We start from the raw sequence: 57,671 nt of genomic DNA, 5'->3' as shown, positions 1-57,671 counted from the left end.
CTAATTCATCACTCTATATAGTCATCGTTCCCTTTACTATTCCAATATATTTAAACTGTATTTTCTCTTTATTCATTACATTAGAGAAGGAATGTAACTCTCTTCTATCGAATTTTTACATAACAAAAATGATTAGGTGGTGCTTTACTATGAAATTAGCTGTCATTGGTGGTGGTGATTTACAAGATTTAAATCACTTTCATATTAATGAACGACTTATAGAATTAACAAATAAACAGTACCCAAAAATATTATTCATTCCAACAGCCAGTCATGATGATGAAAGCTATATAAAATTATTTTTAGACACGTTTGAAAACCAATTCCATTGTGATGTACAAATTTTACGTACTATAACCGATACACCTTCTAAGTATGAAATAGATGAGATGATTCATTCAGCCGATTTCATTTACCTTGGTGGTGGAAACTATGTTGAAATGCTTACACAATGGAAAGAACATAAACTAGATGAGAAATTACTATTGGCTCTCGAGCAAGGAACACTCATTGCAGGGTATAGTGCTGGTGCTATGTGTTGGTTCACATCTAGTATTCGATCAGATTATGAAGGTTCTGGTTATGTAGAAAGTAACGGATGGGGGATTGTTAACAAAAGGTTTTGCCCACATTATAATCAATTAAATAGAATGAATGCTTTTCATTCCTTTTTACAAAATCACCAAGGTAATATAGAGGGGATTGCACTAGAAGATGATTGCGCTTTATATATTACAGAAGAATCCTTTGAAATTATCGGTGCACCAGAAAAAGCGTGGGAGTTTTATATGAGTGATAAAAAACTTATTAGACAACATTTTGATATCACTTTAAAAAGCTATTTATAAAGTGATGCTTTAATCAGTGGGGGTTTTCTTCATCCCCACTAATTATTAGCCCTCATCTATCGGGCTTTTGCGGGATAAACATACGCTTCAAAAAATGTCCCTAAGTATAATAACTTAGGGACATTTTCACTATTTAACTAACTAATCGTGTAATTCGTTTCTTCTGCCATGAAAGCTTATAATATGCATACTGTAATATGAGACTAACAATAAATGCTGCTGGGTATCCAATCCATATCCCTTCAATTCCAAGGCTTGTATGGTAAGAAAGATAATATGCTACTGGTACTTCAACTAGCCAAATTGATACAACACCAATAACAGTTGGCCATAATACTGTACCACTCGCTCGCATTGTCGCACTAATAATTTGTGCATGACCGAAAATTAAATAACTCCATAATGTAATCATGACTAAACTATGAGCAATATCAATTGTAGTTTGACTCGTTAAAAATAGTGATAAAATGTCTCTTGAGAACAAGTAAATAAGAGATATTAACATACCACCGATAACATAGTTCATAATAATTCCAGCTTTTACAACTTTCTGCAATCGATCAAATTGATTTGCACCAATTGATTGTGCCGCAAAAATAGAGACTGTAATGCCAAGGCTAACCGCTGGCATTTGTACATAACTGGCAACTTGATTCACGACGCCATAAGCAGCTGTTGCATCCGAACCATAACGATTTACAAACGCGATTACCGCAATTTCTGATAATGAAACTAATATCATATTAATACTCGCTGGAATACCGAGTCGTAGCAATAGCTTTAATAACTCACCATCCATTCGAAGGTATTTCCTTACCGTTCCATCTAGTTGTAGTGGATGATTTTTCTTCTTTAAATACACTAGCATGACAATAAACGTAATAACTGTCGATATAACAGAAGCATATGCTGCTCCATACACATCTAATTTCGGAGCTCCTAACCAGCCAAAAATAAGAATTGGTAATAAGATCATATTTAGCGCTGTACTTACAATTAAAAAGTAAAATGGCGTTTTAGAATCTCCTGTCCCTCTCATAAATGTTGTGTATGCAAAATATAAAAATAATACTGGCATCGATATAAATAAAATTCTTGCATAATGTACACTTTTTTCAATTATATTTTCTGGCGTTCCCATTAGACGCATAATATCCATTGCAAAAATACTGCCTATTATCGCCAATGCAACTCCGATAATAAACGTAAATGTAAGTGTCGTACCAACGATAGCTTTTAAACGATCTTCATTTTTAGCGCCAAACGCCTGACCAATTAAAATAGAACTACCCGACCCAATTCCAATTACGAATGAAACGAGTAGGAAAAATAAAGGAAAGAATGCTGATATAGCTGCTAAATCATTGACACCAAGCCATCTCCCTACTACGACCATACCAAATAATTGTCCAACTGATTGAAGTACATTACTTAATAATAACGGTACTAAAAACATAGACATCGATTTCCAAATCGGTTTACTCTCACTTTCTAACTTATGTGACTCCACACCTTCTTTATTGTTATCTGTAGGTGGTTTCAAATTTCATTTCTCCTTTTATTAAAAATCTTTTTTCCATCTCTATCTCTTTGTATAGTTGTTATAATGATTTGCTTCTATTCATTTTCTTTCCGCATTATTATAACTTCACCCAATATTGACTTCCATCTACTGTTCTATCTAAAAATCCATATTCAATTAAATATCTTCTTAAAGTCACGAAATCTGGATATACATTTTCTAAAATTGTATTCACTTCTTTTTCGGAATACTTTTGATTACTATCAAACTTTTTCACTAAGTGACGTAATATAATTAATTTACGCTTTTGCTTCTTCGGAAATTTAGAAAGCTGTCCATCTAATCCATCTATAAAATGAGTTTTTAATACTTCGTCATTTTCTTCTTCCGTAATATTGTATCGATCATCCACCATCGTTGCTGTTCTATGAATTGGTACAAATTTCGTTTGTACCTTCGATTTTTCTTCTGATAATTCCATTAACGCTAAAAATACTTTTGCTTGCTTCATCTTCTCTCGCAATGTAAAACGATGATTACGAATCGTCGATGTGCTACCGCCGTCCATCTCTTTTACAATTTCTTTATCATTCAGTCCCATATGGAAAAACTGAACCATCTTCTTTTGTAAATCAGTTAAACCAGTAAACTTCTTATCAAGATTTAATAAATAATCAAACATAGACGTATGCTCACTATGCATATGCAATTGGACAAACTTCTCTGCTTCATACAAAACTTGATTATGTTGATAAATAACTCCCTTAATAAACGCTTCTCCACATGCTAAACAAATATACTCCTCTGCTTCCTCATCAAACACATACCCTTTTTTCAATTCCTCTACCGACGCATCCCAAAACTTCTCTGAAATATCGTTCACACTAAACACTCCTTCAAAATGTTTATTAAAAAAACAAACGAATTACAATTACGTTTATTATCACTTCATCATCTTAACATACATAAATCAGACATTTCAATGTTTCGTTTACCTATTTTGCAAACTTTTATAAAATCATCTATAAATCCCTCAAATAACCGCTAACTATAATTTCATTATTATTCCATGGAGAAACTGTAATAACTTAATTAAAGTGATATCCGAAATGAAACAAACCCTCTATTTACCCCTATCAAATATTCCATTTTAACTACAAAAAAGGCGCTTCCTTTTATGGAAGCACCCTTTCATCTTTTATATTTTTTGTAAACAACCTCTACTAAAACTTTACTTGTCTCTATAAATACATGTTTTCGGTTTCCATCCTCAACCATTTTATTTGAACAGCCACTCATAATCATTATACAACTAAATATGACTAGCGCTACATTTCTATTCTTATAAGCCACTTCATGCCACTCCACTATAAAAAAACTTCATTTACATTTATCCTATCAAAAAATTTTACACGAATAACAAACCCAAAAAATATGCAATCTTGCATATTCTCGCGTTTCATTAAGATATTGTGATTTAATTTATTTAAAGAACACTTTTATCGAGGTGACTTACTTGAAATTTAAAGCAAAAAAAAATCCATTTCACATCATTTTCATTATATTATTTATAATTATTTTTTTCATTTCACTATTCTTCCAAAATGAAAATTCTATTTTTTTTACTCTTATGATGCTGTTAAATATCGTGAATCTTTCTTCATTCTATTTTTCACACTATAATATAACGAAATCATCAATTGTTGTAAAACACGGTTTCATACTGCGCACTGAAATTCCATTTGAAGACATTCGTCACATTAAATACTCTGGCAAAAAACTCCGTTCAGAAAAATGGACTCGACAGCAATTAGAAATTGATTACAATTTATTTGATTCCGTGAAAACTTTCGTACCACAAGACGAAGAAAAATTCATTTCACTCTTAAAAGAGAACTGCCCACATATAAAAGTAATCCATTCGACCACTACCAAATAATATTTCAGAACTTACAGTTGTGCAGTTGAAGAAAACATAAAAAGGGATTAAAATTTATATGTGAAAAAAAGCCCAGATTCGAAATTTCGAATCTGGGCTTCTTCTATTATTCTTTTGGAGCGATCATTTTTTTCGGATCTACAATTTCGTCAAATTGCTCTTCTGTTAATAATCCCGATTGCAATGCTGCCTCTTTTAAAGTTAAACCATCTTTATGAGCATGTTTCGCAATTTTCGCTGCATTTTCATACCCAATATGCGGGTTTAATGCTGTAACAAGCATTAATGAACGATTCACGTTTTCGTTAATTACTGCTTCATCCGCTTCAATACCAACTGCACAATTATCATTAAACGAAACAATTGCATCCGCTAATAAGTGCGCTGATTGTAAGAAGTTATAAGCAATAACTGGTTTAAATACGTTTAACTCAAAGTTACCTTGGCTCGCAGCAAACCCGATTGTTGCATCATTTCCCATCACTTGCGCCACAACCATTGTTAACGCTTCACTTTGTGTTGGATTTACTTTACCTGGCATAATCGAGCTTCCTGGCTCATTTGCTGGAATAATAATTTCTCCAAGACCACTACGTGGACCACTTGCAAGCCAACGTACATCGTTAGCAATCTTCATTAAATCAGCCGCTAATGCCTTTAATGCACCATGAGTATATACAACTTCATCATGGCTCGTTAATGCATGGAACTTATTTGGTGCAGAAATAAAGTTCTTACCTGTAAATTGGCTAATTTCCTCAGATACCATATCACCAAATTTAGGATGAGCATTAATACCCGTTCCAACTGCAGTACCACCGATTGCTAACTCTTTCATATATGTATTGCTCTCAGCAATCATACGCTCAGTTTTTTCAAGCATACGGTGCCATCCACTAATTTCTTGTCCCAAAGTTAACGGTGTTGCATCTTGTAAATGTGTACGACCGATTTTTATAATATGTTCAAATGCAGTTGCTTTTTCTGCTAAAGTTTCTTTTAACTTCGTAATTGCTGGTAATACGTGATTTTCTACCGCAATTACACATGCTACATGAAGCGCTGTTGGAAATGTATCGTTTGAACTTTGAGACATGTTCACATCATCATTCGGATGAATATGTACGTCAGATCCCTTTTCTTTCAAAATTTGATTCCCGCGGTTTGCAATTACTTCATTCACATTCATGTTAGATTGTGTACCACTACCCGTTTGCCATACGACAAGTGGAAAATGCTCATTCCATTTCCCTTCAATCACTTCATCAGCAGCTTCCACAATTGCTTTTGCTTTCTCTTCTGATAACTTCCCTAGTTTTTGATTACTAAGGGCCGCACTTTTCTTTAAAATCGCAAATGCTTTTACAATTTCAAGCGGCATTTGCTCTGTTCCAATTGGGAAGTTCTCTTTACTTCTTTGTGTTTGCGCTGCCCATAATTTATCAGCCGGAACTTTTATTTCTCCTAATGTGTCTCTTTCAATTCTGTACTCCATTTTTTCATCCCCTTGAAAATTTAATACCTACATTTCTTATATTAACAGACTTCCCTTCAAATGATAAGAATTCTCACTCATATATATAAATATTTGATATTTATTTTTTAAAATTCCTCTTGACCTAAACTTAAGTTTAGGCTGTATCCTTTTCATTGTGACCTACTAAAAAGATACTGGAGGAATTCAATATGAAAAAATACGCTTTTGTAACAGGTGCAAATAAAGGAATTGGATATGAACTCGTTCGCCAATTAGCAGAGAAAGGCTATCACGTATTTTTAGGTGCTCGCAATGAACAACTTGGTCAAGAAGCTGTGAAATCTTTAAATATTTCCAACGTTTCTTATGTTCAAGTAGATATTTCAAATTCACAATCCATTCAAAAAGCAATGAAAAAAATGTATGAAACGACTGATCACTTAGATTTACTAATCAATAACGCAGGTATAGCACTAGACTTCAATACGCTACCTAGCAAATTAAATATTGAAACTTTACGTCAAGGATTTGAAATTAACTTTTTTGGAACTTTCCAAATGATGCAAGCCTTTTTACCATCATTAAAGAAGTCAAACAACAGCAAAATAATAAATGTAACAACTGACATGGCTTCACAAACAATGTTCGCTAATGGTGAAACACATCCAATTAATGCTTTAGGATATAATTCTTCAAAAACAGCTATTAACGCTTTAACATTAGCTTTTAGCAAAGAATTTGGTACTAACGGTCCAGCAGTTTTCGGGGTAACACCTGGTTTTACAACTACCGACCTTAATGGAAATGCACCTGGTGGCCATACAACCAATGAAAGTGCTAAGATTATTATTAAATATGCATTAAGTGCAACAAATTACAATGGTAAAATATTAAATAAAAACGGAATTATACCCTGGTAACAAGAGGATGAATCACATGTATTATACAATTGGTCAAGTCGCCAAAATGCACCACTTAACTATTTCTCAAATACATTATTACGATCGACAAGGACTGTTCCCTTTTCTTCAAAGAAATGAAAAAGGAGATCGAGTTTTTAACGAAGAAGCACTCAAATATTTAGAGATGATTTTATGTTTAAAAGAAACTGGTATGCCTATTCAAAAAATAAAACAATTTATTGACTGGTCCATGGATGGAGAATCTACTATCCTTCAACGATTAGAATTAATGAAACAACAAAAGATAAATGTTTTACAGCACATTCAAGATACTGAAAAGAACTTAAAAAAGATACAACAAAAAATCACTAAATATGAGCATGAAATAACCTCAATAGCTCAAAATACAAAATAAAAAAATCACCTTCTACAATGTGTAGAAGGTGATTTTTCATTTATGATGCTTGCTTTCCTTTATCCGCATCATCTACATACCAAATGAACTTGCCTGTATATCCGTAAATAACTGCTAAAATTAACGATACAAAACTTAACCACATAAATGGAATATATGATAACGTTGCTACCCCTAAAATACCAGCCATAAAAATACCATTATCCGACCATGGAACCATACCTGAAGTTAACGTTCCACCTACTTCTGAGTTACGTGCTAATACACGACGGTCTATTTTTAGTTTATCATAGCTATCTTCCATAATTTTCGGCGTTAAAATAAGTGATACGTACATCGCACAACCAAATACGTTCGCTAAAAATGCAACGATTAATGTAGACAACGTTACATTACCTGCAGAATTTAATTTCTTCTCAAATTTCGATACGATTACTTTAAGAACACCTAGCTTTTCAAGTAATCCACCAAAACCTAAGCCAAATATAATAACGGCTACTGAGCCAAGCATACCGTTAATTCCACCACGGTTTAATAACTTATCGACAAACTCAACACCAGATTGAATTGAGAATCCATTATAAGCTGTTCCAATTGCCTCTCCAAAGTTCATCCCTTGGAAAAGAGTTGCCCAAATTGCACCGATTAAAGCTCCCATTGCAATTGTTGGCATCGACGGTTTCTTCATTGCTAATAGAACGATAACAATGATCGCTGGAACAAGCATCCATATTTTAATATCAAATTGCTTTAATAAAGCTTCTTTTAAAAACTCTACTCGGTTCAAATCTACATTATCCCCGCCGTACATCCAGCCAGCTACAGTAAACATAATACTAGTAATAATATACGCCGGAACGTCTAATACAAGCATAGCTCGAACGTGAGCAATAACATCTACTTTTGCCATAGAAGCTGCAAGAACTGTACTATCAGAAAGTGGTGATAATTTATCTCCGAAATAAGCTCCTGAAAGAACTGCACCAGCAACAAGCGGAAGTGGTAATCCAAGCCCTTCACCAATCGCCATCATAGCTATACCAGCTGTTCCAACTGTTCCCCATGATGTTCCAGTCGCAATAGATGTTATAGAACAAATAATTAAAGTTGCCAGTAAGAATATGCTTGGGTGGATAAATTCTAATCCATAATAAATTAATGTTGGTACAACCCCACCAGCAATCCATGTTCCAATTAAAGCACCTACTGCAACTAAAATAAGAATAGCTTCTAATCCATTAGAAATTCCTTTTGTAATTGCATCTTGCAATTCTTGATAACGAAATCCTAACCTTAATCCAAGCGCAATAACTAAAAACCATGAAATAAACAGCGCTAATTGAATTGGGAGATCAAAAATCGTTTGGAAGGAAAAGACGACAGCAAGAAATAGCATTAAAAGAACGATAATTTCTGGTATCGATGGTAATCTTACACTTTTCATTTTTTTCTCTCCTTACAAGTCGATAACATGATGTATGTCGTCTTACATGTATGTAGTATACAATTAGCGAAGACAAAACAAAATTTTCATATTATTTCGATTTATTTTTCCAGTATAATATATTGGACACCTTTTCTATTGTAAAAGTAGATGTTACTTTTCGCAATGGAAAATATAAAAAATGTTACATTTTTATTTAGATAGAATAATCTAAGAATAACTTTTTTAATATTTGCCACAATAAGATTTTTTACTATTATCTTCACCTTTTAAGGACTACCATTTTTCTCCCCCAAAAAAGCACACATCATTAAAATGATGCATGCTCCACTTTTATTTATACAAATTTTGTATTTCTTCTTTATTTTTAAGTATCTCCGAAAACTTATCACTACACCCTTTTGGAAATAATACTCCGAGTCCGTATGAATGTCCAAACTGAAAATGAGGGTGCTTCGCCTTGATCTCATCCCAAAACTTATACACGCCAAAATCACCACTTCTCACTTCAATATCATGAAATAATACAATACCGTTTTTGGCGACTTTAGGTAACCACGTTTTATAATCATGAGAAACAGCTTCATACGTATGATAGCCATCAATATGCAAAAGATTTATCGTTTCATCTTGAAACTGATCTATAGCATCATCAAAAGTAGACCGAATTAATTTTCCTATATTAATGTAGTTAGCACTCACAACTTTTTCTACTATTTGAAAAACCCCTTCTCCATATGGACCTGTATGCCCATCTCCAGCCCAAGTATCTACAGCAAAACATTTTGTAGTTAACCCACCATCTTTTACTCCCTGACAAAAACTGAAGAAGGAAGCACCTAGATGTGTACCTAACTCAACTAAAGTTGCTGGTTTTTCAAATCGTACTAAGTCATATGCGAAATTCAAATGCCCACTCCACGCAGATTGTGACCGAATAATAGGACTAAATTTTTCAAAGTCAAACGATGGTTTATGAGTAACCCAGTTCATTGCATATCTCCTTATACACATATTTTTAACAAACCAAATTACTCTTATCTTTATTTTTTTATCGTCATGATTATGATTCTATTTCATGAAAATATAAAGAATTTATTCTTTTCTATTGAGGTAAAGCATCATATACATATGGGTCAGTTGGCTTATTAATTTTCTCGATTTTGTTTACTTTTACAAGTGGAAAGACTGTTCCTTTATATGTCGTTTCATCTAATAATCCTGTTATTTCCACCCATGTTTCTTCTGGAATTTTTTCAACGTTTCGCCCAGTGACAATCATCCCCCAGACTGATGCATCCGCAATACAACAAGTTATGCCATATCGAGCCACTACTGCTTTATTACCCGTCACATCTTTATCCTTATATATAAACCCTAAGAATGTAATTTCTTTCCCTTTAAACCAATTAACATTTTGACCAATTACATTCATTGTTTGAACATAATCCTTATCCTTTACTTGTAGTTTACGCTGTCCTAACATACTTTTTACTACTTGCTCTTCCGTTTCATAAGTCGTTGATAAATTTGATGTTTCTTCTGGATCAACTGATACTTCTCGCCCATCAAAATTAACCTGTTTCCCCTCTTTTTCGTTCCTTTCCAGACTTCTCGCCTGTACACTTTGATTCATACCCCTTTTTCCTGCTAAACTTCCATCAATTGTTACACTTCCAAAGAGAAAAGCACTAACTATCGGAACAACAAATAAAACATATACAAAGAAACTTTTTATCCCTGATTTTGATGTTTTATGATGTTTACAACAATTACAATCATGCTGTTTTTCTCTTCCATCTCCCCAAACTTGTACAGTACCCAAAATTAAAATTACTACAAAAGCTATATACGTAAATTTGATCATTTTTGGAGCGATAAAATTATAAATATTCCCTGTTACAAGTAGTTTAAATAAGAGCATTGCTAAACCAATTAAAATAATGCCACGTATATAGCGATGATACGCCTTCTGCTCCTCTTTCTCCATTCTTTCTCACCTCCTATAACATTATGATTTGCACGATGGTATACACAGATACAATGACAATTCCCATCAAAAAGAATACAAATCTCTTTTGAAAATACGCAAATAGCATTAACGTATTTTTCATATCAAGCATAGGCCCAAACACAAGAAATGCGAGAAGTGCCTTTACCGAGAAAACATGTCCAAAAGATGCCGCTATAAAAGCATCGGCTGCAGAGCAAATTGATAAAACATAACCAAATCCCATCATAATAACGGGAGCAATTACTTCATTATGTGCTACTGCATCCAGTACATTCCGATCAAAAAACGTTTGAAATACACTTGCTAAAAAAGCACCAATCAATAAATACTTACCAGTATCAAAAAACTCATCTACAGTGTGATTCATAACATCTTTCCAACTCTTTTTTTTGCTTGTTTGAACTGAAACCTCTATGTCTTTTAAAACATTTCTTTCGCGATAGCGATAATACACAATTAGACCTATGAATAGAGCAACTAGAATTGTTATCCCAAAGCGTGCATATACAACGTAATCATTTTTTTGAAACGCATATACAGTAGATAAAAGAACAACTGGATTCATAATGGGTGCACTCAGTAAAATAACAATGCCTACATGAAGTGGTAACCCCTTTTGAATGAGCCTTCTTACAATTGGTATAATGACACATTCACACATTGGAAAAAGAACTCCCACAAATACTGCTGGAATCATTGCAACAATCGGAGATTTCGGCAGTATTTTTTGAATCATATCTTCCGTCACAAACACTTGAATAAATGAAGAAACAATTACCCCTAATAAAATAAAGGGGATTGCTTCAAAAATGATACTTAAAAACACCGTATTCACATTCAACCATTCTTGCGACATATTTTTGTGCAAATTTACTAGACTTGTAAAATCTACAAAAAATAATAAAAAGAGAAACATAGCGATAAGAGCTATGCCTATTAATTCTTTTGAAACTCTATTAAAGACCAAGCTTCTCGCCTCCATTTTATTTATTTGTAAACATGCGCTTGTCCAAATGCTTCATACTACAGCATAAAATTTATAGTCTATTTCTATTCTTAAATCGTAATCATTATGATTTATTATTGATTTTTCCTTTCCCATCATTTATTATAAAACGTAATGATTACGATTTGAAGGGGAGATTATTTCATGAAAAAAGTACCTATCACTGTATTAAGTGGTTTTTTAGGATCTGGAAAAACTACCTTACTACATCACATTTTGACTAATAAAAACAACTTAAAAGTAGCTGTTATCGTTAATGATATGAGCGAAGTAAACATTGATGCGTCCCTTATAAAAAAAGGTGGTTTTTCACGCACAGAGGAAAAATTAGTAGAAATTCAAAATGGTTGTATTTGTTGTACACTACGAGAAGATTTAATGATAGAAGTGAATCGTCTTGTTGAAAATGGTGATATTGACTATATAGTTATTGAATCTTCTGGTATAAGTGAGCCTATTCCAGTTGCCCAAACCTTTACTTATACAGATGAAGTTCTTAACATTGATTTAACGAAAAATTGTCACCTCGATACGATGGTTACAGTTGTAGATGCACATAGATTTTGGGATGATTTTGCAGATGGAGAAAGTTTGCTAGACCGAAAACAGGCAATCGATGAAACTGATACTCGGGAAGTTATTGATTTATTAATAGATCAAATTGAGTTTGCAAATATAATTATTCTTAATAAGATAGACCTACTAGAAAAAGAAGATGTGATAGAACTCCATCATTTACTAAAGAAATTAAATCCTAGCGCCAAGGTTATTGAATCTTCATTTAGCAAAGTACCATTGCAAGAAGTTTTAAACACAAATTCATTTAATTATGAAGAGGCCAGTCAATCGGCTGGCTGGATGCAAGAATTAAATAGTGACCATCATACACCTGAAACGGAAGAATACGGTATTCATTCCTTTGTGTACCGTCGTAAATATCCTTTTCATCCTGAACGCCTTATGAATTGGCTAGAAAAATGGCCATTAGATGTTGTAAGAGCGAAAGGATTTTTCTGGCTCGCCTCTCGTAATACTATGATAGGGCTTCTATCACAAGCTGGTTCCTCTATTACAATTCAAGGTGCTGGTGAATGGATAGCGGCATTACCTGAGGCTGAAAAAAATCAAATCATTACAGAAGAACCAGAAGTATTGAAAAACTGGGATGAACAATATGGAGATCGAATAACTGAACTCGTATTTATCGGAATTGACATGGATCGTTCTTTAATTGAACAATCATTAGATAGTTGTCTATTAACAGAAAAAGAAATGAAACAAGATTGGAATAGCTTTGTTGATCCTATTCCAGCTTTTACTTATACTTCATAACAAAGTGAAAAAAGGCTTCCGTAGCATGGAGCCTTTTTTCACTTTGTAGTACTCTTATTTAACATATTTGCTTTCATAAGAAACACCATTGTACCGAAAACAATTAAGGTAGCATATACGACACCAACTACATCACCTATTTTTTCTAAGCCAAACGGTAATAGTATAGTAGCAACTCCGACTATATAGGAAAATACTCCTGAAAGCTTCGCTAATTTATTTTTATCTCCAACAAACGTTTCTTCTTGATATCCTGCCAGCAAAAACAATCTCTTTTTCACATATATTTGATACCCTAAAAAAATGATAAGTAATCCAACAAATAAACAAACCAAAAATCCTGCTAGCATTTCAATACCACCCTCTCTACAATATTTTACCACGTACAAAAAAAATTTCGTCTCCATTATTAATAACTTTTCATTTAATTAGAAGTTTCAGTTTATTGATGCTCTTTTTTGTGATATATTGCATATTGTATCCAATATATATTTTTGGAAGGAGGATTATATGTCTTATGGATCCAAATCGATTAAAAGGAATTATAATGGTCATAATCGGTGCTTGTTTATGGGGCTTGTCCGGAACAGCTGCGCAACAACTTTTTCAATATGAAAATGTTTCAACCGAATGGTTAGTTACGATCCGTTTGCTTATATCTGGGGTTATTCTACTCATTATTTCATCATTCGGAACGAGAAAAAAAGAGATTTTTACCATCTGGAAGCAAAAATCCGACGCTAGTAAAATGATTTTGTTCGGTCTTTTCGGCATGCTTGCTGTACAGTATACGTACTTCGCCTCTATTAAAGAAGGAAACGCTGCTGTTGCAACTTTGTTACAATATTTAGCCCCTATATTTATCACTGTATACTTACTTTTCAAATGGAACGTTCGTCCATCAAAAATTGATTATATTTCAATTACACTCTCATTAGTAGGGACTTTTCTCTTATTAACAAACGGGTCTATGCATAACTTAGCTGTATCTACTCCAGCTATCGTTTGGGGCATTTTATCTGGACTATCTCTTGCATTTTATAGTTTGTATTCAAAAAAATTGTTAGAAAAGTGGTCTTCATCTGTTATCGTTGGCTGGGGTATGATTATTGGGGGTATTGGTGTAACGATTTTACACTTTGTTTCCACAAACGAATTCATTTTATTATCCACTATAAAGTATGTAAAACTAAGTACCCTCCCGCTCATTACATTTGTAGTCATTTTCGGGACACTCATAGCATTTTATTTATACTTAGATAGTATAAGATACCTTACGCCGAAAGAAACAACGTTATTTGGTTGTACAGAGCCGCTCGCAGCTATTATTTCTTCCGTACTTATTTTGCACGTACCGTTTCAATCTTTTCAGTTATTAGGTGCTTTTTGTGTCATTGTAATGGTGCTTATATTAAGCCAAAAGCCGGATGAAGGAAAAACGAAGCTAAAACTTATGAGTAGAAAAAAACAAAACATACAATGAAAGGATTGAATTATTTATGCCTGTCCCTCAAAATTATAAAAAACCTGGAAGAGTTTCCGCAAAGTCACTCGTTTTAACCCAACTACAAGATTGGATTATAGAAGGTGTATTACAACCAGATGAAAAAATTAATGATGGGGAATTGGCGGAAGCACTAGGTGTAAGCAGAACACCAGTTAGAGAAGCTTTACAAATTTTAGAGCTTTCTGGGCTAGTAGAAATGATTCCCGGTCAAAAAACGAAAATTGCTCCTATTAAATTAGAAGACGTATCTATCATTTATGAGACGCTGGCCGGTCTTCACTCAATTATAGGAAAACAAGCACTTCAAAAAGTTACAGATTCTGATATTAAACTACTTTCCGAGATAAATGATACTTTTCAACAATCTATACATGAAAAAGATTCAAAAAAAGCTTTAAAACTAGATATACAATTTCACAATACAATTACTTCTATTGCTAAAAACCGATATATTGAACCTTTTCTAGAAAATATGCAGCTTCACGTTTTACGACTTGAATATTTGTTTTTCCAAAACTTTGTGCCTGCAAGTCAATCTATTAAAGAACATCACTCTATCATTCAAGCACTTCAAAAGCAGGACGAAAAACAAATGGAACAAATGATGGCTCAAAACTGGCTCCGTCCCATGAAAGAAATACAAAAAATGATTTCTATGAAAGAATAAGAAAGCTGGTTACACAAAAGTGTAACCAGCTCCCTCTTTACTAATCTATATGCTATGCCTGAATATTCGCGTAATCTTCAATATCTTCGTACTCTTTTTCTAATTCCTCTAAAGATAGCTCGTATAATTGTCTGTCGCGAATCTTAAACACCCCTGCTCCAATTAACTCATCAATTAAATGCCTCTTACGATTTTCAACAGCAAAACGGAGTTGACTACTCATCTTTAAAAAAACTCCTTTCTACGATCATTGAAAATGATAATCTTTATCAATTACCACTTTTGATTATAAAAGATGATTCTTAATAAGTAAAGTAATCTTATGAAATATTTACCTTACAAAGTATTTGTGGCCACATTATATATATGTATGCCCTGCGAAAAATGTTATGACACTTTTTCTGATCCTTTTTCTTTCATACTTTGCAAGTTGTCTCGCTATGATAAAACTCACCTTCTATTTCTACTTGGATGGTGACATGTTCTACATGAAACTTCTCCTTTAATACATCCATAGCCTCTTTTAATACACTTTGCGTTTCATTACCTTTTATAATCAGGTGGCAAGTTAATACTTGAAAATCCGATGTGACAGACCATATGTGCAAATCATGAACTTCTTTTACAACCGCAATCGTTAATAATGTATTTTTCACCTCATCCATATCTATGTGCTGCGGTGCACCTTCCATTAATATATGGACTGTATCACGTGTTACACGCCACCCACTAATAATGACTAAAATAGACACAAGAATACTAGCAATTGCGTCTGCAACATTCCATCCGAAAAATTTAATAAGTAACGCAGCAATAATCGCTCCAACTGATCCTAATAGATCACCTAGTACGTGTAAGAAAGCACTTCTTAAGTTCAAATTACCTTTCACATCTCCGCCTCTCATTAATATCCAAGCTGATAAAATATTAATAAGCAAACCAAGTACAGCAATAATGAGCATCCCATTACTAGCAATCTCAACTGGTTCTTTAAAACGACGAATTGCTTCAATAAAAATGTATATAGAAATGACGATAAGAACGACACCGTTACATAATGCCGCTAACATTTCGACGCGCTTATACCCGTATGTTTTTGCAGTCGTCGCTGCTTTTTCTCCAAGCTTAAACGCAAGTAAACTTAAAGCCAAGGATACTGCATCACTTAACATATGCCCCGCGTCAGATAATAGTGCTAAACTATTTGTTACAAATCCGCCAATAACTTCAGCAACCATAAAGCTTGTTGTTAGTAAGAATGCAAGTAGTAACGCCTTTTTATTTTTAGAATGCCCGTGATCATGTGAATGTCCCATACTTATACTCCTTTAAGTGCCATATCTGTATGTTAGTATGAAACAAACTCCCCATCTTTATCCCGAATTGACCGCCCGTAAACCCCGCTTCCTCTGTATACACACTTCGCTACTTTTTAAACAATCCCTTTTTCTCAAATAAAAACAAGACTACTTCTTTTTTATTTTCATATTGTTTACTATTGAAAGAAATCTTAAGGAGGTTACGAAAATGAAACGTTTATTTCTCTGTATGGAGCGTGAACTTGTTGTAGTGAAAGAACAAGATGGTAACTACGAAACGACTTGTCACTTGCAAAATATGCAACCTACCTGTATTGCCGTTGATCCATTCCAACAAAATCGCATATATTGCGGAACATTTGGACGAGGTTTATGGTTAAGCGACGATGGCGGAGATTCGTGGAGACCAATTGGGGATTCCTATCGTTACTTTGATTTCCCTAAAGATGATGGTATTTTACACTCCTCTATCACTTCTATAACGATAAGCCCTAATGAACAAGTTAGCGGATATGGAGTCGTTTATGTAGGGACTGAACCGAGCGCTTTATTCCGTTCAGAAAACGGTGGTGAAACGTGGACGGAACTTAAAAATATGAAATCATTATTATCTTCTTATACGTGGGCTTTCCCGCCTAGACCTTTTACTCATCACGTACGCTGGATTACAGTTGATCCAAACAATCCCAATACAATTCACGTTTCAATCGAAGCTGGTGCTGTAATTCAAAGTAACGATAAAGGGCATACATGGATTGATAAAAAATTCGGTGCTCCTATCGACGCCCATCAATTACTCATGCACCCCGAAGCCCCCAATCGCCTTTATGCATCATGTGGTGACGGATTTATGGGCGGACCTGATCGTGCCTATCTTGAAAGTTATAACAGTGGAAATAGCTGGATCTCATGTAGTGAAGGACTTGAGCATCATTATTTATACAGCATGGCTATCGATCCAGCTGATTGCGATACTGTTCTCGTTTCTGCTGCGCCAAGTGCCGATCTCGCTCATCACCGTATTCCTTATGAATCTTATATATATCAAAAAACGAAAGATACTCCTTTTGAGCAAGTACAGCAAGGACTGCCGTCTGCAATCGGTACAGTCATTTCGATGTTTGCGACAAATCCAGCAGAACCACATACGTTTTACACTTTAAATAACAATGGCGTCTTTCAATCCAATGATAGCGGCGAATCGTGGGAACAACTAAACATTCCGTGGAAAGATGAGTATAAAACGCAGCATCCGCATGCTTTACTCGTAACTAGTTTTTAACGAAAAAGAGACTGCCTAATGTTTTTAGGCAGTCTCTCTTTTATTTCTTTAAATCAATTACGATATCATCTAGAACAATATCTTTACTCTTCGCTTCTTTTTTCGGCACTTCAATTTTCTTCTCTTTTCCATTCACATACTCCACTCCACCATGATTTTCAGGTGTATGAACTCGTAAGTGTACGCGAGGTGTAACGATAAGCTTTGTTGCATTTTCGTTCAATTTTTGAAATGTAGCACTCCATCGAATATTGTAAGGATCGTTGCCACTTCCTCCATTTCCTTCACCCGAATAATCATTCCCTAGATCATCCTTAACCGTCAATTCAACATCTACACTATCCCATTCTTTCCTCGCACCCTTAGAAACTTCTTGATTGTAATAAAGAATAAACGAAACCGGCGACATTGCGACCTTTTCCATATTTGCCTTTATACCTTCTTTTTCCGAACTTCCACCAATTGTTCTCTCTTTACTATCCATTGATTTTACAGTTAACGCGAAATTCCAATTACCTTGTATTGATTTTTCCCTATCTGGCATCTCTATTCCCTCTATATTCCATCTAAAATTTACTTTGTCCTTTTTATTACTATCATGGTGCGTCGTTGTTACCATACCTACATACTTTTTTTCAGTAACTTTAGTCATTTTCCCACTTCCTGAACTACCATGGGCGTCCATTATATCCAATCCGCCTAATATAATAGGATCATCCCCTAAGTCTTGCTCACTTTCCAGTGAATACGTTATAGATAATGTTCTGCCATCAGAAATTACATCATTAATTATAACCTTAACCCCATTACTCTCTCTCGTCATATTCAATTCAGTCGAAAACTCTTTATAATTTTCATATAGCCCTGTTCTACCATTATCTAAAAATCGGAATATGTCCCCTACTATTGGTAGTCCTCCAGCGTATGTAGGAAATCCTATGCCTAGCATGGCAACCGATACGCCGACTAAAATAGATGCAGCAGCGACACCCTTTTTCCAACTTTTCATCTTTTTCTTCGTACGTATCGATTGTTTTACATTGCGCTTCACTTTTTCTTTTTCAATTTCAGAAGCCTCAATTTCCTCAAGTTCTTTTTCATCTATATCAATATCATTTAATAGTTCATAAATGTCTTTCATATTGCACTACCTCCAAAACTAATTTTCGTAGCATTTTGTTGTAGTTTCTTTTTTCCACGGTACACACGATTATCTATTGCCGCCCTGGTTAATCCTAATTTCTCTCCGATTTCCTCTGTCTTCATACCGAGGAGATATTTCATAATGAATACCTTTTGATCTAACGGTTCTAATTGATTAATAAGCTGCATTAATTCTTCTCTATCTTCCATAACGATTAGTTCGTCTTCAGCTGACCTTTCCGTACTGATATGAAACTCATCTGAACCAATTTCTACTTTTTTAGTTGCTTTCCGGTAATAATCAATCGCCTTAAATTTCGCAATTGCCGCTATCCATTTTTTAAAGTCACTCGGCTCTCCGTGAAATTTATTTGCGTTATTCCAAATGGAAAGAAATATATCGTTTACACATTCCTCTATGAGTCCATCATTTTGAACCGGAAGAAGAAATTTGTGCGTGATTCCTTTTATGAGTGGTAAGTATGTATCGACAACGAATTCTAGTGCATCTTCTTTTTGCCGTTGTAATCTTTTTATAAAATTTTTCTCATTTGATTTCATGTAGCGATTCCCCTTATTTTTTTGTAAAAGCTTTTACACCCTATATAACGTCTTACAAAATATTTTCTCTCATCTTTTTTTATTTTTTGTATGTTATGGAATACTTTCCCTAAGCCATTGTCTCACATAACTATGTATTACAAGAAAATTTTCTCAAGTCTGCCTTTTAATTAATGTAGTACACTATTTATATAGCTATTTTTTAACTTAGTGTACATTTTATTTCATTAATCTACTTTTTAACATTTTAAATTAGGAGATGAGATGTGTATGTGTGGAATTACAGGTTGGGTAAATTGGAATAAGGATCTTTCCAATGAACATGGTATTTTAGAAAAGATGGCAAATAGTATTCAGCATCGTGGTCCTGATGCTGAAGGATTTTGGTTTTCACCACGTGCGGCCTTTGCACACCGGCGATTAATTGTAATTGATCCAGAAGGCGGGACACAACCAAAAACATTCCGTACTGGTGATTATACGTATGCTCTTACTTATAATGGAGAAATTTATAATTTCCGTGAGCTGAGAGAGCAACTTCAAAAATGTGGACATACATTTGAAACTCATTCAGATACAGAAGTGTTACTACATGCTTATTTAGAATGGAAAGAAGACTGCATACAACATTTAAATGGAATTTTCGCTTTCGCCTTATGGGATGATCAGAAACAACAATTGTTTTTAGCACGCGATCATTTAGGTGTAAAACCACTTTTTTATACAGAAAGAAATGAAAGTATTATTTTCGGATCTGAAATTAAAGCATTATTAGCGCATCCATCTGTCCCTGCTGAAATTGATACGGATGGAATAAATGAAATATTTGGATTAGGGTTATTTCGAACTCCAGGATGTGGTGTGTTTAAGCATATTCAAGAAGTACGTGCTGGACATTCTATAACATTTACACGTGATAAAAAAGTAGTTACGAAGTATTGGAACTTAGAAAGTAAGATCCATATAGACTCTATAGAAGATACATCTTCTCATATTTTATCTATTTTACAAGATACAGTAAAAAGACAATTAATTGCCGATGTTCCGCTCGTTTGTATGTTATCAGGCGGATTAGATTCTAGTGGTATTACTGCACTTGCGGGGAAAGAATTTGCAGAGGAACACAAAACACTTCACACATATTCAATCGACTTTTTAAATAGCGCGAAAGATTTCGAACTGACATTTGCTCGAACTGGTCTAGATGCTCCTTGGGTAAAACGTGTTTCTGAACATGTAGGGACGTCGCATCATGACATTATTGTGAATGCTGAAGAATTAGCAAATCACTTATTCGTTCCCCTTCATGCGAAAGACTTACCAAGTGCAGGCGAAATGGAAACTTCACTATATTTACTATTTTGCGAAATGAAAAAAGATGCAACTGTAGCTTTATCCGGGGAATCTGCCGATGAAGTATTCGGTGGGTATCCTTGGTTTCATCAAGAAGAACTATTATATGTAGATAAGTTTCCGTGGTTAACAAACTGGAAAAACACATCTTCTCTATTATTAAACGACGTATCAAAGCAATGTAATCCTGAGCATTATATTCATACACGATTCCATGAAGCAGTTCTTGAAGTACCTACTCTTGAAGGGGAAAGTAAAAAATCCGCGAAACAACGCCAAATGTTTTATTTATTTTTAACGAGATTTCTCCCGTTCTTACTTGATCGTAAAGACCGTATGAGCATGTCTGTAGGATTTGAAGTTCGTGTGCCGTTTTGCGATTATAGATTAGTTGAATATTTATGGAACGTTCCTTTCAACATAAAAAGTATTGATAATATTGAAAAAGGCATTTTACGTAGAGCACTAAAACCAGCTTTACCTGACGATATACGAAATAGAAGAAAAAGCGCTTATCCAACTTCACAAGACCCACACTACTTACAAACGATTCGTAATTTAACACTTGATATGTGTAGTAATAAAAACAATCCTATTTTCTCACTCATTAACCATTCCATTCTACTTTCAATTGCTGATCAAAGTAATAAAGAGATTAACACTTTTGAAGCGAGGAGTGCTATGGAGTATATGCTACAAGTAAATGAATGGTTGAAAACGTATCATATTCATATTGCTTAACAAAAAGGAGTTCAAGGACAACAAACCTTGAACTCCTTTTTGTTATTAATTAGCGCATTGTTTATTTTCAGTATCGATAGACCATCCGATAATCGTGGCACAATCTCTACCTTTCCACTGCAGTACATTTGTTAATACCGGCTCAATTTGTAAGCTATTTCCGTCGTGTAATATTTCTACTAAAGATTGATCATCATCAAACCTTCGTTTATCACACTCTAAAATACCGTCCGTTGCCATTACAATGTGATTCGTACCTTTTTCTAATCCCCTCACACCTGAAGTAAAACAAGGTGTATTTGCTGCGAAAATATTTTTCCTGCCAATATATTCGTAATTCTTCCGTTTATTTAATCGTCCTTTTCCATTCTTCGTTTGCTCAGAATGGAATAAGTATGCGAAACAATCACCAACTGATAGCCAATATAAGAACTCGCCTTTTCGCAAACAAATTAAACATGCAAGTTCTTCATCATTTTGATCACATTTTTCAATAAATAACTCATCTGTGAATAACGCTAATAAGTACATATGTGTATGATGAAAAGCTAAATGTATTGGGTATGAAAATAATTCTTTTAGTTTCTCTTTTCTTTCTGAAATTGCTTCTATTATATAATGGATATTTTTCGTTTTATGATGTGTATCAAAAATCATAACAAATTCAAATTGTAATTCAGGATCCCACCAAGCAAGCACCGCATCTCCTCTTTCATATGCATCACTTTCTTGGTTTCCACCGTATACGCCGACTGAAAGAGGACCACATTTTTCAACATGTATTTCATCTACATACATCTGTTCATGACTAATCCATTTAAATGTATTCACAGCTATCATCCTCTCTCTTGCTAAATGTATACCTTTACACATAGATTACCTTATATTTCAATAAAAATAAACTTTTTCAATATTTTTTATCCAAATAAAAGGATTTTATTTCTGTATTAACGAATATATCTTATTATACGATATAAAAATAGGGGGATTTATTATTATGAAAGACATCAATCAACATTGGGAGAGCATTTATTATCACTTACGATGTGAATATGAGGACAACCTTTCCCACCAAGCAATTCGTATTTTACAAATCGTTTCCCGTGAGAAAAATATAACAATTGGAAAAGTTGCTTCTGAGCTTAGTCTCTCTCATAACACAGCATCTGAACACGTAAAGCGCCTTATTCAAAAGGATTTCCTCCTTAAAGAGAGAAATAAACAAGATGAAAGGGTCGTAAATCTTACATTAACAACCGAAGGAATGGAAGTATTAGAAAAGCATACTTTACTAGATAAAGAAAAGATAAAAATATTAGAATCACAGTTATCAAAAGAAGAACAACAATTAATTGAAAAAGCCTTTTCTTTATTAGCGAAGGAGGCAAAATATGCATTTCCTCGTTAAAGTTATCGTTTCGGCACTTATTATCGGTATCATTACTGAAGTCGCTAAACATTATAGTACGATAGGCGGCTTTATCGCTGCCCTTCCTCTTGTCAGTTTACTTAGTCTATTTTGGATTTCTTTCGAAGGTGGCAACAAACAAGAATTGAGTCAATTTGCTTTAGGTGTATTATATGGATTTCCTGCATCAGCACTACTACTATTTATCGTCTATATTAGTTTAAAAAATTCATTTGCACTTAGTACATCTGTCCTACTCGGTATAGGTGCTTGGTGTATCGTTTTTGCTTGCCAAAAATTATTTCAAACTTAGGAGGAATTATTATTCATAAATTTGTAGAGATATTGGGACAAAATATAGAAGTATATATAAAAGGAAGTAGTAAACAAACTATAGTCATTCAAACTGGAATGACTTGCTCCTTTTATGATTGGCTTCCCATTATGAAAAAGCTTTCCGAGCACTTTACAGTCGTTTCATACCATCGCCCAGGTTACGGAAAAAGTGAGTTGGGAATGTATCCGCGTACTACGATACAAGTAGCAAAAGAACTACATATGTTACTAGACAAACTATATATTCATGAGCCAATCATTCTAATCGGTCATTCCTATGGAGGATTATGTGCACAACATTTTGCGATGTTACATGAAGATAGGCTACAAGCACTTCTTTTAGTTGATTCTACTTCCATGAACTTACACCGATTAGACGAACTTCATTTACCGATTTCTGATCAAACTGATTCTGATAATATGTGGCTTCAAAAATATAATACGTACTCCAAAATGGATGTCGACACACTTTATAATGAACAAAAACCTATGCTCGTCAACAAACCAAAACATTATATAGAATTCTCTACATCACCCTCATTATATAAAGCGACGGTTTCTGAACTATCCGAGTGGAAAAACTGTGCTCGTTCAATAAAAGAGCTGGATATAATATTAGAAATACCATTAATCGTTATCGGTAGAGATCCTCATTATTCTATTACTCAAATGATTGAGGGCGGCATGCCAAAAGAGGAAGCAACACAACTTGAATCGACGTGGCAAAAACTAATTCGTGAACAATTTCACCTCTCTATAAACAGTCAATATATTCTAGCTGAACATGCTAGTCACGGAATAGAAAATGATCGACCAGATATTATCATTGAAGCTATTCACTCATTACACACAAAAAAAGGAAGCAACTAAAGCTGCTTCCTTACTTATCTATTCATAATCTTCTTCATCATCAATTTCTTCATAATACGAATACCCATTGCTTACATATATAGGACCATTCGCAACATCAATACGTAGTACCCATGCCCATGGCACAGCTAAACGTTTATGTAATGCTCGCCAAAAGTTCATCGATTTTCTTTCATACTCCTGGAACTCCTGAAGTAACTCTTTATAGGAGGAACCGTCTAACTGAATATTTGCTTCTAACAAACGAGAATGGGCACAGTACTGTAACTCTAGCTCAGCAGCAATTTCCATTTCTTCTTCCGTTGCCATACCAATAATTGTTCCATCTGCTGGTGCAATTTCATATACGTTGTGAACTTCAATAAGCCCTTCTTTCTCTTTCTCAAACATGTAAACAGCCTCCTTTAACATATATTTTTTATGTTACAAAGTCATACTTCTACAATAACTTCTCTCTTTCCTCTTTTTTGGATAAACTTTTACAAAATATTTATCCGATGACCTGCTTCCTCTATTCTTTCAGCAGAAATGAAACGATTATTATCAAAAGTTAATTTGTACACGTCAGGCATTTGAATTGTTTTCCAAAACTGAAAATCATATTTCGAATCAAAATAATTCATAAGTAACACCATAATATTCCCATGAGTACCTATTACAATATTCTTCCCTTTATATTTTTCCAATATATTTTGCATGCATAATATAGCACGCTTTTGTGCTACATTATTTGATTCTCCGCCTTCGTATGCAAAAGTCCAATCTTCCCACACATTCTCAATAGCATCATTAAAATCTTCTAGTGGCTCTGAACTTAATAACCTTTCCCGTAAATCTTCTTCTATTTGTATCGATACATTATATGTATTCGCAATTCCTTGTACAGTTTGAATTGCTCTTTTGTACGGGCTAGAGATCACAACATCAATATGCCCATCTTTTAATAAGCGTGTTACATTTTCTGCATCACAGTGTCCCTTTTCAGATAAAGGCCGTTCACGTTCTTCTTTTGTATATGTTGAGTGGGCATGGCGAACGAAATATATTGTCGTCATTCTTCAACTTCCTTTCTTATTTTCAATCTATATTCAATGGCATAATTAGAAAATCCTGTATCATTTATAGAAAAGAGTGCTTTTTAAAAAGCACTCTTTTGTTTACATAATAAAATTATTTCATTATAATTTATTTCTAAATTCCTTACTTGTTATAAAATCTTGAATAAAATAATCTATGTTACTTCTAAGTTTTTGATATGCAACTTGATTATCTATATCGTTAAACATAATTACAACTTCCACCTTATTGCCGTTTTTATCCGTAGTATACAAACTTTTTGTCAATACGAATGCGGTAGAACCACCCTTTTGTCCAGCGTATTCAAACTTACTATTTTTAACTGTTCCGTTAAAAATATTCTCAATTTCATCTTGCATTGATTTTGGAAAATAATTTCTACTATTTATTTTCCCCATTATACTCATATAATCTTTAGCGTTTGCACCCACTAATCGATCTGACCAAATTCGCTGAAATTCCATATCTACCTTTAATGGGATATCCCGTTTTTTCCATTCTTCTTCATCTTTCATCCATTCATGTATTTGTAACACATGTTTATTATACTCATCCTTTGACATGTTACGTATCGTTTCTAAAGATTGATTTTCTGGCTCATGAAGCTCTTTTTCTACATACCCTCTCATATATAGTGAAGCAGTATACGAAGAGAACTTGTCATGACTAGTAAGCTCTAACTCTTTTATACTTTCATTTACTCTTTCTATTCCAAGCTTTTCTAACAAATATGTTGTATTTGCATTCGAACTATAATGAATCATCCCTTTAGCGACTTCTTCCAAAGCAATTTGTCCATTTTTCACTAACTCTCTCGCTTTAGCATCTTCTAACCAGTTAGGATGCGCTCCACCATCAGTGTTTTTAACGTAATATTTTTCTAGCTCCTGCAATGAAATTTGTTCATCTCGACTTATTTTCCCTTCTGATACTTGCTTAGCAAATTCAACTGCTATTACGATTTTCGCCGTACTCGCCAATGGTAATTTTTTATTTGCATTTATAGAAGTTAATACTTCTCCATTTCTTTTAATAAATAATGAACATGTTTCATCGTCTTTATGTTCTTTTATGTACTTTAATACGTAATCAGGATCTTCTTTTGACAAATAGTACTTCATAATGACAAAGAAAGCTATAACAGCTACTAGAATCACTCCTGCAACAATTCCTATAATCTTAAATATGTTCACAATATACCCCCTCTAATAAAGTGAAACTATAATCAGTGGGGTTGTTCATCCCCCACTGATTATTAGTTGAACCAATCGGCGTTTACGGGCAGCCCGACTCTCACCTAACATCTTCGCTCCAGCCGAATTTTAAGGTGGGAGTTTTACTGCCCGTTAATGCCAGATACATTCCCTTCTATATAATTATTATAACGAATTTAATTACAAAATTATACAAAACAGAATAACTCTTCCTAAAAAAGAAAGAGTTACTCTATTTCACATGAAGTTATTTGTCCATTTAGCGTAACGACTATATTTGAGTCGTCACTTTCTTTAACATCTTTTAGCCGTTTGGAGTTAGGTGGACCAATTACAACTGACTCCTTAATTGGCGAAAGGTCCTTCTCTAATTTCTCTGCACTTACACCGTATGCAGCTTGAAATACTTCTGGTGGTGTTAATCTAAGTATGTCTGATCCTTCTGCTGTTTCAAACTGATCGTTATTGAAGAACAAATGTAATTGTACTTCTTCTGTTATGGCTGTGATCCAATGCCACCATCCCATTGGAATAAAGACAGTTTGCCCCGCTTTTACATGATAATTTTGCAATTGATTCGTTTCAGGATTTAAAATGGATGTAACTGCTTCTCCTGATACAACAACATCTAATTCCCATGCATTCGGATGCCAATGCGGTTCTCGCATATGTCCCTTCGTCATAAATAAATCAACAAATGCTCCTCCAATCATTGCTGGTAACTGCGTTGAAGTAACTTCATATGCAACGTTTTTCTCATCCCTTTTAAAAAAGACATTTTTTCTTGAATCAAAGAAAAGGTTTGGAGTTCCTGAGCTTTTCTTTAAATTTTTATTATCTGGAACATAACCTGACGTACTCATATCATCCCTCTTTTCCGCTCCTAACATTTTGTACTTAACGATGTATCGTATGGAAAAAATAGATGATATGTGCCTATTCAGCACATAATAAAAAAACATGCTTTCATTAGGAAAACATGTTTTGTGATATCCTTCACATTGTTTAGTTAAATAATAACTCTTTTACTTACCATGATGTAACATTAAATCACTAAGTTCTTCTTCAATGTGATTTAATTTCGCAACGCCTTCTTTCCATTTATGAATATAACGTGAAACTCCAACGAAAAATAAAACAATAATTGTAGAAAGAATAATACCATACACGATTGCTACAGTACTCATAGTTACACTTCCTTATAATTAGTAATGTGGTTATTAGTTATATTTTTATTATAAACCTTTTTCTTTTAAAATACTTCGATTTCAACTTTTTGTAACAAAATTGATTTTTCTAATATTTCGTTCGTAAAAATGGCATATTTTTCACAAATTATACAAAACTTCACCATATGTACTATTACCATATGAGTTATATTATTAAATAGAATAAAGGGGATGATATACTATGACGACTTGGTTTATTGTACTGTTAGTTGTATTTGGGGCATTTAAAATTATCGTTTCTAGCCTTCCTAACTCTGTTATTGAATCCATTATTAGCAAGTACGAAACACATCCACAACTTGAAGAAGAGAATGTGACTGTTACTATTAATGGGAAGAGCGTAGAAGACGAAAAAAAGTCTCAAATCATTCATGATTTTAATGAAGGTTTATTTTTAGATCGCTATTATGCACCGCCTCACAATGAAGGCACTCCTTTAATAATCAATGCAAAACGTGGCAAAAAGGATTTTACATTTTATATTTATAGTCACGAGGAGCATGTTGATGTTGTAAAACAACATAAAAAGAAGGTAGTTGCTTATAGTTTACGCTCTAAAAATCTTCAAAATAGTGATATGTTCGTGTCAGCTGACTTAGCTTAATGCTCATATATGAGAAGAAGGAATCCATGGCATATGGATTCCTTCTTTCCTATTTACTGAAAAATAAGCTCTGTCTTCAAACTATCTTTCGGTAACAACCATCCTTTTTTCTCTATACTCGCCATTAATAATTCTCTTTGTTTTGTCGCAATACTTTCCTCGTTTGTTTTAAACGACACTTCTATTACGAAGTCATCTTCTATCTTCCCAGTATTACTTAATGGCCAAATTTCAATATTCGTTTTTATATTTTCAAATTCACCTGTATATCGTTTCATTAATACAGGACCGTAAATGTGAGAATCCCTTAACATTTCTTCTCCCCAATTCGTATACAACCATTTGTTCATTTTCCCTGGTAACTTTTCTATTAACATATTTTGAGAAGCTTGTTCATTTGGTAAATCAAGTACCCCATATCCTTTCGCACTGTAACTTTTCTTATTTGAAATACTTAACGTTTTCTTCCCAAATCCCCAATCTATTTCCGCCTCATAACTATCAGTTTTACTATCAAATCCTTCTTTTTTAGCTACTTCTAGTGCATCTTGAATTACACCATTTTGAATAGGATATCTTTTTTTATATGTTAGCTCAAAATCTTTACTAAATTCTTTCTTTCGAATTCTCGCAAACCAACCTTCGTTACTTAAACTTTTATTCGCCGTATCTAAAAATTGCACTTGTATTCTTTCATCATTTGTACCAGCTTGGAAATGTTCTAGTACCTCTTGCTTCATCTCTTTGTTATAACCTAATACTTGTTCTGGCTTTAATAATAACTTCACTTCAAAACTAGGTTTCATTGGACTAGCAGTAAGCCCTTCCTTAACGTTATAAAGGAAACAACAAAAGAAAATGCTTACGAATACAAATACTTTTTTCATATACCTATCCCCTTTACATTTCAAATGACTTCTATACGTTCCATTGCAAGTGAATATATATTTTCATATCCTGCTGTACTTAGCTTTTGTTGTAATCGATCCGTATCCTCTTTATGAGCGTGCACTAACAAAGTATGTTCCGGTAATAATATATTTAACATGGCCTTAACATCACCCATACTTTGATGAACTTTATACGGAACTCGATTCACCCTACATGTATTCCTTACATGCTCTTTCATAACTTTTTCTGCAAAACTCTCTTTCGCAATATGTCCTGTAAAAATAATGGAATTCCGTTCTTCATGCCGAAGTTGTTCATAGTATAACTGTGCGCGTTTCGTTTGCATATTCGCATCACTCATTACAACTATTCCGTAACTATTTTGTATACTAATGTCATGATCCATAACGATTATGTTTCTTTTTAAACTCTCCATAACCCATTGAAGTTCTTCATTATTTCTTATCCAATCTTTATATAAGAACATCTCTTCAAATCCAGCCAAAATTTCTTTATCTACTATAAGCGGAAATTCTTTATATCGTTCATATAAATACAATACTATATCTTGCGCCCTACCAAGTTGCGGCAGCGGTAGTAATGCTATTCCTTTATTTTTCATAACTCGTTCAATTTCTGCACATAGATCATCTAATCTTTCATTTTGCGAAACATCATCAGTATGGTAAGCGGCATCTACAATTGCAATTTTTATATTGCTTCGCAACTTCTCAGGTAAATTAGCTCGTAGTATATTAGATTCTGCGGAATAATCACCAGAATAAAATACGTATGTATTACACATATCCACTAAAAACCAAACCGCTCCTAATACATGCCCACTATACCCCCATTGAAACCGCAATGTAGGAGTAATCTGTATCCATTCATTTGGATTACTAATCTCATCAATACATACATAATTTAAATCTTTTATATTTTGATCGTTATACGGTACATTCCACCTTTGCGAAAGATTGTAGTTTCTCCATTTTTCAAAATAAGCTGGAAGTTGTTCCTTTGTATAACGAGTTGTCCAAATTTTTTTCTTATATCCATACTTCGCTAATAAAGGTAAACCCATCGTATGATCTTCATGAATATGCGATAAAAATACCGCATCTAAAAATGGAACGACTTCTCTTTCTATTTTTGGATAACTATCTTCATACGATCGATTAATACCACAATCAAATACGATTTTTGTCTCTTTATTTTTTACAAAATAGCAGGAACGACCGTACTCTCCTGCTCCTCCCCATACTTCTACCCTCATCATGCGACCCCTTTTCTTTTTTGCTCCATATGTTGCAGAAGTAATAAGCATAGTGTTGTAAGTCCAACAGAAACAACTGCCATCGCCATTCCTATAGATACTTCCCCCTGTTCAAATTGAGCAAAAATAAACGTTGCTGACGTTTCTACTGATGGAGGTAATACGAGAAGCGATGCTACTAACTCTCGTATTGAAATCGTAAATGTCATCGCCCATCCAGCGAGAATGCCAGGAATAATAAGAGGCAATATTATTTTCCTAAAAATATAAATATAATTCCCGGAAAAAATACTTCCTGCCTGCACAAGAGAGTCATCAATTTGTCCGAGCGATGATTTTACATACTGCACTGTATAAGGTAAAAAAAGAACAACATACGTTACGATAACCATAACAGGTGTATTGTAAATGGACATAGGCATATATGGTGAATTCCAAAATAAAATAAGACCTACAACCATCACTATTCCTGGTACCATATTCGGTAACATACCGCACATATCAAGCCATTTTTCAGAAGACTTCTTCCCCTTTCGAATCATAAGTGCTAAAAAGACTCCAATCATTACAGCAACAACCGCTGTTACGAGCGAAAAAAGAAAACTGTTCCATAAAGCTTCTAATCCTGGAGAACCCATTGTAAACAATGCTTCATAATGACTTATTGTAAAGTTATTTACATGTAAGCCACCGCCTCTTAATTTCGACAATGAAGCAATCAGTATAGAAAAGTATGGGATACCAATTGATACGATTAGCAAACTAATCACATAAACCCATGCTACAACGCGCGCAAATATAGACAAAGTATACCTTTTAGATTTCACACCTTTTCCACTAACCATTGCATATGAATACTTTCGATTCAATACATTTTGCATATACCAAATGAGCATACATGCACTAAGTAATAAAGAAGATAATGCTGTTGCACTACTAAAATCAATCGGCCAACTCGAAATAAATTTATGGATTTCTGATGTTAACACGTGGAATCCTATTCTACGCCCAAATGTAGCTGGTGTTCCAAATTCAGCAATCGTCTTTACGAAAATGAGTAAAGCACCCATGACATAGCTTGATACTAATAACGGCAATATTATTTTTCGTAAACGATAGAAAAAGCTCCCACCATGAACTGCTGCCGCTTCTTCTTTACTACTCCCAATCTGAAGTAACGTGTTTTTCAACATGAAATAAAGGAATGGGAATAAATGCAGACTCATAATTAAGACCATACCTCCTAAACTAAAAAACGATGATGAAATCGTCTTTAGCATCGGAAAAAATTGTTCAAAATAGCCGTTAGGTTGCATGAACAAAATCCATCCCATCGATCCGATATAAGGCGGGGTCATAAATGGAATCATAAAAACAATATCTAACTTACTATACTTCCCTACATCGGTTTTACTCATAATGAACGCCAATGGAAATGCAAATATTGTAGCTCCTATTACAACGAGTACACCTAGTAGCATCGAATTCAGAAAAATCCCAGCTAATCCGCCACTCTGCATGACTTCAAAAGGCTTTAAAAAATTCCAACTGCTATTTTCATATACACTAGAAAATAAAATGAGAAAAAGCGGAATGACGATTAACATCGCCACAAATAACAAGGCTACTATCATTCCAACTTGTCTTACTGACACGAATCGATTTACCATGTAATCACCATCTTATTGAAATACTTTCTTAAATTGTTTTCCTATTGCATCTTGTTCTTTCTCAACTGTTTTCCAATCAATATGTAATACTGGAATCTCTTCTACATTCGGTCTATTTTCAGCTTTTATATCTTTTCTACCTGGCAATAAATACGCTTTAGAAACTTGTTTTTGTACATCATCTGATAATAAATAATCAATAAACTCTTTTGCACCTTCTACATTTTTACTACCCTTCATAATGCCTGCCGCACGTGGACTAATAACTGTTCCGCTTTTTGGATATACGATATCAACCGGTTCACCCTTAGCTTTTGCACTGTACGTCATATAATCAACACCCGCAATTACCATATCTTTCGCACCTGTTACAACTGGGTCTAACGCTTCTTGGTTTGCCCCCGCTACTGTACCTTCATTTTTCTTAAGTTGTTCAAATAATTTCCATCCATCTTGTCCATTCTTTTTCACATATCCTGTTACAAAGTCTAAAGCTGAGCCTGAAAGTGCTGGATCTGGAAGATTCACTTTTCCTTTCCATTCTCCTTTCGTTATATCGCTCCAATCTTCAGGTGCTGTTTTCACATTTTTTGTGTTGTACACAATTCCTAATGCTGAAGCACTATATCCAAAATAATGTCCTTTATCATCTGACCATTCAGAACGCAGCTTATCAGCTTGTTTCGCTTCTTTATAAGGTAACGTTTGACCATCTTTCTTTAGTCCTTCCATCGCTGGTAAAGAAGCGAGTACGACAACGTCAACGACTGGATTTTTCTTTTCAGCTTCCATTCTCGCTAAAATCTTACCTGTTGTTCCTTGAAACATTTCCACTTTTATACCGGTTTTCTTTTCAAAGTCCTTTTGAATTTTTTCTGCTAATCCTTTCGGTCCTGCACTATATACAACAATTTTCTTTTCATTAGAATTTTTATTTTTTGCATCTGCACTACCTGTCTTTGAACTACAACCTGTTACTACAGCTGAAAATAGTAAAGTACATACAAATAAAGACTTAAGCGAACTGAATTTCTTCATACGACTCTCCCCCTATATGATGAATACATTTTTTGGGTACATATAACGATACCGGTTTGCCGACGCTTAGCTTACTATTGTGATAAGCTGTCCATACACCGAGTGTCCCCATGTTTACTTTCACTTCATAACGTTCTCCGACATATGTAACGTGCTGAATTTCACCTGTATACGTATCGCACACTTCATTTTTTGCCCAGTTCACGTGCTCTGGACGAACCATTTGTTTATTCTCTACAAGCCAATTTGCCTTACCAACAAACTTTGCAACAAATTCATGAGACGGCTTCACATAAATATCTTCTGGCGTTCCTTTTTGTAATACTTCTCCTTGTTTCATGACAATAATTTGATCTGACATTGACATAGCTTCCGTTTGATCATGCGTTACATACAATGCCGTTAAGCCAATAGAATGAACGATATCCATAAGCTCTAAGCGCATTTCTTCACGCAAAATTGCATCGAGTGCACTAAGCGGTTCATCAAACAAAATAAAATGAGGTTTTGTTACAATTGCTCTAGCAAATGCAACACGTTGCTGCTGTCCACCAGAAAGTTCGTGTGGATATCTTTTCTCCATACCTTGCAGGCGAACTCGCTTTATCGCATCTTCTACCTTTTCTCGTAAATGATTCGTTTGCTTTGTAGCCCTTAATCCAAATGCAACATTTTCAAACACAGTCATATGCGGCCATAAAGCAAAATCTTGAAATACCATACCGATATTCCGTTCATGAGGAGATGTTTTTATTTTTTTCGCACCAGAATACATACACTTATCTCCAAAATATATTTCACCTTTATCCGGCTCTTCAAGCCCTGCAATCATTCTAAGTAAAGTCGTTTTTCCGCATCCAGAAGGTCCTAAAAGTGTGGTAAATTCCCCTTGTTTCATGACAATTTGCAGTGGTTTTAACGCCTGTGTTTGTCCAAATGTCTTTTCTAATCCGTAAATTTTAATATCCATCGTTTCACCTCTCTCCCCTCATTCTTAACCTGCTTTCATTCTATATGGAAGATTTATACTGAATGTTAATGTACTGTAAAGATTAAATTAAAAAACTTCTAATAAACTATTTATTTCTATAGATTTTTTCTATAGTTAAAATAAAAAAGGCGGGCAATTCATAATGAATCTCTTAAAATTAGAAATTGTAGTGCTTATTAAGAAATACAAAAAGCTTACGATTGTTGCAGAAAAACTTGGCGTGAAACAACCTACTATTACATTTCATATAAAAAGCTTAGAAGAGGAACTCGGTGTGTCTTTATTTGAATTACGTTCCGGAAGGTATTTCTTAACAGAGGCTGGCGAGGCATTGCATCATTATGCTTGTAAAATAGATGCACTTATGAAAGAAGCTAGGCGGGTCACACAAGAGTTTAAAGATTTTCATAAAGGTGCTATAACAATCGGTGCTAGTTATGTACCAGCGACTTATCTTTTACCAGAAGTTGTTCACCAATTTCAATGCGAATTTCCTAATATAAAAATAACGCTCATGGTAAAACCAGCTCCTGAAATTCGAATCATGCTACAAAATCATGAAATTGATCTCGGAGTAATTTCTGCTGCACCATTTGATGAACCACTTTTAAAACAAACGAATGTAATGCCTGATACACTTGTTCTCGCTTTTTCCAAAGAACATCATTTTGCTAAAAAGACAAATGTATCATTACAAGATATCGAAAAAGAACGTATATTATTGCATCGTAATCCATCTACAACGAGAGATTTACTTACACAATGGACACTAGCACATAACATCACATTCAAATCTGAAATTGAACTAGATTCATTAGAAACGATGAAACAAATTTTAAAATACGGGAATGGCGTCGCTTTTATTTCTAAACTTGCTATTGAACAAGAAATACAGCGAAATGAGCTATGCTATATACCAATTCCAAGATTTGAATTTCAGCGTAACATTTATACGATTCATCATGAGGACAGATGGAATTCTAAAATCATTTCTTTTTTACTACATAGCATCATTTCTTTCGCAGCCAAAAATTAAAAGGCTGTCGTTATACACGACAGCCTTTTAAACTAAAACTCTATTTATTTTTCTTCGCCTCAATTTTTGCTTGCGCCTCTTCAGCCTTATCTAAGGCTTCTGAAACTTTTTTCTCTTTTTCTTTCACTTCATCTATACTATCGACAGCTTTAATAAGTTTATCGATTCCTTCTTCTTCTACTTTTCTCCGCTTTGCCACTCTTTCATTTACTTTCTCTTCCACATCTTTTGCTTTTTGAAGCATATTCTCTGCATTTGATTTTACAGCTTTTTCAAGTTCATCATCTTTTTTCTTTTGTAACACTTCATTTGCAATATCTTTCGCTTCTAAATACTTACCGTCTTTTAATGCTGTTGCTCCGTAATCCATTATCTCGGCAATTTCTTTATATGATTTCGCTTCATTTCCTGATTTCTCTTTTTCTGCTTTTTCGAACCACATTGTTGCATCACTATATTTTTCATCTTTCAATGATTGCATACCTGTTTCAATATACGTGTCATAATTACTACATCCAGCCATTACAACTAACAGAAAAAGCATAACAAAACTTATTTTTTTCATGATGTTTTCTCCTTTTCTTTGCCTGCTCACTTTACTGTAACATACATGAAAAAGAGTTTCAAAAACTAAAATACTAATTTGGTCATTTTTTATCATTAAGTCAAATTTTCTTTTAGGCTGACACATCCACTTGCTTTTTCGCTACATGCTTCTTCACTCCAACTAAAACAACTAACAATAATCCTCCGCCTATTGTCATCATAACAATGCTAGTCGGTAACATATCTAATAATAATCCATATACAATCATACCAAGCGGTGCGATGGCAGTAGCAATTGTTTCAAGCAAACCGAAAACGCGGCCTAAATAACTTGGATCTGTCGTCTTTTGCAAATGTACTTGCATCGGGATATTTACAGCCATCATTGATATACCCGTTAAAATCATAAAAGCAATATAGTACATAAAACTTACTACTTTCGGAATGGTAACTAACAATGGGACGACTGTACATAAACTTAAACCCGCAAATAAAAACAGCCCAATATAAACAGAGCGAAACGGATTATTCACTTCTTTACGTACTGATAATGCAATCGCACCAATTAGCATCCCGACTGCTAACATGCCCTCTACAACACCGAGTTGCTTCGAGGATAAATGCAGGTTTTGAATAATAATAAATGGTAGTGAAACGAACAGTGCACTTGCAAAAAAGTTTACCCATAGCCCTATTTTCATTAAACCATATATTTCATGCTGTCTTTTTATATATGAAAAACCTTCTTTTATACTCATCAAGAAATGCTCTTTACTTTCAACCATTTCTTTTTTATATAAATCAAATAAGATAAATAATTGTACAATTACCGCTAAAAAGAATGTAATACTATTTAACAGAAAGAACGACTTAATTGAAAAGAAACCAAATACAACTCCGCCAATAATTGGTGCTAAAATATTCGATAATGATGCTGCAGTCTGGTTCAAAGCACTCGCTTTTTGAATACGCTCCTCATCTACTAAATTAGGAATAGACGAAGTTAATGCTACAGAATAAAAACTTGCACAAATTGATAATAATGCCGCTGATACATAAATAAACAGTAGTGATGGCCCAAAAGTAGTTGCAAGAATAAACATAATAAGCATCGTTACACTACTTAATAAATCTGTGCCAATGACAAGCCATTTTCGATTGACGCGGTCAGCTACAGCACCTGCAATTGGGCCACAGATCATTCTTGGTATTGATCCGCAAATAAGAGTAGTTGCAAACCCCATTCCTGAACCAGTTGTCTTTAATACGTATAACCCCATTGCAAACGTATAAATACCCGCCCCTAACAAGGACGTCATTTTTCCAATCATCATTAAAATAATATTTCTCGTTGCAACCTTCATTTTCCAATCATGTTGACCTATACTTACATCCCCCATTATGACACTCTCCCCTTAAAAGTTAAATTGTGTTAAACTTATTATATAATCAACTTTCCAATTTTTACAATAAAAAGTTTAATTGTGTTTAACTTTTAAATTATAAAGGAGCATATAATGGCTACTCTCGGTGCAAAAATTAAAACGTTACGAAAAGAAAAAAAGCTTACTCAAACTGATTTAGCAGGTTCAGAACTGACAAAAAGTATGCTAAGCCAAATTGAAAACGGAAAAGCTACACCTTCCATGAAAACATTACAATATATTGCTGAAAAACTTGGATGCGAAACGAGTTTTTTACTAGAAGATGATGATGTGGAAACGATAGAACTCATTCAACAAATGGAACAACTAATAAAAGCAAATAAGTACGATGAAGTATATGAGGTTTTACTACCTATCGTTCAAAAAGAGCTACCTCCCACTTTGAATACCGCTCGTTTATATAAACAATTTGTAACAGCTGCGGCTAAAATGAAAGATTACAATATTGAACATTACGTGGAAAAGGCTACTTCTATTTTTGAAAAATATACGTTATACCGGGAAAGTACAGAAACAAAATTAAAATTATCCTTTACGATATTCACACGTAAAAAGTATGCTGAATGTTTACAACTCATTGCTAGCATCCGAAATGACTATGAAGAGAAACATTTAGAAATGGATCTCATTATACATATAGAGTTATATTTATATGAGGCAATTATTTTTCTTGCATATGGTAATTACGAACAATGTGAAAGTGTCATTTTAGATGCACTTGCATTTTCAAAAAAACATCAAGTGTATTATAAAACAGATGAATTTTACCGTATTTTATCTTACCAAAAAGTCCTCACGGCTGATAAAGAACAATATTTACATTACATAAAAAAATCAGAGCAATTTGCCATTTTTACAGAAGATACTTTATCTGCAGCGGTTATTAATCTTTTAAAAGCTTACTACTACAACACAATTACTCATGAATATACTATTGCATTAGAACATGTAGAACAATTTCGAGAAAAACTAAAAGATGAGCGAATTTTTCAAGATGATGGATCGTATTATCTTGAAAAAGGAAAAGCTTTGTATGGTTTAAAACAATACGAAGAAGCTTTAAAAACATTACAACGTGCTATCATACCAGATTATATAAACCATCCACTTGATCACGCACGGCTTACAACAGCTGGGGCATATCGTGCTCTTTGTTATGTCAAACTTAATGATAAAAAAAGAGCTCTTGAAGAAGTAACAGAAGCATACGAAATCGTACAGTCCTATCCTGATTCCATCTTCACTTCATTTATTAAAGAAACATTACAAATAATACAAAAACTTTAAGAATGTCTCTAAATGGTATATTATTCCTCTTTTTTAGCAAAGATAATAATGATGGGAGGAATATAAATGAATATTCAACGTGCAAAAGAGCTTTCTGTGTCAGCGGAACATGCCAACGTCAGTTTTCAAGGCATGCCTGTTATGATTCAACACGTCGACGAAAGCAACGAAACCGCCCGCATATATGAAGTAAAAAATCCAGGTCGCGAATTAACTGTTCCAGTTAATAGCTTAGAGGAAATATAAGAAACGCCACTTCAATTTTTTGAAGTGGCGTTTTTCTTTCTTTAGATTATTTATTATAAATTTCTTCTATCTTCTATTTTACATGGGATGAAAAAATTTGAATTTTCCACTTCTTTTCTTTTTGTGACCTGCTAAAATACAAACTATGGATGAATTATTCGTACTATACATTAAGGGGGAAAGACAATGAAATCTGATTTAGAAAAAAACAAACCTTATTATGCAGTTATATTCACTTCTAATTTATCAAATGATACAACAGATTATAGTACCGTTGCCGAAACAATGGAGGAACTTGCAAAACAGCAACCTGGATTTTTAGGTGTAGAAAGTGCACGCGGTAATTCGGGCCTCGGCATTACAATTTCTTATTGGGAATCACTTGAAACAATTGAAAATTGGAAAAAGAACACCTTACATAAAGAAGCGAAAAAAAGAGGTCGTGAGCAATGGTATGAAAACTTCCACTTGCGTATTTGCCTTGTAGAGAAAGAATACAAGTTTCAAAGAGAAATTTTGTAATGATGAAGAAAAAATTAGCTCTCGTTGTTTCACATGAAATATATGGTGTAAATGATCATATGCATCATGTAATTGACCACTTCACTTCATCTCAAATAGATGTATTCTGCCCGAATCTTCTACAATTACAACAGGCATTTCATTATAATAATGAAGAAAAAGCATACCAATATTTTATGAACCACATTGGATTTGATGGTGGAAAAAAGCAAATTGAGGAACTCATTCATAGCCTTTCCAATCGTTACACACATATTGGACTTATCGGCTTTAGCGTTGGAGCTACCATCTCATGGCTATGTAGTAACAATCCAAAACTAGATTTTATTATTGGATGTTACGGCTCTCGTATACGCGATTATGTTCACATGAAGCCTGCATGTGCTACATTACTGATTTTTCCTGAAAAAGAAATTAGTTTTTCAGTATCCTCCTTAACGAAAACATTACAGCAACAAGATAATCCTTTATTAGAAATAAAACAACTACAAGGTGAGCATGGATTTTTAAATCCATACACTGAAAAATATAACGAACACTCTACAAAACAAGTATACAATTTAATAGATTCATTTCTTATGAAAGCACTCTTATAAAGGAGGTTCTAATGCCCCTTACATTACTCTTACTTATTTTCATAATCATTGCCTTTATATCAGCGCTAACTCTCATTTTTATAACAGTTAAAAATGAGAAATTTTTAAAACGTCCCTATTCACAATCCATTATCGTTTGTATTTTATTTTTAACAAATTGGGTACTATATGTAACAACTTTTTATTCGTTACTCCCCAAGAAAATGAGTGAGTTCATATTTTTACCCATTTGGTTTTTCCTTTGCATTTTAGGATTTATCGTCTTCTGGCGCGAATGGAGAAATAATCGTGTGTTCTCGATATGTATCGGTTTTCTTTCTTTTATTAGTTTTCTATTCGGAGTGTTGCTGTTAGTTCTTTCAGGAATGTAAAAGAAAAGGAAGAAAAGCACGACATCAACTTTTCTTCCTTCTATCTTTACCTTTAGACTTCACTGTCACTGATTCACAAGGTGTATAATAAATTTGAGGTGTCGCCTTATCAACAAACATCATAAACGTAATAAAGCCGATAATAAAGAAAATAAACAACGTTAACAATATTGCTCCTATCGTTAAAAGTATCATAACACCACCCCTATAAATTTCTTGTTATTACACCTTTCGCTATTATATGAGCCGAATCCTTTCTAGAAAAAGAAACGTAACAAAATAATCACAATCACTCCAGTTAATACGGTTCCTAATAGACTACGAGTATAGATTGCGACAAGAAATGTTGGAATTGCGGCGATAAGATAATCCCACTGCATCGTCTCATGCATAAATAATACTTGTGCTAAAAGTGCTGCCAATATCGCAATTGGTATGTAATTTAACCATTTTAAACCCCAGTCTGGAATTTGTATTTTACTAAATACGAGAAGAGGCAAAATACGCGGCACGAGTGTGACAGCTCCTGCCGCTAGTAATAGTAATAATACATCTAATCTCATTTCCATTTTTCAATCAGCACTCCAATCGTCGCAGCTAGTAATGTTGCAATAATAACTGCTATACTATCTGGCATAAATAAGTGTGAAACGTATGCGATAATAATCGCTACAATTGCTACACTGAGATGAATTGCTAGTTTCGGTTTACTACTTATTAGCTGAAGTACAAATAATCCGATAAACATCGCTGGTAATGCATAATCCATCCCGTACGTATGAGGGTCTGGTATCCACTCACCAAAAAGCCCCCCGATAACTGTAGCAAGAATCCAATTTAAATACGCTGTTACATTAAGGCCCATCATCCATTTCTCGCCTAAATATCCTTTTTGCGCTGCTTGTTGCACTGCAACGCCGAAAGTTTCATCTGTAATTTGCGAACCAATTATTACATTTTTAAAAAGAGGTATCTTCGTGAAGTAAGGCGCAAGTGCCGCACTCATTAATAAGTGACGTAAATTAACAAAGAACACGGTAAAAATAATTGCTGAGGCTGGGGCACCTGCTGCATACATCCCCGCTAATATAAACTGAGCAGAACCTGCGTAAATTAACGTGGACATAAAGGCGATTTCTATGACCGAAAAACCTGCTGTTTTCGCAATAACACCTGCTGCTATACCGATGCTCAAATATCCAAATACAGTTGGTAAACAATCCTTTACACCTTGCTGAAATGAATCATCGCTCTGCAGTGTCATATGTGCTTGAGCTTTATTCACCATTATCTCCCTCCATTTCTTCCATCGTGCGTTTGCCTGTTACGACATGAACTAAATCTATGTTTTCACGCCATAATGTATCTAATTTATCAGCTCCAAATTCCTTCGTAATCTCTTCCACCATAATATCGTGCCGAACATACTCTGTAGCGACGAGTACTAAAGCTGGATCATACGTTGTCACCGCCCATGAAGTGCTATCATTTGAAAAGTTAGCAATTAATACTTCTTCCCCATCACGCGCGATAACAGTTAAATGACCTCCCATTCTCTTTTCAACGACGTGAGGTGTCATATAATTATGATGAAATGTCGCTCCTATTTTTGTTTCTGGAGCACCAAATAAAATGGAAAAAATATGTACGCCTTCCTCTTCCTTTTGATGAATGAACGGCTCAATCTCGTGCACTTGCTCTTCCCATACTGAAATCCATAGCTCTTCTTTTGCTCTATTAATTATATTGCATATTTCTTTCAAAACACGATCATTTGAGCGAATATGCGAAATTACATCAATTTGCCGCTCTTGTTCTAAACAATTTAATTTCTGGTCTAAAAATGCAAAAGATTTTTCAAAGTCTTTTCGCATTCGATCCATTAATTCCGTAGCTGGCACTGGTACATATTTCACTGGGTCAGAAGGAACGATATGCACCGCTCCTTTATCCATCAACTTGCCAAGTACTTCATAAATCATCGAACGAGGTACCCCTGTTTGTTTACTCACTTCGTATCCTGTTACTGGGGAATGTTTTAATAATCCAATGTACGCTTTGCATTCATATTGGGAAAAACCTAGCTTTTGTAACTCTTTTATTATTTCATCCATCGGTAACCCCTCACAATCTACATAGCTCTCATTTGAAAACGATGCATTCATTTTATATTAGTAGTTATTATTATACCTACTAATATAAAAAAAGAAGACCCATAAAGTCAATTGATAATTCTGAAATTTTAACAAAAAGAAAAAGCCTTCTTATGAAAGGCATTTTCTACATAGTATTCCACTTATTTTAACAGCAAAGTATTTGATAAAGTCCCCTCTAAATGTTCACGCAAAGTTGAACCTGTATATTCTTCCCTAAATACACCCGCCTTCACAAATAACGGAATAACTTCACTAAAGAATAGATCCAATGATTTCTGAGGCCCACCTGGAATTGCAATAAATCCATCTAGTGCTCCTGCTTCAAATCTTTTCATAATTTGCTGGAATACATCTTGTGGTGTACCAATCGTAACCCAATGAGCAGAACAAACAACTTCTGGTCGTTCTAGTATTTGTTCAACAGTTGGTTCATTTTTAATGATGAAATTCCGTAATAATTCGGCATGTGTTTTACTGCGTACAGTTTGCTCTCTACTTGGCAACATATCTTCCTTTATCTTACTTTCTAGTGGAATTCCTCTAGCATCTAATCCGAGTACCATTTCAAGTAAAGCCAATCTCTTCTCCATTGTGAGATGTTGATGAGCTTGCCTATGCATCTCTAGCGCTTCTTCATATGTATCACCTATAAAGAAATATAATCCAGATAATACCCGTATATCATCTTGCTTTCGGCCATGCTTTTCTGCTCTTCTTCTTAAATTTTGACGAAGTTCGATTCCTGATTCTATATCTGGCATCGCGGCGAAAATCGCATCCGCAACAGAAGCAGCGAAATTCCGGCCAGCCTCTGAAGCACCCGCTTGAAATAATGGCATTTCTCCTGAAATATGCTGCGGAATATTAAGTGGTCCTTTCACCTCAAAGTATTCACCACTGTGCTCAATAGGCTTTACCATCTCTCTAATGACTTCAGTGTTATCTACTTTCAAAACTTCATAAGGATGGCTTCTCCAAAGTTTTCTGCACCATCAATGGATGTGACAATATTCCAACCTACTCGGCCATTACTAATCCAATTTAAAGATTGTAATTGCCTCCCAAGTATGTATGGTGGATAAAACGATGTGGAGGCAGTCGTAACCACTCCAATTTTTTCTGTTGCATACGCAATAGCAGTAAATAATAATGTCGGATCTAACATTACATTCCCCTTATTACGAGCGATTAAATCCGGGTGCGCCACTAAATAATCTGCTTTAAAAACAAAATCTAACTTAGCCTCTTCTGCCTGTAGTGCCAACTCTACTTGTTCATCTATCCCTGAATTAAACATACTCTCTTGTTCTTTCTTTCTAGAAATTAAACATAATCCAATGCAAAGTTTCTTTTTAGTAGACATAAATACACCTTCCCCTTCGTTTTTAATTCACCTAGTTAAACAATTGATACGACCATCACAACTTCCATTCTTATTAAACACCATAAAACGATAATGATTATCAATATCATTTTATGGTGTAACTGTAATATAAGCAACAAAAAAAAGACTCCCCTTAACGGGAAGTCTCCTTTATCTCAATATTTCATTCGCTTCTTTTTCATAAATTTTATCAAATGAAGTCATAATACGCTGAGATGCTTGAATCATTTTTTGACTCGACATAAGATCTGCCATCTCTTTCGTCATATCTACATTTGAATTTTCTAGCATATGATTTTTTACTATTCCTGTTCCGTTCGGTAAATTAGCAATATTTCCTTCTGCTAGTGTAAAGCTTTTGTTTTCACGCTGCACGAGACGAGCATTCGTTTCTGCATCTACTGTTTTTGTTTGCAAACGGGCAATATTATTCTGTGTTACTTCATCATATAATGTACCATCTGCTTGTACAGCAACCTTTGCTCCTTCTGGAATACGAATACGCTCATTATTCTCTCCCATTACGAAAGCACCTGAAGATGTTTGCAAATAACGATCACTATTTAATGTGAAGCTTCCGTCTCTCGTTAAAAACGTTTCATCATTTTTAGATGTAACGAAAAATGATGATGTGCCTGCCGCACCGTCATCTAAAAAGAAATCTGTAGCACTATTTGTAATTTGTACATTTCCTTGTACTAAGTTCACATGCGTCGCAGCTGGTACTACAGCGTAATCGACCGAACCGATATTTGTCATAGCCCCATCTCCGCGGCGATATGTTTCTTGTACATCAAATACTTTAGAAGTCATATTTTCTGCTTTAAATCCTGTCGTTTGGGCATTTGCAACGTTATTCGAATGAACATTAATACGCTGCATGTAATTCATCATTCCCATAGAACCTATATAAAGACCGTTCATATTCCTTTGAATAAGGCAACCGCCTTATTCTTCACCTCTTTTCTTACGATGTTTGTAACATTTGTTTCGCTAAATGTTCAGCTGTAGCAATATGTATATGTTGCTTTACGTCTTGTCCGTCTGTCATTAATACAATTGGAGCTGATGAAACTGCTGGGATTTTCAACAATTCGCCACTACTTGCTGTTTCATCAAATTTCGTAAACACGATACCATCTATATGAATATCTTTAAAGTTCGCAATGATTTCAATCATATCTTTACTTTTCATAGAAGCTGATAACGTTAAACAAATATAATCTGGTTCTACTTGTCCCATCGTTTCAATCATTTCTTCTACTGTATCTGACGTACGATAATTTTTTCCGGCTGTATCAATTAAAATATAATCGACGCGTGCTTCTTCTTTAAAATACGTAAGTGCTCTTGTCATTGCCGCTTCATCACGCACAGCGATTACTTCTGATCCAATTGTCTTTACGTAATCTTGTAGTTGCTGTACTGTCCCAATGCGAGAGTGATCCGTCGTAATAAAGCCAACCGTTTTTTTCTTACCGTGAAATTGCCATGCCATTTTCGCAAGCGTCGTCGTTTTCCCAACCCCGGTTGGACCGATTAATGCAATTGTTTGTACTTCTTTTTCAAATACATTTTCAGTGTTGAAGTGAGATCTCATATCTTCCAATATATACCCGATTACTTCCTCTTCTGTAATCATCGTTGCATTTTCAAACTTCACTTTTAACTTTTCAGCATATGCATGAATGAAATATTGTTCTACATCGTTTTGTTCTAGCATCCGAATTACTTTTTGAATAATAAACGGTACAGATTCTTGATTTTCTTTCTTTGCAACTACTTCTTTTTTCTTGGTCGGAACGACTTGTTTCACAACTTTTTGCTTTTTCACTACTTTCGTTTCTTCCGTCTGTTTCACCACGACGATTCCTTTTTCAAACAGCTTTAATAGTTTCTCCTTTTTTCTTGCCCATTCTTCACTATTTCCTGTTTGCATTGCCGCGTATGACATAGAAGTCGTTACATTTTCTAAATTGTGCAGTACTGATTGAATTCCATTTGCCTTCACAATTTGTTCTGAAGAATCATTCACAACATCCATTAATTGTTCATGAAATTGTGCTGTTCCTTCATTCACTTCTTCCTGTTTATCCTCTGGAAAAGCAACTAACATTTCATAATCCTTTTTCCAAAAAAACGGGATATTTCGTTTTACACTTTCATCGACAACGTAATAATAATCTGTACCATATTGGTCAAATAACTTTCGATACAATTCATTTTTCGAAGCTGCTTTTATTCGCATTAACGCTTCTTTCTTTTCTGTACTTTCCATTACTTCACCCCCTACTATTCAATATAGGCAATTTGATCTACAACAATTTCTGGTGCTAATTCACTAATACAAAGCACTTGCGCTTCTATTTGATATCGTTCTAGCAGTCTTACAATCGCAAATCTGAAATCTTTTCTACGCGTTAATAATACTGGTTCTCTTCCCATTAATCGCGCTTGTTTAAAGACGCGCTGTACTTGCTCAACGACACGTGTTTCTAAATCTAAATCCCAGTTTAATAAGTAACCTTGATAGGAATTGTTCACAACATCCGCATCTAGCTCTATTGAATCAGAGAAAAGCGCCGCATAAATTTTCCCGTCCGGATTTTTTGCATTTTCACAAATAACTTTTGAAATACATTCACGGACGAATGCCGTTACACCATCAACATGATTTTGATACACTTCTTTTCCGTCAATAATACCTTCAATAATCGTTGGTAAATCACGTATTGAAATACCTTCTTTTAGAAGTTGTTTAATAACATTTTGAACGAGCGATAAATCGATTTCTTTCTTCTTAATCTCTTCTAATAAAACGCCATTATCATTTTCAAGAGAATTGATTAAGTCTTTCACATGTTGACGCTGAATTAACTCATGAAGATTACGTCTAACGACAACATCTAAATGTGTAATTAATATACTAAGTGGCTCTAACACTTGATAGCCCTTCATTTGTGCATCTTGCACCATATGCTCTAAAATCCAATATCCATCTTCACCGAAGATTGGATCTTTCGCTGGTTCTGCATCTAGATCAGCCATTACGTTCGGTGTTTTTAGTGCTAATAAATAACCTGATTTTAAAACACCTTCAGCCGCCTTCGCACCTTTAATACGAATAATGTAACGACCACGTGGTCTAAAACTCGTATTATCTTTAAAGTTAATGCCAGGAACGTTAATACCAAGGTCGGTAATAATCGATTTCCTCATAAGAACAACTTTATCACGAGCTGTCTCCCCATTAATTTTTTGCTTTACAAGTGCCGCTAAATCTAAACCGAGTTCTACAATAATCGGATATTTATCTGTAAAGACTCCAAATGAATCTTCCACTTGTTGTAATTGCTCATCCTCGCCTTGAATCATTTCTAATTCTTTTTGGAGCTCGTCTTCTTTCTCTTTCTTTATTCGCTTTTTATTCCGAATTCCTAAGAAGATAATTGTTCCACCAACGAGAGCAAACGGTAGGAATGGTAGCGGAGTAAAAATACCCATTGCGATAAACAAACCACCGAGCGCATATACAACAACTTCATGCGCTAATAACTCTTTAAAGATACCTTCCGTTACCGTATCCGGTGAACCATCAAATACACGCGTTACGATAATACCTGTTGAAATCGCAAGCATTAACGAACCGATTTGGTTTACGATTCCATCACCGACAGTTAACTGTGTATAATGAAGAGCCGCATCTGCAAAGCTCATTCCTTGCTGCATCATTCCGACAATTAAACCGAAAATGATATTTACGAATAAAATGACAATCCCGAAAATAACGTCCCCTTTAATGAACTTCCCGGCACCATCCATCGCCCCGTAAAACTCTGTTTCCATATTTAATTTTTTTCGTTTTGCTTGTGCATCTTTTTCTGAAATAATACGCTGGTTTAAATCCGCATCGATAGACATTTGTTTCCCTGGTAAAGAATCAAGTGTAAAACGAGCTGCTACTTCAGCTGTACGAGATGCACCGTTTGCAACGATAAACTGGAAAATGATTAAAACGATAAAAATAACGATACCAATTAATAAGTTTCCGCCAATTACGAACTGACCGAACTCTTCAATAACATGACCCGCATTTCCGTCTGTTAAAATCGCTCGCGTCGTCGAAACGTTAATCGATACGCGGAAAATCCCGATTAATAACAACATCGTCGGAAATGACTTTAATTCATCCCACTCGTTAATACTTGTCGCTCGCATATAAATAAGTACTGACATACTTAGTAGAAAAACGATAACGATATCAAGTACAAATGGTGGAAGTGGAATTAGGAGCGCCACAACGAATGACGCTGCTAAAAAGATAGAAAAATAGGTTCTTGCAGAATCCATCTTAAACAAAGAGATCCCCTCCAAACGCGCTATTATACTTCAAGTTCATTCGTTTGAATTAAATAGCGCATAACTTCAATTACAGCTACGTATAAATCTTCTGGAATCGTCTCATCTTCCTCGACTTGATAATATAAAGAACGAGCGAGCGGACGGTTTTCCACCATCGGTATTTCTTGTTCACGGGCAAGCGTCCGTATATATAATGCGAGCTCATCTTCCCCTTTTGCAACGACAATTGGCGCCGCATCAACTTGTTTATTGTAACGAAGTACGACTGAAATATGCGTCGGGTTATTTACAATAAACGTTGCACCATCCATCTTTTTCGCAATAGTCCCTTGCAAGATGGCATGCATAAAGTTTTTTCGTTTCCCCTTTACTTGTGGGTCCCCTTCATTATCTTTATGCTCTTGTTTTACTTCTTCTTTTTTCATCTTAATATCTTGCTCGTACTCCCACTTTTGATAAATGAAATCAATAATAGAAAGAACGATTAAAATAATTAAAATAGCTAAAAAGATAAATTTAATTTGCCTAATAATTTCAGTAAGTGACGCAGTCCAGTTAAATCCAATCATACTCACGATCTTCTCTAAATTCTTTTTAAAAAGAACGTACGCAACGTAACCGATTAATCCCATATAAAACAGTGATTTCAAAATATCTACTAAACTTTTACGACTAAACAGTCTCGTAAAATAGTTTTTCGGATTAATACGTGATGCTTTCGGCTTTATGACTTTAGAAGAAAATAAGAAACCGACTTGAATCATATAATTGAATAAATGAAAAGCATATACGAGTATTAATATAGGAGCTGATACTTTTAGTAGCAAAATCCCCATTAAATAAAAATACTCGGTCGAATCTGTATTTTTTCCGATTTGATCAAACAGCACCGCTACAGAATTGGCAATCTCAAACCCTAGCCAATCTCCGAAAAAATAAACGACAACTGCTAATACGAGAATAGAAAATAAATTATTTAAATCTTTACTCCGGGCGATATTCCCTTCTTCACGCGATTTTTTACGCTTCTGCGGGGTGGCCTTTTCTGTTTTATTATCCTTTGCCATACGCGTCCCCCTACTTCGTTAAGAAAAAGTTAAATAGTGTCGTATACTCTTCCAGTAATACATCTGTCATATTTTTAAACACATAACCGAGCATCGGTACGCTCATCGCAATAAATAAAATACCACATGTAATTTTAATCACGTACGCATTCATAAAAACGTTTAATTGCGGTGCATTTTTTGCGATTAAAATAAGAACAAAATTAATAATGAATAAGCTGCCCATAAGCGGCAAAGCAATTTCGACCGCTGATGTAATCGCAAATAATAACGTTGCGAGTAGACTATCTAAAAAACTAGTCGTCAACAATTTTGAAATCGCCTCTGTATATTGAAATGACTTTAAAATCGTGGCAACGAAATAGTTAATGCCGCCAAGTGAAATAAAAATAATGAGAAAAAATATATCAAAAATTGTTGATAGTAAAGTAGACTGTGATCCTGCATTTACATCAAACAAACTAGCCTGTGATAAACCGATATCAAAGTCTAAAATATGTCCGGCCATTTTTGGAATATTCCACAGCATTTCTACAATTTTTGCAAGAGATACTCCAATTACAATTTGCGTTGCTGCATAAGCTGCGACTTCCCAAACTGTCTTTATGTGAGAGACATCAACTTGATCGGCCACTGTAATCGAAAGGCCAAGCCCAAATGTAACCTTTGCCATTGCAGGAATCGACCGTCCTGAAAAGAAAGGTAAAAAATATAAAAATGAAGTAATGCGGCAAAACGCAAAAAACGTCGCCGCCCATAATTCCATATTCATTTCAGTTCACCTATCTTAGTACGAACGCAATAGCGATGGAATTTTATCAAATAAATCTAAAATAAGCGTCGTTAACTCTTGAAACATCCACGGACCTAAAATGATAATAACGAGCACAATACTCGCCATTTTCGGTAAAAACGTCAACGTTTGCTCTTGAATTTGCATCATCGCCATAATGACAGCGATGATAATAACGACAATCATACTTACACCGGCAACCGGCATTAAAATCATAACCCCTTTATAAAAAAAGGTTTGAAAAATATCTATAATTGGTGACGTATTCATTTATATGACTCCTATCACATAGCATCAAACGCTTCAGGCGACCGTTTTAAACATTATATCGACGATTTTTGTATATCCACCTAAATATACGAAAACAAGTATTTTAAACGGTAAACTTAAAATCATCGGCGGTACCATCATCATCCCGAGGTACATTAAAAGTGTACTAATAATCAAATCTATAAATACAAACGCTAAATAAATGAACATCCCCGTTAATAACCCTTTTTGAATTTGCGTTAACGTAAAGGATGGTACGAGCGTAAATAATGAAAGATCTTTCAAATCTTTCGGCAACTCTTCACCGCGTACTTTCAGCATCATTTTTAAATCATGCTTATATGTATGTTTCGCCATATAATCTTTCATAATCGGAGCTGTCGTCTCCGCAGCTTGACTTACTGTTATTTGTTCTTTCGTCATCGGATCCCACACATCACTCTTTAACTGACCTAACACCGGTTGCATCGTAAATAGTGATAAAAACAAAGCAAGTCCAACAAGCACTTGGTTTGGTGGTAAGTTCATTACCCCAAGTCCTTGACGAGTTATTCCAAGAACGATCATAAAATAAGTAAAATGCGTAAATAAAAGAACGATAGAAGAAGATAATGATAGAAGGGTAACGAGTGCAAATAACTGTACACTTGAATTACTCGTAAACTCTTTTCCATTTTCGAAATTAATAAAACCGTTCGGGGCTGCATACGCTGGATTTACAAAAATAATTGAAAAAACGATAGAAAATACGAAAATAACGGCTAATAATGATAACTGTTTCTTTATTCTCATGATGGATCCTCTACTTTTTTCGTTTCACTCTTCACCGCGTCTTCTAGCGCTTGTTGAAACTGATTTCCTGTTCCTGTTAATTGCACAGACTGCAAACCGTTATTACTAATAACAGTGAATACTTGCTTGCCATCCACTTCAAATAAAAAAGCACTCGTTTGATGGTTTAAATATACACCGTCTTTTACTTGAATATGGCCATTTTCACCTTGCTTAAAAAACTGCTGTTTGCGCGTCTTTTTCGTCATAAAATATGCACCGTAACCGAGTGCACCAAACAGTAAAACGACTTGAAATAAGGTCGTCATATACGACATATGACTCCTCCTCTACTCTTTATCTTGCATTTGACTTTGCGCCTTCATAAGCGCAGCTTGCTTCTTATCAGCTTCAATTTCAGAAATAATAATGCCGAACTTCTCATCCATTACGATTGCTTCACCGATGCCGACCTTCATATTACTTAAATACACATCTACTTTATGTCCTAAGTTTTTCTCTACTTCAAGAACATCGCCAACTTTTAACTGCTTCACATCACCGAGCGTAATAGATGACTTCCCAAGCTTTACACCAAGTTCAATCGAAATATCTGAAACAGTATCTATATGTGCTTTACTCACTTCATTTCGTTTCCCTGCAAAATCTTCTAATCCCATTAGGGACACTGGAGATACTTCATGCTTCATATGGATCCTCCTACTCTACAAAACTTTTAAATAGGAGCGCCTTACGCGTTCCATCTTTCCCAATAAAACAATTAAATTTATGCTTTCCATCTACATAACCAAGTAATTCATCCGAAACTTTCGTATGAAGCGGAATAATATCGCCTTCTTCAATTTGTTCAATGTCACTCATTGTCATTTTCTGCTCACCAATTGCAACATGAACAGGTTTGTACACTTGATTTACTTTCACTTCCACTTCAGACGTATACTTTTTACGTTTATCTGAAGAATGTTCGACAATATTTTCAGACGTTAATTTATCCATAATTTCTTCAACAGATAAGAATGGAATCCCGATACGCACCGTCGTATTCCAAAAATCTGTTTTCATATTTACGTTCAGTAATGAAATTATATCGCTCGCTGTCGTAATCTTTAATGCATTCGGATCTGTCTCCGTCGTTACAAACTTCGGTTCAATCGCAACAACACTTTCAAATGATTGCTCTAAATTTTTACAAAGAAGCAAGAATATATTATCGAGCGTTAAAAACTCAAACGCCGTTAGCGGTCTGCGCATCGTAAAGTTACGCTTACTATCCCCGCCAAGCCAACATTCATGAATATAAATAACAAATGCTAAATCAATCTCAATAACAATTTCTCCAAGCTCTGGTAAACCGAGATCAATTACGCAATATAAATAATAATCTTTCGGCATTTTCTCCACATACTCACTCGTAAATGGAACTTGCTCAACTGTTGAAGGCTCTAGCTCAATCGGAATACGCATACGCGCTGACAACGTCTGTGACGTCTGTTTTCCAAACGTAGAAGCAATCGTTTGCAAACTACGTAAATGCTCAACACCGAACTTCTCTGGTCTATTAAAATCATACTCTTGAAATTTCTCTTGCTTCCCTGCTTCTTGTGCAAAAGCTGGCATTTCCTCGCCTTCATTTACCGCCTTCAGCAGGGCATCAATTTGCTCTTGGCTTAATTTTTCGCCACTCATGACAATCCCCTTCCCTACCTTTTCAATTCAACGATTTCAACGTACATCTTCCCATTCTTCGTCAAAATCTTTCCGGTTCCAATCTCTTCATTCTCAAGCATAAGACGCACCGTATTTTTCGTTGAATTTTCAAGACGATACAATGTACCTTTCGTAATATGAAGCAGATCTTCAATTTTCTTTTTCGTATTTCCGATTTCAAAATAAATTGTTAACGGAATATCATCTTGTAATTTCAAATCTAGCCAACTCCCATATCATGTTCACGAAAATTTCATGTTCTCTCTATATATGAAATTTCTTATCTTGAAACGTCGATATTTAATATTTTTTTAATATATCCTTGCGTTTCTTTAAATGGTGGTACGCCTCCGTACTTTCTCACATTACCAGGACCAGCATTATATGAAGCAAGCGCCAATACTAAGTCGCCGTTATTTTTCTTTAAATAACCGCTTAACTCTTTCACGCCGCCTTCAATACTTTCAGCTGGTGAAAATGGATTCTTCACACCCATCTCCTTCACATTCGCTGGCATAAGTTGCATAAGTCCCATCGCCCCTGCATGTGACACCGTTTTCGGATTAAAATTAGACTCCACTTCAATCATTTTTTGAATTAACGTTTTCGGAATTCCATATGTACGGCTAACGCGATCAATAATATCCTCATACTTCCCTTCATTGGAAGAACGTATTTTTTGAATATTATACTTCTTCGTTAATTCCCACGTATCAACAGCCTCATTTTTCGTTTCTGGGAAACGTCGTTCAAACTCTTTTTGCGCGACTTGCACTTCATCTGCTTTCTTCGTTTCAGCCTTTTCTTCAGGCTTACTCACTTCCTCTACCTTATGAATAGATTGTTCCGGCTGACTCATATCTTCTATATTTGCCGGCTGCGTAGTACCCTTTGTCTCCTTCGCAGGTTCACTCTGCAACTTCTCTTGAAAACGACTACTAACGAATGCTTGTGGACTACTTAGCTTTTGCTTAATTTGTCCTTTCTTATATGCAAGCACTTCTTTTACTATATTTCCAACTACCATAATATCACCTTTTCAGTAAACAAAGATAATCTAATATTAGAGTTTTTTTTTAAAGTTTGCAATAATCCTTTTCATAATTATGTAATAAAAAAATGAATATATTGTTAAACTGTTATTTTTTTATATTTATTAATTCGAATTTTTAGTTGACACCCGCTATGACAGGGATTACAATAAATCTCGAAATTGATTTTTTCGCATATTACCGTTTTTCAATTTGCAGAAAAGTCAATATAAAAAAATGGGGGTTCTTAACATGAGAATTAATACAAACATTAACAGCATGCGTACACAAGAGTACATGCGCCAAAACCAAGACAAAATGAATACAGCTATGAATCGTTTATCAAGCGGTAAATCAATCAACAGTGCGGCTGACGATGCTGCAGGTCTAGCAATCGCTACTCGTATGCGTGCAAAAGAAGGCGGCTTAAACGTTGGTGCTCGTAACACACAAGACGCTATGTCTGCTTTACGTACTGGCGACGCTGCATTAGGTTCAGTTTCAAACATCTTACTTCGTATGCGTGACCTTGCAACACAAGCATCAAGCGGTACTAATAACGATAACGATATCGCATCTATGAACAAAGAGTATAAAGCATTAAAAGAGGAAATTGATCATATTGCTGAAAAAACAAATTTCAACGGTAACGCATTTTTAGATGGTGCTAGTGGTAAGAATATCACGATTCAACTTTCTGATGTTTCAGGAGATACAATGGAAATCGCAGCTATCGATACAAAAGCTTTAACAACTGGTACATTAGCTACAGATTTAGATGCTACATCTGCACCAACTGAAATCACAGCTCTTGATACTGCTATTCAAGAAATTGCTGACGCAAAAGCAACTTTTGGTTCTCAATTAAACCGTTTAGATCATAACTTAAACAACGTAACTAGCCAAGCAACAAATATGGCAGCTGCTGCTTCTCAAATCGAAGACGCTGACATGGCGAAAGAAATGTCTGCAATGACTAAGTTCAAAATCTTAAACGAAGCTGGTATCAGCATGCTTTCTCAAGCAAACCAAACTCCACAAATGGTGTCTAAATTATTACAATAAGCCATTTGAGTTAACTTCAAAAATAAACCTCTCTGCTTGCGGAGGGGTTTATTTTTTCTATATAAATGAATTATTTGTAAAACCTTTCTTTTTTCAGGATAAAAGAGCAGTCGCGATGTGTAGAAGCGGTCAGTGCCTATTTTGATTTCCTCTTATGCTAAAACACTAACAGCAACTGAGCATAGACCCTTTTTGCCTTTCTATAGCCATTTATTAGCTTTAGAACACTGACTATATAAACCTATAAGGAGTGTCTATTATGCATATTGGTACGAATGTTTTGAGTATAAATGCTAGGCAGTCGTTGTATGAGAATGAGAAACGTATGAATGTTACGATGGAGCATTTGGCGACTGGTAAGAAGTTGAATAACGCTCCCGCTAATGTTGCAATTGTGACTCGTATGCATGCGAGGGCGACTGGTATGCGCGCTGCAATTCGTAATAAAGAGGATGCGATATCGATGCTTCGCATGGCAGAAGCTGCCCTTCAAACTATTACGAATATTTTACAGCGTATGCGTGATTTAGCTGTTCAATCCGTGAACAGTACAAATTCAAATAAAAACCGTGATGCGCTGAATAAAGAGTTTCAATCTTTAACAGAGCAAATTGGCTATATTGGTGAGACAAATGAGTTTAATGATTTATCTGCATTTGACGGACAAAGTCGTACTGTTACGTTAGATGATATTGGTCATACAGTACATATGTCGAAACATATTCCCCCTTCCCCTACACAACATGACATCAACATTTCAACAGAACAAGAAGCAAGAGCGGCAATTCGTAAAATTGAAGAGGCTTTACAAAATGTATCACATCATCGTGCCGATCTCGGTGCCATGATGAATCGTTTACAGTTTAATAATGAAAATTTAAATAGCCAAAGTATGGCTCTAACAGAGGCATCTTCTCGAATTGAAGATGCGGATATGGTGCAGGAAATGAGCGATTTTTTAAAGTTTAAATTGTTCACTGAAGTTACGCTCAGTAAGGTTTCACAGGCTAATCAAATACCGCAAATGGTTTCTAAATTACTACAATCGTAAACATTCATCTTCTTTTTTTGGAACGATTCCATACAAAATAAAAGGGAAATACATATAAACTATGTATCTCCCTTTTATTTTGTACCCAAATTTTATTACTGCGTTACAGTCATAACCTGTCCACTACGATCAACCATAATTTTCATTTTCCCGTCTTGTGCGTTATATAATCCTAATTTATGCAAATCTTGTTTACATTCTTTTACGAAGACAGGCAATGTGCGAATTTGATCAATATCAGAACTCGTAATGAAATGAATTAAATGATGCGTCATTTCTTTTATATCATGAACAAGCTCTTCCTTTTCACGCTTTAGTCGTTCATTTTCAGCTCGTAATACATGTAATTCGCCTTCGAGACCACGTACGTTCTTTTCATTTTCCGAACGCCCAGCAGCCATGCTTGAAAGCTTATAAATACCTTCCATAAACTGATGGAGTTCATCTTCTTTTCTTTCACTACATTGACTAATTGTTTCAAAATTATCAACGATACCAGATATAACTGTCACAAGGCTTTTTTCATTCTCTGTATTTTGAACTTCTTTTCTTACTTCTTGCTTGTTTTCTTTTTTTATTTCAACGATTTGTTCTTTTACGGGTGTATATTTTCGCTTTCGTCCTGGTTTTTGTTTTTCAATATTTTCAAACGGTATTTCACGTTTTTTCAATTTATAATACGTATTTTGCAATTGACTTTCTGTTTTCGGAAAAAAATTTAGTTCATTTTTACTTACGTATTTTGAAATATTTAAAATGTTTAAACCGTGACGTTGACAAAATTGATACACTTCATACAGTAACTCTAGCTCAGACTTCAGCCATGTAATAGTTGATTTTTCATATGCTCGCATACCGCCATGTTTTTCTATATCTATTTGGAATAAAACCATTCTATTATATAAATCGACTAACTCTTCATACTCCACTCGAAATTGTTTCTCTATTTTTTTTAATTCCGCTTCTAATTTCATATCATTCATTTTATTATTTGACATGTTTTGTAAAAGTTTTAATACATTGATTGCTGTGTGGTGATACATAATCTGTGCCACTCCCCCTCATTCTTTCACAATTCTCATCTGACTCCCATGTCTTTTAAGAAAATAGCAATTTTTGCATATCCATATTATAACATTTCGAAATTATCTGTCAAATAATTAACATACAAAAAGATATAAAAAATATAAAAAGTATAAAATAAGATTCAGCTATTTCATTTATAGAAAAAGCATTCTGCCCTCAAATTTAAATATTTCCGTTTTTTAAAATAACATTTTTATTACTATCTATATTGCTTAACCAAAAACAAGAACGCCAAGAGATCTACATCCTCCTGGCGCTCTCTATTGAACTACTAATTTTTAATATTCTACCCTTTTATTCGCCTATAAAATCTTTTTCTACACGTACACTTTCTTCCTTATTCACGTTTGTTACTGTAATGTATACCTTTCCTGCTTCCTCACCTAATTGAGGAATTTTAACATTTACTGCCGTTTTTGAGTCAGCAACGGTTGCTGATTTCAGCTCGTTACTTTCTTTTACCGCATCATATACTTTGACTACATCTCCTGCTTTTAAGCCTGTCACTCGAACAATATCATCATCACCAGCATCATTATTTAATACAACAATATTATTTACATTTGGAGCGGCTGTAATTTCTGCATCATATGCTTTCACTGTACGCGTACTTTCTAACTCACCTTTACCTTGTACACTTACGTATACATTTCCTTTTGTTTTTGCATCTTTTGCGATTTGACCAATTTCTACTTTTGCTTCTATCGCATTTTCTCCCACTGTTGCTTTTCCTAGTTCCGTTCCTTTTGTTGCTGCGTCGTATACTTTGACTACGTCGCCTG

64 protein-coding genes and 2 pseudogenes are annotated in these 57,671 nt (G+C 34.7%); 21 read left to right on the top strand and 45 right to left on the bottom strand.

The features are described from left to right. Positions 1-149 precede the first annotated feature (149 nt). Positions 150-848 (top strand): peptidase E, encoded by a 699-nt coding sequence (locus tag JDS92_RS05205; RefSeq protein ID WP_087970123.1) that lies wholly within the window; start codon positions 150-152, stop codon positions 846-848. A 133-nt stretch (positions 849-981) separates the two neighbouring features. Here JDS92_RS05205 and JDS92_RS05200 read toward each other — a convergent pair whose 3' ends face one another. Next, on the bottom strand, positions 982-2,391 hold the full coding sequence (locus JDS92_RS05200) for an MATE family efflux transporter (protein ID WP_199631605.1): 1,410 nt from the start codon (positions 2,389-2,391) through the stop codon (positions 982-984). Between the two features lie 97 nt (positions 2,392-2,488). Next, positions 2,489-3,253 (bottom strand): DUF2087 domain-containing protein, encoded by a 765-nt coding sequence (locus JDS92_RS05195; protein WP_199631604.1) that lies wholly within the window; start codon positions 3,251-3,253, stop codon positions 2,489-2,491. 633 nt (positions 3,254-3,886) lie between these two features. Here JDS92_RS05195 and JDS92_RS05190 point away from each other — a divergent pair. Beyond that, positions 3,887-4,309 carry a PH domain-containing protein gene (locus JDS92_RS05190; RefSeq protein ID WP_000669050.1) on the top strand — a complete coding sequence of 141 codons (423 nt, stop codon included), beginning with the start codon at positions 3,887-3,889 and terminating at the stop codon, positions 4,307-4,309. Between the two features lie 106 nt (positions 4,310-4,415). On the opposite strand, the gene fumC is transcribed toward JDS92_RS05190, so the two are convergent. After that, entirely contained in the window at positions 4,416-5,804 is a 1,389-nt protein-coding gene (fumC, locus tag JDS92_RS05185) for a class II fumarate hydratase (RefSeq protein WP_000456621.1), read from the bottom strand. Between the two features lie 191 nt (positions 5,805-5,995). Here fumC and JDS92_RS05180 point away from each other — a divergent pair, with 191 nt between their 5' ends. Continuing rightward, positions 5,996-6,706, top strand: a complete 711-nt coding sequence (locus JDS92_RS05180; protein WP_000759568.1) for an SDR family NAD(P)-dependent oxidoreductase — start codon at positions 5,996-5,998, stop codon at positions 6,704-6,706. 16 nt (positions 6,707-6,722) lie between these two features. After that, complete coding sequence (locus tag JDS92_RS05175; RefSeq protein WP_000291852.1) at positions 6,723-7,103, top strand: MerR family transcriptional regulator; 381 nt, start codon at positions 6,723-6,725, stop codon at positions 7,101-7,103. Positions 7,104-7,143: 40 nt separating this feature from the next. Here the strand turns inward: JDS92_RS05175 and nhaC are convergent, their stop codons facing one another. The 4 genes from nhaC to JDS92_RS05155 all read right to left on the bottom strand — a co-directional run bounded on the left by nhaC (position 7,144) and on the right by JDS92_RS05155 (position 11,543). Then, complete coding sequence (gene nhaC / locus JDS92_RS05170; protein ID WP_000843970.1) at positions 7,144-8,547, bottom strand: Na+/H+ antiporter NhaC; 1,404 nt, start codon at positions 8,545-8,547, stop codon at positions 7,144-7,146. Positions 8,548-8,880: 333 nt separating this feature from the next. Then, positions 8,881-9,540, bottom strand: coding sequence for a class I SAM-dependent methyltransferase (locus JDS92_RS05165; RefSeq protein WP_001104661.1), 660 nt, complete (start codon positions 9,538-9,540; stop codon positions 8,881-8,883). Between the two features lie 112 nt (positions 9,541-9,652). Then, on the bottom strand, positions 9,653-10,537 hold the full coding sequence (locus JDS92_RS05160; RefSeq protein WP_097957143.1) for a TIGR03943 family putative permease subunit: 885 nt from the start codon (positions 10,535-10,537) through the stop codon (positions 9,653-9,655). Between the two features lie 13 nt (positions 10,538-10,550). Continuing rightward, positions 10,551-11,543 (bottom strand): permease, encoded by a 993-nt coding sequence (locus tag JDS92_RS05155; RefSeq protein ID WP_199631603.1) that lies wholly within the window; start codon positions 11,541-11,543, stop codon positions 10,551-10,553. 168 nt (positions 11,544-11,711) lie between these two features. On the opposite strand from JDS92_RS05155, the gene JDS92_RS05150 reads away from it, so the two are divergent. Further along, on the top strand, positions 11,712-12,899 hold the full coding sequence (locus tag JDS92_RS05150) for a GTP-binding protein (protein WP_016108134.1): 1,188 nt from the start codon (positions 11,712-11,714) through the stop codon (positions 12,897-12,899). 38 nt (positions 12,900-12,937) lie between these two features. Here the strand turns inward: JDS92_RS05150 and JDS92_RS05145 are convergent, their stop codons facing one another. After that, complete coding sequence (locus JDS92_RS05145; protein ID WP_097957139.1) at positions 12,938-13,249, bottom strand: DUF3784 domain-containing protein; 312 nt, start codon at positions 13,247-13,249, stop codon at positions 12,938-12,940. Between the two features lie 167 nt (positions 13,250-13,416). On the opposite strand from JDS92_RS05145, the gene JDS92_RS05140 reads away from it, so the two are divergent. Both JDS92_RS05140 and JDS92_RS05135 read left to right on the top strand, forming a co-directional pair. Continuing rightward, positions 13,417-14,382 (top strand): DMT family transporter, encoded by a 966-nt coding sequence (locus tag JDS92_RS05140; RefSeq protein ID WP_199631602.1) that lies wholly within the window; start codon positions 13,417-13,419, stop codon positions 14,380-14,382. Positions 14,383-14,398: 16 nt separating this feature from the next. Beyond that, positions 14,399-15,073 carry a GntR family transcriptional regulator gene (locus JDS92_RS05135; protein WP_199631601.1) on the top strand — a complete coding sequence of 225 codons (675 nt, stop codon included), beginning with the start codon at positions 14,399-14,401 and terminating at the stop codon, positions 15,071-15,073. A 52-nt stretch (positions 15,074-15,125) separates the two neighbouring features. Here the strand turns inward: JDS92_RS05135 and fbpA are convergent, their stop codons facing one another. Continuing rightward, complete coding sequence (gene fbpA / locus JDS92_RS05130) at positions 15,126-15,296, bottom strand: Fur-regulated basic protein FbpA (protein WP_000098300.1); 171 nt, start codon at positions 15,294-15,296, stop codon at positions 15,126-15,128. 193 nt (positions 15,297-15,489) lie between these two features. Then, on the bottom strand, positions 15,490-16,389 hold the full coding sequence (locus JDS92_RS05125) for a cation diffusion facilitator family transporter (protein ID WP_199631600.1): 900 nt from the start codon (positions 16,387-16,389) through the stop codon (positions 15,490-15,492). A gap of 211 nt (positions 16,390-16,600) precedes the next feature. Here JDS92_RS05125 and JDS92_RS05120 point away from each other — a divergent pair, with 211 nt between their 5' ends. Beyond that, on the top strand, positions 16,601-17,674 hold the full coding sequence (locus JDS92_RS05120) for a WD40/YVTN/BNR-like repeat-containing protein (RefSeq protein ID WP_199631599.1): 1,074 nt from the start codon (positions 16,601-16,603) through the stop codon (positions 17,672-17,674). 40 nt (positions 17,675-17,714) lie between these two features. On the opposite strand, the gene JDS92_RS05115 is transcribed toward JDS92_RS05120, so the two are convergent. Together JDS92_RS05115 and JDS92_RS05110 are read right to left on the bottom strand one after the other, a co-directional pair. Next, positions 17,715-18,815 (bottom strand): DUF4179 domain-containing protein, encoded by a 1,101-nt coding sequence (locus JDS92_RS05115; RefSeq protein ID WP_199631598.1) that lies wholly within the window; start codon positions 18,813-18,815, stop codon positions 17,715-17,717. Then, positions 18,812-19,378 carry a sigma-70 family RNA polymerase sigma factor gene (locus JDS92_RS05110; RefSeq protein ID WP_199631597.1) on the bottom strand — a complete coding sequence of 189 codons (567 nt, stop codon included), beginning with the start codon at positions 19,376-19,378 and terminating at the stop codon, positions 18,812-18,814. The genes JDS92_RS05115 and JDS92_RS05110 overlap by 4 nt, the downstream gene beginning before the upstream one ends. Before the next feature lie 270 nt (positions 19,379-19,648). Between JDS92_RS05110 and asnB the strand changes: the two genes are divergently transcribed. Next, positions 19,649-21,472 carry an asparagine synthase (glutamine-hydrolyzing) gene (gene asnB / locus JDS92_RS05105; RefSeq protein WP_199631596.1) on the top strand — a complete coding sequence of 608 codons (1,824 nt, stop codon included), beginning with the start codon at positions 19,649-19,651 and terminating at the stop codon, positions 21,470-21,472. A gap of 45 nt (positions 21,473-21,517) precedes the next feature. Here the strand turns inward: asnB and JDS92_RS05100 are convergent, their stop codons facing one another. After that, positions 21,518-22,345, bottom strand: coding sequence for a PP2C family serine/threonine-protein phosphatase (locus JDS92_RS05100; RefSeq protein ID WP_002047737.1), 828 nt, complete (start codon positions 22,343-22,345; stop codon positions 21,518-21,520). Positions 22,346-22,469: 124 nt separating this feature from the next. Between JDS92_RS05100 and JDS92_RS05095 the strand changes: the two genes are divergently transcribed. Genes JDS92_RS05095 through JDS92_RS05085 form a run of 3 tightly spaced genes read left to right on the top strand, consistent with a single transcriptional unit; the run spans position 22,470 to position 24,086 of the window. Further along, a complete protein-coding gene (locus tag JDS92_RS05095; RefSeq protein WP_000651923.1) occupies positions 22,470-22,880 on the top strand; it encodes a MarR family winged helix-turn-helix transcriptional regulator in 411 nt (136 codons plus the stop codon). Next, positions 22,864-23,193: a DUF3147 family protein gene (locus JDS92_RS05090; RefSeq protein ID WP_000545617.1), complete on the top strand. Its 330-nt coding sequence runs from the start codon at positions 22,864-22,866 to the stop codon at positions 23,191-23,193. The genes JDS92_RS05095 and JDS92_RS05090 overlap by 17 nt, the downstream gene beginning before the upstream one ends. After that, positions 23,154-24,086, top strand: a complete 933-nt coding sequence (locus JDS92_RS05085) for an alpha/beta fold hydrolase (RefSeq protein WP_199631595.1) — start codon at positions 23,154-23,156, stop codon at positions 24,084-24,086. The genes JDS92_RS05090 and JDS92_RS05085 overlap by 40 nt, the downstream gene beginning before the upstream one ends. 18 nt (positions 24,087-24,104) lie before the next feature. Here the strand turns inward: JDS92_RS05085 and JDS92_RS05080 are convergent, their stop codons facing one another. From JDS92_RS05080 to JDS92_RS05055, 6 genes are all read right to left on the bottom strand, one after another. Further along, positions 24,105-24,476: a hypothetical protein gene (locus tag JDS92_RS05080; RefSeq protein WP_000461765.1), complete on the bottom strand. Its 372-nt coding sequence runs from the start codon at positions 24,474-24,476 to the stop codon at positions 24,105-24,107. 89 nt (positions 24,477-24,565) lie between these two features. Continuing rightward, positions 24,566-25,141 carry a histidine phosphatase family protein gene (locus tag JDS92_RS05075; protein ID WP_199631594.1) on the bottom strand — a complete coding sequence of 192 codons (576 nt, stop codon included), beginning with the start codon at positions 25,139-25,141 and terminating at the stop codon, positions 24,566-24,568. A gap of 123 nt (positions 25,142-25,264) precedes the next feature. Continuing rightward, positions 25,265-26,356, bottom strand: a complete 1,092-nt coding sequence (locus tag JDS92_RS05070) for a serine hydrolase (RefSeq protein WP_199631593.1) — start codon at positions 26,354-26,356, stop codon at positions 25,265-25,267. Positions 26,357-26,604: 248 nt separating this feature from the next. Continuing rightward, positions 26,605-27,240, bottom strand: a complete 636-nt coding sequence (locus JDS92_RS05065; RefSeq protein ID WP_000107762.1) for a cupin domain-containing protein — start codon at positions 27,238-27,240, stop codon at positions 26,605-26,607. Positions 27,241-27,402: 162 nt separating this feature from the next. After that, positions 27,403-27,564, bottom strand: a complete 162-nt coding sequence (locus JDS92_RS05060) for a hypothetical protein (protein WP_000108701.1) — start codon at positions 27,562-27,564, stop codon at positions 27,403-27,405. A 65-nt stretch (positions 27,565-27,629) separates the two neighbouring features. Continuing rightward, the gene (locus JDS92_RS05055) at positions 27,630-27,746 is read right to left on the bottom strand and encodes a hypothetical protein (RefSeq protein ID WP_002011946.1); all 117 of its coding nucleotides are present in this window, start codon (positions 27,744-27,746) and stop codon (positions 27,630-27,632) included. A 41-nt stretch (positions 27,747-27,787) separates the two neighbouring features. On the opposite strand from JDS92_RS05055, the gene JDS92_RS05050 reads away from it, so the two are divergent. Continuing rightward, a complete protein-coding gene (locus tag JDS92_RS05050) occupies positions 27,788-28,210 on the top strand; it encodes a YfmQ family protein (RefSeq protein ID WP_000214566.1) in 423 nt (140 codons plus the stop codon). Between the two features lie 53 nt (positions 28,211-28,263). Here the strand turns inward: JDS92_RS05050 and JDS92_RS05045 are convergent, their stop codons facing one another. The 5 genes from JDS92_RS05045 to JDS92_RS05025 are packed head-to-tail and all read right to left on the bottom strand — an operon-like array spanning position 28,264 to position 34,055. After that, entirely contained in the window at positions 28,264-29,097 is an 834-nt protein-coding gene (locus tag JDS92_RS05045) for a hypothetical protein (RefSeq protein WP_199631592.1), read from the bottom strand. Positions 29,098-29,117: 20 nt separating this feature from the next. After that, positions 29,118-30,380 carry an MBL fold metallo-hydrolase gene (locus JDS92_RS05040; protein ID WP_142950824.1) on the bottom strand — a complete coding sequence of 421 codons (1,263 nt, stop codon included), beginning with the start codon at positions 30,378-30,380 and terminating at the stop codon, positions 29,118-29,120. Next, a complete protein-coding gene (locus JDS92_RS05035) occupies positions 30,377-32,047 on the bottom strand; it encodes an ABC transporter permease (protein ID WP_199631591.1) in 1,671 nt (556 codons plus the stop codon). The genes JDS92_RS05040 and JDS92_RS05035 overlap by 4 nt, the downstream gene beginning before the upstream one ends. 12 nt (positions 32,048-32,059) lie before the next feature. Further along, on the bottom strand, positions 32,060-33,085 hold the full coding sequence (locus JDS92_RS05030; protein ID WP_000714709.1) for an ABC transporter substrate-binding protein: 1,026 nt from the start codon (positions 33,083-33,085) through the stop codon (positions 32,060-32,062). Next, a complete protein-coding gene (locus JDS92_RS05025; protein WP_000351834.1) occupies positions 33,063-34,055 on the bottom strand; it encodes an ABC transporter ATP-binding protein in 993 nt (330 codons plus the stop codon). The genes JDS92_RS05030 and JDS92_RS05025 overlap by 23 nt, the downstream gene beginning before the upstream one ends. 163 nt (positions 34,056-34,218) lie before the next feature. Here JDS92_RS05025 and JDS92_RS05020 point away from each other — a divergent pair, with 163 nt between their 5' ends. Next, positions 34,219-35,112, top strand: coding sequence for a LysR family transcriptional regulator (locus tag JDS92_RS05020; protein WP_001050616.1), 894 nt, complete (start codon positions 34,219-34,221; stop codon positions 35,110-35,112). Positions 35,113-35,152: 40 nt separating this feature from the next. On the opposite strand, the gene JDS92_RS05015 is transcribed toward JDS92_RS05020, so the two are convergent. Continuing rightward, the gene (locus JDS92_RS05015; protein WP_199631590.1) at positions 35,153-35,677 is read right to left on the bottom strand and encodes a COG3014 family protein; all 525 of its coding nucleotides are present in this window, start codon (positions 35,675-35,677) and stop codon (positions 35,153-35,155) included. Between the two features lie 112 nt (positions 35,678-35,789). Next, entirely contained in the window at positions 35,790-37,058 is a 1,269-nt protein-coding gene (locus tag JDS92_RS05010; protein WP_199631589.1) for an MFS transporter, read from the bottom strand. Positions 37,059-37,175: 117 nt separating this feature from the next. On the opposite strand from JDS92_RS05010, the gene JDS92_RS05005 reads away from it, so the two are divergent. From JDS92_RS05005 to JDS92_RS04985, 5 genes are all read left to right on the top strand, one after another. Continuing rightward, on the top strand, positions 37,176-38,390 hold the full coding sequence (locus JDS92_RS05005) for a helix-turn-helix domain-containing protein (protein WP_097954683.1): 1,215 nt from the start codon (positions 37,176-37,178) through the stop codon (positions 38,388-38,390). 66 nt (positions 38,391-38,456) lie between these two features. Then, on the top strand, positions 38,457-38,636 hold the full coding sequence (locus JDS92_RS05000) for an H-type small acid-soluble spore protein (RefSeq protein ID WP_001025738.1): 180 nt from the start codon (positions 38,457-38,459) through the stop codon (positions 38,634-38,636). Positions 38,637-38,822: 186 nt separating this feature from the next. Further along, positions 38,823-39,158: an antibiotic biosynthesis monooxygenase family protein gene (locus tag JDS92_RS04995; protein ID WP_097957121.1), complete on the top strand. Its 336-nt coding sequence runs from the start codon at positions 38,823-38,825 to the stop codon at positions 39,156-39,158. 2 nt (positions 39,159-39,160) lie between these two features. Beyond that, the gene (locus JDS92_RS04990; protein ID WP_043322879.1) at positions 39,161-39,754 is read left to right on the top strand and encodes a dienelactone hydrolase family protein; all 594 of its coding nucleotides are present in this window, start codon (positions 39,161-39,163) and stop codon (positions 39,752-39,754) included. Between the two features lie 11 nt (positions 39,755-39,765). Then, positions 39,766-40,125: a hypothetical protein gene (locus JDS92_RS04985; protein ID WP_001131598.1), complete on the top strand. Its 360-nt coding sequence runs from the start codon at positions 39,766-39,768 to the stop codon at positions 40,123-40,125. Between the two features lie 24 nt (positions 40,126-40,149). Here JDS92_RS04985 and JDS92_RS04980 read toward each other — a convergent pair whose 3' ends face one another. The 17 genes and pseudogenes from JDS92_RS04980 to JDS92_RS04900 form a co-directional block, all read right to left on the bottom strand. Beyond that, positions 40,150-40,320 (bottom strand): DUF3951 domain-containing protein, encoded by a 171-nt coding sequence (locus JDS92_RS04980; RefSeq protein ID WP_000602233.1) that lies wholly within the window; start codon positions 40,318-40,320, stop codon positions 40,150-40,152. A gap of 62 nt (positions 40,321-40,382) precedes the next feature. Then, the gene (locus JDS92_RS04975) at positions 40,383-40,694 is read right to left on the bottom strand and encodes an AzlD domain-containing protein (protein ID WP_000425939.1); all 312 of its coding nucleotides are present in this window, start codon (positions 40,692-40,694) and stop codon (positions 40,383-40,385) included. Continuing rightward, complete coding sequence (locus tag JDS92_RS04970; RefSeq protein ID WP_000247290.1) at positions 40,685-41,413, bottom strand: AzlC family ABC transporter permease; 729 nt, start codon at positions 41,411-41,413, stop codon at positions 40,685-40,687. Before JDS92_RS04970 ends, JDS92_RS04975 begins: the two co-directional genes overlap by 10 nt. Continuing rightward, complete coding sequence (locus JDS92_RS04965) at positions 41,403-42,239, bottom strand: TrmB family transcriptional regulator (RefSeq protein ID WP_199631588.1); 837 nt, start codon at positions 42,237-42,239, stop codon at positions 41,403-41,405. Before JDS92_RS04965 ends, JDS92_RS04970 begins: the two co-directional genes overlap by 11 nt. Before the next feature lie 182 nt (positions 42,240-42,421). Continuing rightward, positions 42,422-43,644, bottom strand: a pseudogene (locus JDS92_RS04960) (LLM class flavin-dependent oxidoreductase). A 171-nt stretch (positions 43,645-43,815) separates the two neighbouring features. After that, entirely contained in the window at positions 43,816-44,589 is a 774-nt protein-coding gene (locus tag JDS92_RS04955) for a flagellar basal-body rod protein FlgG (protein ID WP_199631587.1), read from the bottom strand. 43 nt (positions 44,590-44,632) lie between these two features. After that, the gene (gene flhF / locus JDS92_RS04950) at positions 44,633-45,943 is read right to left on the bottom strand and encodes a flagellar biosynthesis GTPase FlhF (protein WP_000446163.1); all 1,311 of its coding nucleotides are present in this window, start codon (positions 45,941-45,943) and stop codon (positions 44,633-44,635) included. A 14-nt stretch (positions 45,944-45,957) separates the two neighbouring features. After that, positions 45,958-48,024 (bottom strand): flagellar biosynthesis protein FlhA, encoded by a 2,067-nt coding sequence (gene flhA / locus JDS92_RS04945; RefSeq protein ID WP_097954678.1) that lies wholly within the window; start codon positions 48,022-48,024, stop codon positions 45,958-45,960. 23 nt (positions 48,025-48,047) lie between these two features. Further along, positions 48,048-49,094, bottom strand: a complete 1,047-nt coding sequence (gene flhB / locus JDS92_RS04940) for a flagellar type III secretion system protein FlhB (protein ID WP_001030092.1) — start codon at positions 49,092-49,094, stop codon at positions 48,048-48,050. 10 nt (positions 49,095-49,104) lie between these two features. After that, on the bottom strand, positions 49,105-49,866 hold the full coding sequence (locus JDS92_RS04935; protein ID WP_098054877.1) for a flagellar biosynthetic protein FliR: 762 nt from the start codon (positions 49,864-49,866) through the stop codon (positions 49,105-49,107). A 15-nt stretch (positions 49,867-49,881) separates the two neighbouring features. Next, a complete protein-coding gene (locus JDS92_RS04930; RefSeq protein ID WP_001098085.1) occupies positions 49,882-50,157 on the bottom strand; it encodes a flagellar biosynthetic protein FliQ in 276 nt (91 codons plus the stop codon). 33 nt (positions 50,158-50,190) lie between these two features. Next, on the bottom strand, positions 50,191-50,949 hold the full coding sequence (locus tag JDS92_RS04925; RefSeq protein ID WP_001220583.1) for a flagellar type III secretion system pore protein FliP: 759 nt from the start codon (positions 50,947-50,949) through the stop codon (positions 50,191-50,193). Beyond that, the gene (locus JDS92_RS04920) at positions 50,946-51,266 is read right to left on the bottom strand and encodes a flagellar motor switch protein FliN (protein ID WP_199631586.1); all 321 of its coding nucleotides are present in this window, start codon (positions 51,264-51,266) and stop codon (positions 50,946-50,948) included. Before JDS92_RS04920 ends, JDS92_RS04925 begins: the two co-directional genes overlap by 4 nt. A 12-nt stretch (positions 51,267-51,278) precedes the next feature. Next, positions 51,279-51,638 (bottom strand): flagellar motor switch protein FliN, encoded by a 360-nt coding sequence (gene fliN / locus JDS92_RS04915; protein ID WP_000680016.1) that lies wholly within the window; start codon positions 51,636-51,638, stop codon positions 51,279-51,281. Positions 51,639-51,648: 10 nt separating this feature from the next. After that, entirely contained in the window at positions 51,649-52,635 is a 987-nt protein-coding gene (gene fliM / locus JDS92_RS04910; RefSeq protein ID WP_199631585.1) for a flagellar motor switch protein FliM, read from the bottom strand. Positions 52,636-52,649: 14 nt separating this feature from the next. Next, the gene (locus JDS92_RS04905) at positions 52,650-52,874 is read right to left on the bottom strand and encodes a flagellar motor switch protein FliN (RefSeq protein WP_000775712.1); all 225 of its coding nucleotides are present in this window, start codon (positions 52,872-52,874) and stop codon (positions 52,650-52,652) included. Positions 52,875-52,936: 62 nt separating this feature from the next. Continuing rightward, complete coding sequence (locus JDS92_RS04900) at positions 52,937-53,683, bottom strand: lytic transglycosylase domain-containing protein (protein ID WP_199631584.1); 747 nt, start codon at positions 53,681-53,683, stop codon at positions 52,937-52,939. A 256-nt stretch (positions 53,684-53,939) separates the two neighbouring features. On the opposite strand from JDS92_RS04900, the gene JDS92_RS04895 reads away from it, so the two are divergent. After that, positions 53,940-54,752: a flagellin N-terminal helical domain-containing protein gene (locus tag JDS92_RS04895; protein ID WP_098688501.1), complete on the top strand. Its 813-nt coding sequence runs from the start codon at positions 53,940-53,942 to the stop codon at positions 54,750-54,752. A 259-nt stretch (positions 54,753-55,011) separates the two neighbouring features. Further along, the gene (locus JDS92_RS04890) at positions 55,012-55,803 is read left to right on the top strand and encodes a flagellin N-terminal helical domain-containing protein (protein WP_199631583.1); all 792 of its coding nucleotides are present in this window, start codon (positions 55,012-55,014) and stop codon (positions 55,801-55,803) included. Between the two features lie 95 nt (positions 55,804-55,898). Here the strand turns inward: JDS92_RS04890 and JDS92_RS04885 are convergent, their stop codons facing one another. Together JDS92_RS04885 and JDS92_RS30805 are read right to left on the bottom strand one after the other, a co-directional pair. Beyond that, positions 55,899-56,846, bottom strand: coding sequence for a DNA-binding domain-containing protein (locus tag JDS92_RS04885; RefSeq protein WP_142335529.1), 948 nt, complete (start codon positions 56,844-56,846; stop codon positions 55,899-55,901). A 337-nt stretch (positions 56,847-57,183) separates the two neighbouring features. Then, positions 57,184-57,671 (bottom strand): annotated as a pseudogene (locus tag JDS92_RS30805) (hypothetical protein); the annotation flags it as partial.

The organism is Bacillus cereus group sp. N12 (assembly GCF_016483575.1).
GTDB classification, from domain to species: Bacteria; Bacillota; Bacilli; order Bacillales; family Bacillaceae_G; genus Bacillus_A; species Bacillus_A toyonensis.
This window is presented reverse-complemented; position numbering and strand designations above follow the sequence as displayed.

Excerpts from the sequence above, each read along its gene's own strand:
- JDS92_RS05205 (WP_087970123.1), top strand. The coding sequence starts at position 150 with ATGAAATTAGCTGTCATTGGTGGTGGTGATTTACAAGATTTAAATCAC.
- fumC (WP_000456621.1), bottom strand. The coding sequence starts at position 5,804 with ATGGAGTACAGAATTGAAAGAGACACATTAGGAGAAATAAAAGTTCCG.
- JDS92_RS05180 (WP_000759568.1), top strand. The coding sequence starts at position 5,996 with ATGAAAAAATACGCTTTTGTAACAGGTGCAAATAAAGGAATTGGATAT.
- JDS92_RS05175 (WP_000291852.1), top strand. The coding sequence starts at position 6,723 with ATGTATTATACAATTGGTCAAGTCGCCAAAATGCACCACTTAACTATT.
- nhaC (WP_000843970.1), bottom strand. The coding sequence starts at position 8,547 with ATGAAAAGTGTAAGATTACCATCGATACCAGAAATTATCGTTCTTTTA.
- JDS92_RS05165 (WP_001104661.1), bottom strand. The coding sequence starts at position 9,540 with ATGAACTGGGTTACTCATAAACCATCGTTTGACTTTGAAAAATTTAGT.
- JDS92_RS05160 (WP_097957143.1), bottom strand. The coding sequence starts at position 10,537 with ATGGAGAAAGAGGAGCAGAAGGCGTATCATCGCTATATACGTGGCATT.
- JDS92_RS05155 (WP_199631603.1), bottom strand. The coding sequence starts at position 11,543 with ATGGAGGCGAGAAGCTTGGTCTTTAATAGAGTTTCAAAAGAATTAATA.
- JDS92_RS05150 (WP_016108134.1), top strand. The coding sequence starts at position 11,712 with ATGAAAAAAGTACCTATCACTGTATTAAGTGGTTTTTTAGGATCTGGA.
- JDS92_RS05145 (WP_097957139.1), bottom strand. The coding sequence starts at position 13,249 with ATGCTAGCAGGATTTTTGGTTTGTTTATTTGTTGGATTACTTATCATT.
- JDS92_RS05140 (WP_199631602.1), top strand. The coding sequence starts at position 13,417 with ATGGATCCAAATCGATTAAAAGGAATTATAATGGTCATAATCGGTGCT.
- JDS92_RS05135 (WP_199631601.1), top strand. The coding sequence starts at position 14,399 with ATGCCTGTCCCTCAAAATTATAAAAAACCTGGAAGAGTTTCCGCAAAG.
- fbpA (WP_000098300.1), bottom strand. The coding sequence starts at position 15,296 with ATGAGTAGTCAACTCCGTTTTGCTGTTGAAAATCGTAAGAGGCATTTA.
- JDS92_RS05125 (WP_199631600.1), bottom strand. The coding sequence starts at position 16,389 with ATGGGACATTCACATGATCACGGGCATTCTAAAAATAAAAAGGCGTTA.
- JDS92_RS05120 (WP_199631599.1), top strand. The coding sequence starts at position 16,601 with ATGAAACGTTTATTTCTCTGTATGGAGCGTGAACTTGTTGTAGTGAAA.
- JDS92_RS05115 (WP_199631598.1), bottom strand. The coding sequence starts at position 18,815 with ATGAAAGACATTTATGAACTATTAAATGATATTGATATAGATGAAAAA.
- JDS92_RS05110 (WP_199631597.1), bottom strand. The coding sequence starts at position 19,378 with ATGAAATCAAATGAGAAAAATTTTATAAAAAGATTACAACGGCAAAAA.
- asnB (WP_199631596.1), top strand. The coding sequence starts at position 19,649 with ATGTGTGGAATTACAGGTTGGGTAAATTGGAATAAGGATCTTTCCAAT.
- JDS92_RS05100 (WP_002047737.1), bottom strand. The coding sequence starts at position 22,345 with ATGTGTAAAGGTATACATTTAGCAAGAGAGAGGATGATAGCTGTGAAT.
- JDS92_RS05095 (WP_000651923.1), top strand. The coding sequence starts at position 22,470 with ATGAAAGACATCAATCAACATTGGGAGAGCATTTATTATCACTTACGA.
- JDS92_RS05090 (WP_000545617.1), top strand. The coding sequence starts at position 22,864 with ATGCATTTCCTCGTTAAAGTTATCGTTTCGGCACTTATTATCGGTATC.
- JDS92_RS05080 (WP_000461765.1), bottom strand. The coding sequence starts at position 24,476 with ATGTTTGAGAAAGAGAAAGAAGGGCTTATTGAAGTTCACAACGTATAT.
- JDS92_RS05075 (WP_199631594.1), bottom strand. The coding sequence starts at position 25,141 with ATGACGACAATATATTTCGTTCGCCATGCCCACTCAACATATACAAAA.
- JDS92_RS05065 (WP_000107762.1), bottom strand. The coding sequence starts at position 27,240 with ATGAGTACGTCAGGTTATGTTCCAGATAATAAAAATTTAAAGAAAAGC.
- JDS92_RS05060 (WP_000108701.1), bottom strand. The coding sequence starts at position 27,564 with ATGAGTACTGTAGCAATCGTGTATGGTATTATTCTTTCTACAATTATT.
- JDS92_RS05055 (WP_002011946.1), bottom strand. The coding sequence starts at position 27,746 with ATGGTAATAGTACATATGGTGAAGTTTTGTATAATTTGTGAAAAATAT.
- JDS92_RS05050 (WP_000214566.1), top strand. The coding sequence starts at position 27,788 with ATGACGACTTGGTTTATTGTACTGTTAGTTGTATTTGGGGCATTTAAA.
- JDS92_RS05045 (WP_199631592.1), bottom strand. The coding sequence starts at position 29,097 with ATGAAAAAAGTATTTGTATTCGTAAGCATTTTCTTTTGTTGTTTCCTT.
- JDS92_RS05040 (WP_142950824.1), bottom strand. The coding sequence starts at position 30,380 with ATGATGAGGGTAGAAGTATGGGGAGGAGCAGGAGAGTACGGTCGTTCC.
- JDS92_RS05035 (WP_199631591.1), bottom strand. The coding sequence starts at position 32,047 with ATGGTAAATCGATTCGTGTCAGTAAGACAAGTTGGAATGATAGTAGCC.
- JDS92_RS05030 (WP_000714709.1), bottom strand. The coding sequence starts at position 33,085 with ATGAAGAAATTCAGTTCGCTTAAGTCTTTATTTGTATGTACTTTACTA.
- JDS92_RS05025 (WP_000351834.1), bottom strand. The coding sequence starts at position 34,055 with ATGGATATTAAAATTTACGGATTAGAAAAGACATTTGGACAAACACAG.
- JDS92_RS05020 (WP_001050616.1), top strand. The coding sequence starts at position 34,219 with ATGAATCTCTTAAAATTAGAAATTGTAGTGCTTATTAAGAAATACAAA.
- JDS92_RS05015 (WP_199631590.1), bottom strand. The coding sequence starts at position 35,677 with ATGAAAAAAATAAGTTTTGTTATGCTTTTTCTGTTAGTTGTAATGGCT.
- JDS92_RS05010 (WP_199631589.1), bottom strand. The coding sequence starts at position 37,058 with ATGGGGGATGTAAGTATAGGTCAACATGATTGGAAAATGAAGGTTGCA.
- JDS92_RS05005 (WP_097954683.1), top strand. The coding sequence starts at position 37,176 with ATGGCTACTCTCGGTGCAAAAATTAAAACGTTACGAAAAGAAAAAAAG.
- JDS92_RS05000 (WP_001025738.1), top strand. The coding sequence starts at position 38,457 with ATGAATATTCAACGTGCAAAAGAGCTTTCTGTGTCAGCGGAACATGCC.
- JDS92_RS04995 (WP_097957121.1), top strand. The coding sequence starts at position 38,823 with ATGAAATCTGATTTAGAAAAAAACAAACCTTATTATGCAGTTATATTC.
- JDS92_RS04990 (WP_043322879.1), top strand. The coding sequence starts at position 39,161 with ATGAAGAAAAAATTAGCTCTCGTTGTTTCACATGAAATATATGGTGTA.
- JDS92_RS04985 (WP_001131598.1), top strand. The coding sequence starts at position 39,766 with ATGCCCCTTACATTACTCTTACTTATTTTCATAATCATTGCCTTTATA.
- JDS92_RS04980 (WP_000602233.1), bottom strand. The coding sequence starts at position 40,320 with ATGATACTTTTAACGATAGGAGCAATATTGTTAACGTTGTTTATTTTC.
- JDS92_RS04975 (WP_000425939.1), bottom strand. The coding sequence starts at position 40,694 with ATGGAAATGAGATTAGATGTATTATTACTATTACTAGCGGCAGGAGCT.
- JDS92_RS04970 (WP_000247290.1), bottom strand. The coding sequence starts at position 41,413 with ATGGTGAATAAAGCTCAAGCACATATGACACTGCAGAGCGATGATTCA.
- JDS92_RS04965 (WP_199631588.1), bottom strand. The coding sequence starts at position 42,239 with ATGGATGAAATAATAAAAGAGTTACAAAAGCTAGGTTTTTCCCAATAT.
- JDS92_RS04955 (WP_199631587.1), bottom strand. The coding sequence starts at position 44,589 with ATGAACGGTCTTTATATAGGTTCTATGGGAATGATGAATTACATGCAG.
- flhF (WP_000446163.1), bottom strand. The coding sequence starts at position 45,943 with ATGGAAAGTACAGAAAAGAAAGAAGCGTTAATGCGAATAAAAGCAGCT.
- flhB (WP_001030092.1), bottom strand. The coding sequence starts at position 49,094 with ATGGCAAAGGATAATAAAACAGAAAAGGCCACCCCGCAGAAGCGTAAA.
- JDS92_RS04935 (WP_098054877.1), bottom strand. The coding sequence starts at position 49,866 with ATGAATATGGAATTATGGGCGGCGACGTTTTTTGCGTTTTGCCGCATT.
- JDS92_RS04930 (WP_001098085.1), bottom strand. The coding sequence starts at position 50,157 with ATGAATACGTCACCAATTATAGATATTTTTCAAACCTTTTTTTATAAA.
- JDS92_RS04925 (WP_001220583.1), bottom strand. The coding sequence starts at position 50,949 with ATGAGAATAAAGAAACAGTTATCATTATTAGCCGTTATTTTCGTATTT.
- JDS92_RS04920 (WP_199631586.1), bottom strand. The coding sequence starts at position 51,266 with ATGTCGTATATGACGACCTTATTTCAAGTCGTTTTACTGTTTGGTGCA.
- fliN (WP_000680016.1), bottom strand. The coding sequence starts at position 51,638 with ATGAAGCATGAAGTATCTCCAGTGTCCCTAATGGGATTAGAAGATTTT.
- fliM (WP_199631585.1), bottom strand. The coding sequence starts at position 52,635 with ATGAGTGGCGAAAAATTAAGCCAAGAGCAAATTGATGCCCTGCTGAAG.
- JDS92_RS04900 (WP_199631584.1), bottom strand. The coding sequence starts at position 53,683 with ATGGTAGTTGGAAATATAGTAAAAGAAGTGCTTGCATATAAGAAAGGA.
- JDS92_RS04895 (WP_098688501.1), top strand. The coding sequence starts at position 53,940 with ATGAGAATTAATACAAACATTAACAGCATGCGTACACAAGAGTACATG.
- JDS92_RS04890 (WP_199631583.1), top strand. The coding sequence starts at position 55,012 with ATGCATATTGGTACGAATGTTTTGAGTATAAATGCTAGGCAGTCGTTG.
- JDS92_RS04885 (WP_142335529.1), bottom strand. The coding sequence starts at position 56,846 with ATGTATCACCACACAGCAATCAATGTATTAAAACTTTTACAAAACATG.